The organism is Labrenzia sp. ATLA3, from assembly GCF_057180185.1.
This window is the reverse complement of the sequence record NZ_JBXUKV010000008.1, coordinates 337504-395174: the sequence shown is the minus strand read 5'-3', so window position 1 is coordinate 395174 and position 57671 is coordinate 337504. Positions and strand designations below refer to the sequence as shown.

Sequence of the window (57671 nt, the reverse complement as noted above, 5' to 3'; positions counted from 1 at the left end):
TCTGCCCGCCTGCCGCAAAACATGGACAAGAAAACCTTCAAGAAACTGGAGCCGCAGTTACGTGAGGCACTGCTGGCGGCCCAGTTGCCAGTTGTCGAGAAACAGCCGTTTTCGACGATGATTCTGGTGGATGGCCTCGATGGAGCGGGCAAGGGCGAGGCAGTTGCCAGGCTGTATGGCTGGATGGATGCGCGCCACCTGGTCTGCAATGCCTATGGCGAAATGATGGACGAGGCCCGGCTGCGCCCACCGTTGTGGCGCTACTGGCGCGATCTTCCGCCCAAGGGCGAAACCGCAATCGTGTTCGGAAGCTGGTATCAGACCGTTCTGCGCGACTGGATCTACAAGAAGATCGACGAGGATGCCTTCGACAAGGCTCTGAACCGGATCCGCCGGTTTGAGGAAATGCTGGCGAACGAGGATGTACTGATCCTGAAGTTCTGGTTCTACCTGCCGAAGAAGGAACAGGAAGAACGGCTGAAGCACATCCAGAAAAAAAATGTCGCGCGCCACGTGCTGGCCGACTGGGCTGCATTGAAGCACCACAAGAAGGCAAGCGAAGCCGGCGAAAAGATCATTCTGGAAACAAGCAAGGGACATGCACCCTGGTTCGTCATTCCCTCGCAGGACCCGGAATACCGCGATGCGGCCCTGGCGCAGACAGTTGCCAACTCCATGAAGCTGAAGCTGGAGGACGGCGAGCCGCAGTCGATTGCCGCCCCGCCGGTTGTCGGTGGACTGCATCGGGAAACAGCCGTCGATGCCATCGACCTGACGGAAAAGCTGGACAAGGGGGAATACGAAGATCTGCGCGACAAGTACCAGAAGAAGCTGTCAGATCTGTCGGACATGAAGTCCCTGTCCAAAACTGGCGTCGTGCTGGTGTTTCAGGGCAATGACGCGGCTGGCAAGGGCGGTGCGATCCGCCGGGTGATCCGCCCGCTCGACCCGCGCATCTACAAGGTTCACCCGATTTCCGCCCCGAGCGACGAGGAAAAGGCCCGCCCCTACCTGTGGCGCTTCTGGCGACGCGTGCCTGCCAAGGGCCATTTCGCCATTTTCGACCGGTCCTGGTACGAGCGCGTGCTGGTGGAACGGGTCGAAGGCTACGCCGGTCACGACGACTGGCTGAGGGCCTATAACGAGATCAACGAGTTCGAGCAGGAACTCACCGATTTCGGCTACATCGTCTGCAAATTCTGGCTGGCGATTTCCGAAGAGGAACAATTGCGACGGTTCAAGGCGCGCGAGGACACCGCCTACAAGCAGCACAAGATCACCGACGACGACTGGCGAAACCGCCTGAAATGGGATCAATACGCCATCGCCGCCGGCGACATGATCGACCGCACCTCAACCCACTACGCCCCCTGGACGCTCGTTTCTTCCGAAGACAAGCGCCACGCCCGGGTCAAGGTACTGAAGACAATCTGCGACCGGCTGGAGGAAAAGCTTTAGCGAGTGGGCCTGGACCCTGTCGTGCCAAGGTGTGGACTCATAAATAGCAGCCTCATTCTGAGGAAGCGCGCAGCGCATCCTTTGAGACGGACCTGACAGGTCCTCCTCAGGATGAGGACTGGGTGGGTGAAGTGAAAGACCACCGTTTTCAGAGGGCGGTTGCCAGGTAATCCATTGCCGCCTGCACACCGCCGCGCCCGTGGGGAATGCCCAGTTTCTGAAAGCCGAGTTCGATGGCGGACAGGGTGCCCAGCAGCATGACTGCGTTGACGTGGCCCATGTGGGCAATGCGGATACCCTTGCCGGCGAGTTCGCCGATGGTTCCGCCAATGGTGACGCCGCAGACTTCCTTGGTGAAGGTTCTGAGCGCTGCCGCATCGCCTTCGTTGAACCGCACCACAGTGACGGAGTTCGAGCGGGCGTGCGGATCTGTGATGTTGAAGTCGACAGCGCCCTTCTCCGCCCAGACCGCAACGGCCCGCCGGGTAGCCTCACCCAGAAGAGCGTGCCTGTGCCAGGTTTTCTCCAAGCCTTCCTCGAAAATGAGGTCGAGCGCCTTGTGAAAGGCGAACAGAAGGTGCTCGGGCGGAGTGCCACAATATTTCTGGTAGTGCTCCGGGCCCTGCCGGAACGTCCAGTCAGTGTAGTTGGTGCGAAGCTCCGCCGTCTCATGTGCCTTGTCGGCCTTCGGGCCAGCCGCAACAAAGGAAAGGCCGGGTGGGCACATCAGGCCTTTCTGAGAGCCTGTCAGCGCCACATCGACGCCCCAGGCATCCATTTCGAAAGGCATGCAACCAAGCGAAGCGATGGTGTCGACCATGAGGAGTGCTGGATGCCCGGCGGCGTCGATGGCCTCGCGCAGGGCAGCAATATCGTTCCAGACGCCGGATGCCGTATCGACCTGAACCACCAGAATGGCCTTGATCTCGTGGGCCGTATCCTGTTTCAGGCGTTCTTGCAGCCGGGCGGGGTCAACCCCCTTGTCCCAGACACCTGGCAGAACCTCGATATCGAGGTCCAGAACATTGGCCGCTTCGCCCCAGCCAACAGCAAAGCGGCCGGATTCCAGCACCAGTACCCTGTCGCCGCGTCTCAGCGTGTTGCACAGCGCGGCATCCCAGGCGCCATGGCCGTTCGCGGCGTAAATGTAGGTCTTGCCTTCGGTCCGGAACAGACGCTGCAAGCCGTGCAGACAGAATCCCGTCGTTTCCAGCAGCGGACCTTCATAGATATCCATTGCAGGCCGGTGCATGGCTCGCAGGACCTCCTCCGGCACATTGGTCGGTCCTGGAATCATCAAAAATTCTTTGCCATTGCGAAGCGTCATGGCCGGGTCCTCATGTGAAGGCAGATCCTGAGCGGAGGGAATTGGGCAGCCGCGGCCACCGGAGGGGTTGTTGATTGAGAAAATTGCCTGCCTGCACGCATCCGTCAAGACGCCAGTTTCAGGGCTGTCACCTGGCGGCGTCATGATCTATCGATTGTGCAGTTGCGAAATGGTGTGGGAAAGAGAGTCGCCGATCCGAAACGGCTTTCGCCCGGAAACGGTACGGGTGATAAGGGTTTGGTAATCAGCCTATAACAATGATTTATTTGATGGTGCTTTGCTGCTCCTGGGATCAGGTGTCATTTAGCTGAAAAGAAAATGTCTTGTTTCCTCTAAGTAAATTCTACAAGGTAGAGGCCTTACGGTCTCGTCGTTTAGGCGTTGTTGCAGCATGATATTGGTTAAAGAAGGACAAAGTCCCCTTATTGTCTGCCTGCCCCATTCGGGCACGGATGTTCCCGATGCAATCGAACAGAGGCTGAATGCCACTGGCCGGCTTCAGGCTGATCTTGCGTGGCGTCTGGAACGTTTGTTCGACTTTCAAGGTACGTTGGATGCGACGGTAGTCCGCTCGACCATCTCCCGTTATGTCATTGACCTGGACCGGGATCCGAAGACCTCTATCAGTGTTGCGCAGGATCCTGCGCAGGCCCTTTGCCCAGTGACCACACTGGACGGCAAGCGCATTTATCAGGAGGGGACAGAGCCGGGCCCGACCGAGATCGAACAGCGCATACTGCTTTTCTACAATCCGTTCCGAAAGGCCCTGCGCCGCCAGATTGGCCGTCTCCTGCGCATTCATGGCAAGGTGATCTTGCTGGACTGCCAATCTATGCGTTCGCATATCAAGGGTGTGACCGAAAATGGCTTGCCGCTTGTCAGCATAGGAACCGAGGGTGGAAAGTCGTGCGATCCGGACCTGCGAAATGTGCTGGTCGGTTCGTTCGAGGGGCTTGAAGGCTTCACAGTCAGCGTCGATGAAACGATCCAGGGCGGCTTCATCACCCATACGTTTGGACGACCCAAACTCGGCCTGCATGCCATGACCCTGCTCTTGGCACAGCGTTCTTACCTGCGTCATGAATCTCCGCCGTTTGAGCCGGACAAGACGCGAATGGCGCGCCTGCAGACGGTCTTGCAGAATATGATGACCCGGCTGGTGGACGCGACGTCGGTCAGTGGGGAGTCAATTGACCAGAACCAGGTCCAGGCCTTGCCGGTCGATATGCTTTCTCATGAAGCGCCGGAAGTTGACGACCCAAACAATACCGCTGCTCAGGATAGCGCGGATAAAGTCGAGCCGGCTGCCGAAAGCGCAGCAGAAACGCCGGAAGATCTTGCGGTAGACATGGCCGATGACTTGCTGGAAAAGGCGGAAATCATTTCCGTTGATCCAAAGGGCCCGACCCAGGCATCCAGGGCCCGGCCGAGCAAGGTCGAGGAAGGCCCCGTCACGCCCTTGCTGGTTGCCGAATAAGCTTCGGACAGTCAGACCACGTTCTTTTCCACGATCGGAGTTCCGGCGGTGAGACGGTCGACCCCAAGCGGCGAAAGATCCAGCGTCTGATAGCTGCCGGTCACGACCATTTCCGCCAGTCCGCGCCCGATCGCCGGGGATTGCTGCAGGCCGTGACCGGAAAACCCGAGCGCCAGATAGAACCCGTCGAGCCCCGCGACTGCACCGACAAAGGCGTTGTGGTCGAAGAGGTTCATGTCATAGCACCCTGCCCAGGCCGCGCCCGGACGGATGGCCTCGAACGCGGGAACCCGCGTCGCCAGCGTAGGCCAGATGTGCTCTTCGAAGAGCGCGTAATCGACATCGAAATCATGGCAGTCCGGATCCTGATCTTCAGGCGGCGCCGAACCGCAGATATAGCCGGCACCTTCCGGGCGCGCATAGGTGCCGTTCGGATCGATCAGCAATGGAAAACGCTTAAGCTTGTCCTTGCATTCGAAAGAGAAGACACAGCGCTTTTTCGAAACGATCGGCACGTCCAGCCCGGCCTGACGGCACAGCTCGGCGCCGCCGGAGGCACCGGCGCAATTGACGATGACAGGCGTCGACAGAGTTTCTCCGCTGGCAAGCGTTACAATCCAGCCGCCGGCACCGTCTTTTTCGAGCGACGCCTTTGCGGCAAGATACTCCACACCCAGTGAGCGAGCCTTCTTTCGGAAGGCCTGCATCAGGCCGTAGCCGTCGAACCAGCCTTCTCCCGTGAGGCCATGACAGCCTGCGGCAAGGTCGGACACTTCCAGCCAGGGAAATTTTGCCTTCAGCCCGTCGGGTTCGAGAAAGGCGATATCCGCACCGAGCTCCTGCTGCAGGCGGTGATTTTCCTGAAGGATGTCGAGCTTGTCCGGCGTCGCCAGAAACAGATAGCCACCTTCGTGAAGATCGATGACAGGCCGGTCGCCGTTCACCTTCAGTACCGAGCCGATCTCCCGCAGGAAGCGGATGCCGTAAAGCGAGATCTCGATGTTGATGGCGCTGGAGAACTGCTGGCGGATGGACGCGGCCGACCGTGCGGACGCGCAGATCTCATAGGCGGGATCTGCCTCGATGACGACGACGCGTCCGGAAAAATCCTCGCGCATGGCCAGGTGGCAGGCGACGGACGAGCCCATGACGGCTCCCCCCACGATGACGACATCTGCTGTCTGGTCCGCCATGGAGCCTCCGAAAGCGCGGTCAGGAAAAACAATGGGCCTGCTGAAGCAAACCCTTGTCAAGAGAACCGAACGCGAGACGGGCGGCTGGGGCCGCCCGCATCAAATGTCATGCCTTCAGGGTCTTAGAAGAATGCCTGCAGGCCGGTCTGCGCACGACCAAGGATCAGCGCATGAATGTCATGCGTGCCTTCGTAGGTGTTGACCGTTTCCAGGTTCTGGGCGTGGCGCATGATGTGGTATTCTTCCTGAATGCCGTTGCCGCCATGCATGTCGCGAGACTGGCGGGCGATATCCAGGGCCTTGCCGCAGTTGTTGCGCTTGATCAGCGAGATCATTTCCGGCGCCGCCTTGCCGGCATCGAACAGCTGGCCGACACGCAGCGCTGCCTGGAGACCGAGCGTGATTTCGGTCTGCATGTCCGCGAGCTTCTTCTGGAACAGCTGGGTTTGCGCCAGCGGGCGGCCGAACTGTTCGCGGTCGAGACCATACTGGCGAGCACGGGTCCAGCAATCTTCTGCAGCCCCCATGGCGCCCCAGGCAATGCCGTAGCGTGCACGGTTGAGGCAGCCGAACGGACCTTTCAGACCGGAGACATTCGGCAGGAGCGCATCTTCCCCAACCTCGACGCCGTCCATGACGATTTCACCGGTGATGGACGCACGCAGGGAGAGCTTGCCGCCGACCTTTGGTGCGGTGAGACCTTTCATGCCCTTGTCGAGAACGAAGCCGCGGATGGCACCGTCATGCGCTTCCGACTTTGCCCAGACGACGAAGACATCGGCGATCGGGGCATTGGAGATCCACATTTTCGAGCCGGTCAGCTTGTAGCCGCCGTCGATCTTTTCCGCACGTGTACGCATGCCGGCCGGGTCGGAGCCGGCATCGGGCTCCGTCAGGCCGAAGCAGCCGACAAATTCGCCGGTTGCCAGTTTCGGCAGATATTTCTGGCGCTGCTCTTCCGAACCGTAGGCATAGATCGGATACATCACCAGCGAAGACTGAACGCTCATCATGGAGCGGTAGCCGCTGTCGACACGCTCGATCTCGCGGGCAACCACGCCGTAGGCGACATAGGACGCACCGGCGCAGCCGTAGTCTTCTGGCAAGGTGACGCCGAGCAAGCCAAGTTCACCCATTTCGTTGAAGATACCCCGGTCGGTCTTTTCTTCCCGGTAGGCTTCGATGACGCGTGGCAGCAGTTGTTCCTGCGCGAAGGCGCGTGCCGTATCCTGTATCAGCTGTTCGTCTTCGTTGAGCTGTTCACGCAGGTGAAACGGGTCCTGCCAGTCAAAGGAACCGCCGCCTGCTGGTGAGGATTTAACGTTCGCGGGTGCGTTCATGATCATGTCTCCAAGGCCATGCTCCGGCCGTTGATGTAAAGCCGTTTGACGGCCAGGGTCATTCTGTTTTCTCTAGTCTTGCCGCAATTTCAATTGCAGAAAAGCGAAACCTCGTCCATCATTCATTACGAAATGGAATGAAGTGGGAAAATTGCCATGCGCCGTGCCTTCGTCCCGCCGGCGGACACGCTGATCGCGTTCGAATGCGCGGCCCGGCATTTGAGCTTTACGCGCGCCGCGGAGGAGTTGCACCTGACACAGGGGGCGGTCTCCAAGCAGGTGCGGCAACTGGAAGACCGGCTGGGCGTCGAGCTGTTTCGCCGGGTGCGCCAGCGCATTGTCCTGACCGACGCGGGCCGGATCTACCTGCACGACATCCGCGGCGCCCTGGAGCAGATGACGGCGGCCACACGCCAGGTGATGTCCTATGCCGGTAGCGCGGACGTTCTGAACCTTGCGGTTCTACCGACCTTCGGCACCCGCTGGCTGGCGCCTCGGATCGCCGAATTCGGCCGGCGCTATCCCGATGCGGGCCTGAACCTGAGTGTTCGACTGCAGCCGTTCGACTTCGACGAGGAGCCCTTTGACGGCGCGATTCATCACGGCGACCCGGTTTGGGCTGGGGCGATTGCCGAACATCTGTTCGATGAGGAAGTTGTCCCGGTTGCCTCGCGCGTGTTTCGCGACCGGCACGAAATCCGCACACCTGCCGACCTGGCGCGTGTGCCGCGTCTGCAGCTGGCGACCCGTCCACTCGCCTGGCGGCACTGGTTCGACCTTGCCGGCGTCGAAACGGATGCGGCTTTTCAGGGCGCACGTTTCGAGCAATTCGTCATGATCTCGGAAGCAGCGATCCACCACGCCGGGGCAGCGTTGATCCCGCGGTTTTTTGTCGAAACGGAACTGGCCTCCGGGCGCTTAGTTCGGCTTTTCGACCTCTCCCTGTCCCAGCAGACAGCCTATTATTTCGTCTATCCGGAAGGACGGACGATGCGGCCGGTCGTGTCGGCCTTCCGGAAATGGCTCATGGAGGAAGCCCGCAGCGCACGCACACGCCGAGAAACGATGCTGCCGGGCTGAAGAAAGCGACAAACCATTACAGCTTTGATGGCTTTTTGGGTGTTTCCAGTCATTCGGTCAGCGGGAGAAATTGAAACGGAAACGCGCAGGGGCCATCTTTCACCGGAACGATTACACCCAGTCGGCGTTTTTCAAAGGGATGCGAGCCCGGCAGGCCTGCCACACTTTCTGACTTCCAAAAACCAGTTCAGGGGTATCATCTGCCGCAGTGGCTGAACGGGTGTCGGCCGTGTTGGCGACCCGCAAAAGCGGGGACAAGGAGATTTCATTGGAAAAGCACCATCTGCGTCTGATCCTCAACGGCAAGTCCGCCGACCGGGACGATGTCCGCAGCGCGGTCGAAGCCGTGCGGGACATGGGCCACAAGGTCTCCGTCCGTGTGACCTACGAGGCCGGCGATGTGGAAAGACTGGTTCGTGATGCTCTGCGCGATCATGAAAGCGACAGGATCGATACGCTTGTCAGTGGCGGCGGCGACGGCACCTTGAACGAGGTTCTGGACGCGGCCCTGCGTGATTTGAAAGATGGAGAAAAGCCGCCGTTCGCCTTTGCCGTTATGCCCCTCGGCACAGCAAACGACTTTGCTCATCACATTGGCCTCGACCCTGCGGACGTTACCTCCTGCCTGAGGTTCGCCGTGCGTGCATCCGCCAAGCCGACGGATATCGGCGAGGTCAACGGCTGCGTCTTCATAAACATGGCCACCGGAGGTTTCGGGACGCAGGTTACGTCGCAGACCGACCCGAACCTGAAACGGGTTCTGGGCGGAGCCGCTTATCTTTTCACCGGCCTGCAGCGGTTCTCTGAACTTTCCGCCTGCGAAGCGCGTATCGAGGCGGAAGATTTTTCATGGGAGGGCTCGTTTCTGGCCCTGGCCATCGGCAACGGTCGCCGCGCCGGGGGCGGCATTCGCCTGTGCCCGGATGCGGTTCTGGATGACGGTTACCTGGATCTGACCATTGTCCCCTTTCCGCAATCGGGCAAGGTCATCGACCTGTTGTCAGCCCTGCTGGACAGCGGAGTGGAAGACATCAATGGCGGCCCGATCCAGCGCCGGGTGCGCAATCTGAAAATCGACACCCAGCAGCCGGTGCAGTTCAATCTGGACGGCGAGCCGATGAATGGACAGTCCTGGCAGATTGGGATAAGGCACCACCAGATCGACCTCAGGCGCTGACGGTCGCTGCACCGGCAGGATGAAACGACGCTTCGCCGTCAGCAGGGCAAGGTGCTGGAAGGCGCAGGGTACCGCTTTCGAGAGACGGACAGTATGGACGAATACCAGCTCAAAAATTTCCTCAAGTTCGCGCCTGCCAGGCTGGGGCTGGTGCCGAAGAAATTTCTGTTTATCCATATCCCTAAGAATGGCGGTATGTCGATACGACACTCCAAGGAATTAGAACACAAACTGGTTCTCGCTAATCGTCGTCGCTTGAAAAGTAAGGCCTACGCCGATGCAGTGAAGCGAAAAATGGCCGAGTTGGGTGCTTTGCCAGGGTACGAACACGCAAGGTATCGTGATGTAGACCTGTCGGTTCGCAAAGCCACGAGAGCTTTTGCTATTGTCCGAAATCCTTGGTCTCGTACCGTATCTAGGTTCAAGTTCGCACTTCAGACGCGGCAACCAACTGGTGAACCAATTGAATATTCACCAAAAGCCTTCGAAGCTTTTCTCGAAGAACGCCACTTATGGGCAGGTGTCGACTACTTTTGGCATCGGGCAATAAGGGGTTGGTATCAACAAGAAGACTATCTAGTCGATGAGCAGAATAAAATAACGATGGACGTAATGCGTCAGGAGTATTTGGGAGAAGACCTAAAATCCCACCTCGGTATGAAGACAGAATTAAAGGCGCGCAATGTAAGTAAGTCTTCTAGCAAAGACTATCGACAAGTTTACTCAAATCATACAATTCGCATTGTTGCCGATTGGTATGCCGCTGATATCGAGAGATTTGGCTTTGACTTTGATACTGCAGCAACGAAGAACGTCTCCGCGTTTTCATAAGGCAAGGGTACAGCCCGTGAACGACCAATCTGTCGATAATCAGCTGGTAGAAGCATTTGGTTCGGAAGCGCCCTTAGCGCTAAATATTCCCACAGAAGGTGTGGTCGCCGTAATTTTAGCCTTCAATGAAGTTTTGCGGTTTCCCCATTTTCTTGAACATTACCGTTCATTAGGAGTCAGGCATTTCCTAGTTGTTGACAACAACTCTAGTGATGGCACTTTGGAGTTTTTAGCTAGTCAACCAGATGTTCAAGTAATTCGAACAGAGAAGGATTACAGGGACAATAAATCAATCTGGCGCCAACTCCTTTGTGATAGGTATCTCATAAACCGATGGGTGATTTTTCCTGATGTCGATGAGCTATTCGTCTATCCGGGGTGGCCAGAGAAAAAGATCAATGACATCGTACAACACCTAAACGCAGGTAACTACGGGGCAATGTTCTGTCCAATGGTTGATATGTATCCAGCGGGGCCGTTGAAGGACTTAGCCTATCGACCAGGACAAAGCTTTTTGGAAGTTTGCCCTTGGTTTGATGCGTCAGGTTACCGTTACAATCCGCTAAAGGGGAGCCACGGTAAGCGGTACAAAACTCCCGCGAGGCATGTTTTTGGTGGGACACGAGAGCGCCTTTTCCACCAGAACTCGAAACGTGCAAAAAACGCGTTCGACCGATTGTTGCTGACCACTGTATTTTCGGTTCGCTCAAAAGAGCCGAGTAGCACACTAGGGCGTAAAATAGATCAGTTAATTTTCAAAATTGTTAAGAATGCTCTACCTAGCCCAGCGGCCGTACAGAGTAAAATCCCACTCATCAAGTGGCAGCGCGGCTTTACTTTTTCTGGTGGTGTTCATGGCATTACTCAAAAAATATCAGTTTCACCGCTGTGGGGAACCTTATTGCATTTTAAATATCTGGACGATTTTCAACACAAAGTAGCTGAAGCCTTGGAGCGCCAACAGCACACTGACAACGCGGGTCATTATCGTGAGTATGAAGTTTTATCGTCTACACTAATGGAAAAAGGGCTCTTGGGGAGGACAAGTCGTAGGTTTGAGGGCGTAGGCTCTCTGAAAGATTGCGGATTGATGCGTGAGCCATGAACTTTAGTTATATGAATAGGTAAGCATTCATGTTTAACGATCTAATCAATATTGATTAATGAGAAATTCTATGAACAAAAATCTTTCTGATTTTTACAGCAAGATATTCCTGCACATAGGCGCGCACCGAACTGGGACATCAAGTCTGCAGAAATACTTGCTTGAGCTTCAGAAGAACGCTTTAAGTAATGCTTGTGATGTTGTTGTGCCACAAGTCGTAGGTCAACGGGAGCTGATTGATCACCGAAATCTGGTCAAGTCATACTTTAAACAACATGCTCGCCTTGAAAAGAAACCGTGGCCAATAAAAATACTACATCGTAATAGACTACAGAAAATTTTCGCCAAGTACGTAGATTTCATCTCGCCAAAATCGTCGACGCTTATAATTTCAGAAGAAAATTTTCTAGGACAGGCATTCTACTCCGAAAAACCTGGAGTTCTGTATCCCGACGCAGAGCGCAATCTGCGAGCAGTTCGTACACTTACAGGGCCAAATATTGAAAAGATTTTCTTGTCTATTAGGTCATATCCAGACTTTCTACTTTCTTACGAACTCATGCGTGAAGCTTATTTCAACCGTGGTATAGGCCTTCGAAAACTACCAAATTTGATTTCTGGTGAAATACTAGGTTGGCAAAATCTCCTAGAAATCTTGAGATTGATTTTTCCTAATACTGAAATTGAAGTATGGCCCTATGGGCATTTTGCAATAGAAAAGCAGGTATCTCGCTTAACTGGTTTTCTTCCCTCAAAGATTAGAGAAGGTTCAGCTGAAGAAGTTATTAACGTTTCTGCTTCGTTTGAGGCTTTAAAAATACTCAACGAAAAGCGTTTATCTGGATTGAGATTAGGAAAAAAGGAGGTAGACGACATTTTGAAAGCGGTGCATGGTAAAAAAATTAGTAAAGAAGATATATTTTCAGATCTTGAGCTTAGTCGTTTATCAAATATATATTCTTCAGAAATTCAATACATACATAAGATGAGTGGTGTTTCTATTGTTGAAAGTAATCGGTAGATTGCATGTACATGGTGCGTCTATGATTTAGGCGGACTAATCCACTCTCTCTAGAATAGCAGGTCAATATGCTGCAGTTAGGCCTAGATTAAATTTCTAATACGATAGCTCATCGGGATAGCCAAGCAAATCAAAATCATTTCTATAAATATTCTTCACAAGACTGACTGAGTCGTCACCATAATAATGACGAAGCTTTTCATTCGCCATTTTTATTTTTCCTTCTTTTTTAACTTCCACCTTATGCGGCTTTTCAAAAGCAGAACCATCGAAAGACTGCCCAGTTAAATCTTCCAAGAATGGCGGCAGGTCTTGCGAAAGGTTTTCCAGCTTCGCAACTAACGTGTATGTATGCAAAGGCTTATAAAGTAGTTCTGTTTGCGGCCAAAAGTGCCTATTTCCACGGTTAGGCAACGAATCAAGATGTTTAAGGAACTCCAGAAACCCTTGAGCGCTATCGTCGCGATAACCTCTGTAATTGGAAAAGCGTCCAGACTTATCACCCCCAACCTTGTCCAGAAATGCTGAAAGTGCTCGGTCATATGGGTTCCGCACAACAACGAGCGAATGATACTTCCTCGATTTTGCGAGCAGTGTCAAAGACGCCGTTTCTGGACGAATTAGGGTTTCTTTAAGTAAATATGGGGAATTGAATTCGGGGTAGCCACATACCTGAGCGAGGTAAGCACAAACACTTGTATTTCCTGCCTTTTTTATTCTATTGAAGCACAGGTTTAATTTAGGAAAAATAACTACACAGTCGTGATTGAAGTAATTTTTAAGATTATAATCCGTGCCACGAAATAACAAATGCTTCGCTAACGCAAACCTAATTTTTTGTTTTTTAGCCTCAAACATGGATCACGAGTCCTAGTCAATATTTACTGATAATGAGGATTTTGATAACCTCTCGCATTGCGTGGGGGTAGGTTTAAATAAATAATTTAAGTAGATCACTTTCACTTCCCCAAATATCTCTAATAGAAGATTTTACATCATTTAAAGAAAATTTTCTTTTGTAGCATAGTTTATGAATAGGGGAGTACTTGATGCATTCAATATCATCGTTGGTGAGTGAGCTTTTGACAAGAGTTCGCTGGAGTCTATGAGGTGGAGTGGCGCTTAGCTTTGGCACGGTTTCCCATGATTTGCGGAACCGTAAGGACGTCCAGATAGAATATTCAAACATGTAGTGAAACCAGAAATAGGCGCGAGGTAATTTGGTCCTACCTTGCCAAAACGCAAGCGAATTCTTAAGCCACACCTGCGGAATGATCGCTCCTGGGGAAGCGGCGAGAAACCAACTAGAAACTTCGCGATCCTCTCCTGGGCGATGAAAAGCAAAAAATTCCGTTTGAGCAAACACCATTGGTAGCCAATCATCTAACGGTTTGGTGCACAAACAAGTAGAATCGACCCAAACACCCCCATTTGCCGCGAGTAGTTTAATCCTAAGCAGGTCAGAATAATGAGAAATTGCCATGTCATGTGGGAAAGAGTTCCTTGGGAGTATTTTTTCAGCGCTATCCTTGTCTAATATTGACACTTTCCAATTAGGGTTATGTAATTTCCAGCTTTCGACGCAAAATTTGCAAATTTCGGGGGCATTATCCATGCCGGTATCCCAAAAGATATAAATTGTTTTAGGTAATTCTATACGCTTGCTAGCAAGAACTTTTCCTTTTAAAAGTTTCCCGATTCTTGTCTTTTTAATTTTTCCGTAGAGCTTCTGCATCCGTCCCTCAACTACTTCTTTCCGGCAATGGGCTGTCTAGAACAAACAGCGCCGTCAGTCTCTTCGTTGAAATCTTTTCAAACCTGAACCCTCGCTCAATCAGAAAATGGCACACGGCTGGCAGTGTGGGTTCTTTGGCGAGGCCGCGTTCGGGGCCGCAGTCGACGCAGATATATTGGACGCGGTCCAGGATCCTGGCGGCGCCTTTGAGGATTTCGGGTTCTGCCCCTTCGCCTTCGATCTTCAATAGTTTGATCGAGCGGATGTCGTTTTCTTCGCAGTAGTCGTTAAGTGTGGTCGTTTCGACTTCGACAACCGAGCCGTAGCCGGAAAATTCGATAAGTGAGGAGTCGGCGGTGTCTGATTTCTCATAGAATTTGAGCGTCGTCTTTTCGTGCCAGAGGGCCCGTTGTTCGACAACACCATCCGGGTTGTTGAGATGGCAGCAGGCGACCTCGTCCCGGCCAGGCTCGAAGGCGATGTAGCGGACGGACTTGCCTTCGAGGCGCAATCCGAGGCCGATTTCGCCGATGTTCGCGCCACAGTCGATCACCACATCGCCGTCTGAAATCATTGTCGGATTAATGAAATAGTCGTTCAGAAGGCCTTTGGTGCGTGGTTGGACACCATAACGGTAGAAGCCGACGCGCTCGCTGTGAAGAAAGGAAATCTCCTGGCCCGTTTCATCCCGAACGCGGAACACGGGCTCATCTGAGACAACCTTGATGTTCCAGCGTTTCTTGTTTCGTAGCGCGTTCGAAAAGCTGACATACCAATTGAAAAGCTTTGCGAAGGTGTGCCGGTTCGGGTGACGGACGATGAAATTGTAGAGTCTTTTTTTCTTTTTCATGTTCGCGCCTGCTTGGGTTGCCTTTTGTCGGTCAGTATCAGCTCTCGAAAAGCAGAGTGGAATAGGTCTTGCTGATGGCGTCTTCGGAAAACTGGCCTTCCAGACGGCTTTTGCCGCCTTCAACCAATGCGCTTACCTGGTCCGGCTTGCTGAGCAGTTGTTTGACCGACCCCACAAGCCCGTCAACATCCCCGCAGGGGGACAGTAGCCCGGTCTTGCCGTGGTCGATCAGCCAGCTTGGCCCGGGTGAGGCGGTGGCGACGACGGGGAGGTTGGCGTTCCAGCCTTCCAGGACGACATTGCCGAGTGGTTCTTCATCGGTCGGGCAGAGAAGGATATCGGCGGCCTTCAGGAAAGGTGAGGGGTCGCGTTGCCAGCCGAGGAAGTGGATGCGGTCTTGAACGCCAAGGCTTGCGGCCAGCGCCTTCATGTCGGTCATCAGCTCACCGTCGCCGATCAGCCAGGCATGTACGCCCTCCGGCAAGCCGGCGATCGCCTGAATGGCAAGGTCGAAGCGCTTGCGTTCGACAAAGCGGCCGAGGTGGATCAGCACCGTGGCGTCTTCCGGCGTGTTGTAATCCGCCCGGTTGACCGGTTCCAGGTCCGCGGGCAGCGGGTCGACGAAGTTGCTGATGACGTGGGCGCGCTCCGCTGGCCAGCCCATTTCGATGGCCTGGCGGATGATCTCCGGCGTGTTGCCGATCAGGTCCTCGACATTGCCGTAGGTGTGAAAGCCGTCCGGCCAGTCGCCAAGCCGCAGGAACGTGCGCATGTTGGGACCAGGCTTCGGCATCCATTTGCTGGCCGGGCTCATCCAGCCCATGGTGGCACGGGCGCTAAAGGAGTGGATCTGGCGGGCGATGTTCCAGCGGATGACATGGCGTTTCAGATGTGAGCGGCTGAACGTCATTTCCCGCACATCGCAGTGTTTTGCAAGATCGTCCCGCCAGGGCCGGTCCTTTCGGATGAAGGCGATCTGCTCCACACCCCGCCGGGCAAGGGCCGCCGTCAGGCGCACGAAAAACCTTTCTGCCCCGCCATCGACACCCAGGTGGATATGAGCAAGTTTTTTCGGCTGCATCGGCGTGTCAGTGACCATCGATCACATCGTAATAGTTATGCGCCCGGCCCAGAAGGCCGCGCAGGTTGCCCGAGCCCTTCATCAGCCGGATCAGGCCATAATAGTAAAGCTTCTCGCCGCGCTTTTTTGCAAAGGGCTTCAGCACGAAGCCGACGACTGTGGCCAGCAGGCCAAAGAACATGCGTCGCAGGCTCTTGGGAATGAAATGCAGCGCGGCCTTCAGCCGGCCTTCGCGCAGCACGATGTTGAAGGCACCTGATGTTGCGGCCATGTGCATGCGGCTGAGCAGGCGGCCGGTGGTGACGCGCGAGGCCGGAATGTCCTCCTCGACAAAGGCATCATCCACCCAGATCATCTTGGCACCGGCTGCGTGGGTGCGGCGGAAGAAATCGATGTCCTCGCTACCGAAGGTCAGCCTTTCATCGAACCGCAGGCCAAGGCCGTCATTGGCGATGATGCGGCCGCTCAGCAACACGTTGTTGGTCGGGGCCTCGGTGATCAACGTTCCTGTCGGCCGGGACTTCAGCAACTGCGATTTCCACCAGTGCGGTGCCGGCTTTTCATAGATGCGGCGCACAGGTCCGTTGGCAACCTCGGCTTTGTACAGCTTGCAGGCGGCCACCAGTTTCTCGATCCAGTCGGGTTCGGCGCGTTCATCGTCGTCGATCAGCGCGACCCAGTCCGGTTTGTGCTCCAGTGCGGCTTCCAGTGCCGTGTTGCGGGCAAAGGGAATGCCCTTGCGTTTTTCGTGATAGAAGAAGATCGGCAGCGACAGCCTTTCCTTCACCTCATCAGCGGCGGCGCCGGTGAAATGTGGCACGGGATCGTTTTCCACAACGACGATCGCCATTTCCGTGTTCTCGGGCTCGGCCAGATTGTCGAGGCTTTCAAGGCACGCCTGCAGCATTTTCGGCCGCTGCGCGGTGCACACGGCGATGACCAGTTTCTGGGTCATGAAGGGGTCTCAACCATTCCACTAGGGTTTGGCAGGGTTTGGCGCATGTGTCCGCCGCTGTCAAAGGGTTTCGGGACATGTCATTTGAGGAAATTGACCTTTCCAGCGCATCGACCGCACGCTAGGCTTCCCCTTTAACCCGTTGGGGGACCGTTAAAAGCGGCCGTGTTCTGGGAGGAAACACATGAAGGGAATGATGATGCATCGTCCGCTGAAAATTGCGGACCTCATCACCTTTGCAGCGGATATCTATCCGGCCAGCGAGATCGTCTCCGTGCGCACGGAAGGCGATATTCACCGCACCACCTACAAGAAAACGGCTGGCCGCATTGCCCAGCTTGCCCATGGCTTGAGGTCGCTCGGGATGGGTGAAAGCGACCGTGTCGCGACCCTCGCCTGGAACGGCTACCGGCATTTCGAACTTTATTATGCAATCTCCGGCATCGGCGCGATCTGCCACACCATCAATCCGCGCCTTTCAGCGGAACAGATGATCTACATCGTCAATCATGCCCAGGACCGGCTGCTGTTTGTCGATCTCACCTTTGTGCCGATCGTGGAAAAGCTGCGGCCGCATTTTCCGGCAGACCTGCGGATCGTCATCATGACGGACCGGGCGCATATGCCGGAGACGACGCTGGAAGGCGCCCTGTGTTACGAAGAGATCCTAGAGGGGCAGCCGGACGCGTTCGACTGGCCGGATTTCGACGAAGATCAGGCCGCCGGGCTTTGTTACACCTCCGGCACAACGGGCAATCCCAAGGGCACGCTCTATTCGCATCGCTCCACGGTGCTGCATGCCTACGACATGTGCGTCACCATTCCGAGGGTTCTCAGGGAAGGCTCGCGCATTCTGCCGGTGGTGCCGCTGTTTCACGTCAACGCCTGGGGCCTGCCCTACGGCGCGCCGCTTTCCGGCTCCAGCCTGATTTTTCCAGGGGGCGCGCTGGACGGCAAAAGCCTGTTCGACCTGATGGACCGCGAAAAGGTGTTCTCCGCCTGGGGCGTGCCGACTGTCTGGATCGGCCTCATGAACGAAATCCGCCAGCGCGGCCGTATCCCAGAGGGCTTTGCGGATGTCGTTGTTGGCGGATCTGCTGCCTCTCGCTCACTGATCGAGGCTTTCGAGAAGCAAGGCGTCAATGTCTGCCACGCCTGGGGCATGACGGAGATGAGCCCGCTCGGCACCCAGTGCAACCTGCCGTCGGAGATGGCGGATCTGCCGTTCGACCAGCGTATCGACAGGAAGCAGAGCCAGGGGCGGCGGGTGTTCGGCGTCGACATGAAGATTGTCGACGATGCAGGCAACCCTCTGCCGCATGACGGCAAGACGCCGGGCCATCTCTATGTGCGCGGCAACACCATCACCTCCGGATATTATGAGAATCCGGAAGCCTCGAAGCCGGTGTTCGACAAGGAGGGCTGGTTCTGCACCGGCGACATTGCCGCCATCAGCCCCGACGGTTTCCTGACCATCACCGACCGGTCCAAGGACCTTATCAAGTCGGGCGGCGAATGGATCAGCTCGCTCGATCTGGAAAATATCGTCATGTCGCATCCCGGCGTAGCCAATTGCGCGGTGATCGCGGTGCCCGATGCCAAGTGGGACGAGCGTCCGCTGTTGATCGTGCAGGCCCGCGACGATGCCCAACCGCAGAAAGCCGAAATTCTGGAGCATCTGGCCGAACATGTTGCCAAATGGCAGTTGCCGGACGAAGTCGTTTTTGTCGATGAATTGCCGATGACGGCAACGGGCAAGGTTTCGAAACTCACCTTGAGACAACAATTTCCGGAGCCCCCGCATGACGCCTGAGCATTTGTTTGGCCTTGGAGGCAAGACCGCACTTGTCACGGGCGGGGCAACCGGTGTCGGCCGCATGGCTGCCGAAGGTCTGATTGCGGCCGGCGCACGGGTGATGATCGCCAGCCGCAAGGAGGACGCCTGCCATGCTGCCGCTGATGAGCTCAACGCGCTCGGCTATTCCGGCAAGGCGGAAGGCTTTGCCGGGGACGTTGCGACGGAAGAGGGCATTGCGGCTCTGGCAGCCGAGATCGGCCGTCGCACGGACAAGCTGGACATCCTGATGAACAACGCCGGCACAAGCTGGGGCCAGCCGCTTGGCGACTTTCCCTATCACGCGTGGGAGCGGGTGATGCGGGTGAATGTCACCGGCCTGTTTCAGCTGACGCAAAGCCTGTTGCCCCTGCTGGAAGCGGACGCCAGTGACGATGATCCGGCGCGTGTCGTCAACGTCGGCTCGGTGATGGGGGAAACCGCCCATGGCGACCGGGCCTACAGCTATGCGGCCTCCAAGGCTGCCGTCCACCACCTGACGCGGATCCTTGCCAAGGAGCTTGCCGACCGGCGCATCACCGTCAATGCGTTGGCACCGGGGCCTTTCGTCAGCAACATGACGGCCTTTGCAACGGCGGATGAGGACGTGCGCTCCCGTGTCGGGGCGCAGGTGCCGCTTGGCCGGGTCGGTCGTCCGGAGGATATTGCGGCCGCCCTACAATATCTGTGCGGGCGGGGCGGCTCCTATCTTACCGGCGCCATCCTGCCGATCAGCGGCGGCATCAACGTGGAAACAGGGCCGGACCTTTTCCAGGAGGCCTATTGAGTGAGCATTGAAACCTTGCAGCGCCCTCTTGCCGCCGGCGAGTTGGGAACGCTTGTCGGAACGGAGGTCGGCGTCTCCTCCTGGCACCTGATCGACCAGGACCGGATAGACGCTTTTGCCGAGGTAACGCAGGACCACCAGTTCATCCATGTTGACCCTGAAAGGGCGGCGGAAACACCTTTTGGTGGCACGATCGCGCACGGATTTCTGACATTGTCGCTGCTTTCCGCGATGGCTGTCGAAGCCCAGCCGAAGATCGAAGGCGCGACGATGGGCATCAACTACGGCTTCGAGAAAGTTCGGTTTCTGGCTCCGGTCAAAGTTGGCAGCCGGGTGCGCGGGCGGTTTGTCCTGGCCCGCCTGACGAGGCCGAAGCCGCAGGAGGTCGATATCGTCTGGCAGTCGACGGTGGAGATCGAGGGCGGCAAGCGGCCGGCGCTGGTCGCCGAATGGCTGAACCGGTTCTATCTGGACGGTGAGGTGGACACATCATGCTGAAGGCAAGATCCCTTCCCAAGGCGCTTCAGAGCCTGAGGCTTCCCGCCGTTGCGGCCCCGCTCTTCATCGTCTCCTGTCCGAAGCTGGTGATCGCCCAGTGCAAGGCCGGCATTGTCGGCAGTTTTCCGGCGCTCAATGCAAGGGACGAGCCCGGTGGCCCGGTCATGCTTGAAGCCTGGCTGAAGGAAATCACCGAAGCGCTTGACCGGCACAACCAGGAAAATCCGGATCGCCCGGCCGCCCCTTTTGCGGTCAACCAGATCGTCCACCGGTCCAATGAGCGGCTGGAACGGGATGTCGAGATCTGCACAAGGTGGAAGGTGCCGATCTGGATCACCTCCATGGGTGCGCGGGTCGTGGTGAACGAGGCGGCTCATTCCTGTGGCGGTATCGCCCTGCATGATGTCATCAACAACACCTACGCCAGGAAAGCTGTCGAAAAAGGGGCAGACGGGCTGATTGCCGTTGCCGCAGGGGCGGGTGGTCACGGCGGGCCGCAGTCGCCCTTTGCGCTGGTGCGCGAGATCCGGGAATGGTTCGACGGCCTGTTGCTTCTGGGCGGGGCCATCTCCACCGGCGAAGCCCTGTTGGCGGCCCGGGTTCTGGGCGCTGATCTTGGCTATGTCGGCTCGCCCTTCGTTGCGACGGAGGAAGCCAATGCGGATCGGATCTACAAGGACATGATGGTCGCGGGCGGGGCGGAGGATGTGCTGACCTCCTCGCTCTTCACCGGACATCCGGCCAACTATCTGAAAGGCTCCATCCGCAAGGTTGGCCTTGATCCCGATCATCTGCCGGACGAGTGGGATGTCAGCGTCATGCCGGATGACAGCCCCAAGCCGAAAGCCTGGCGGGAAATCTGGGGCGCAGGCCAGGGCATTGGGGCGATCAAGTCCGTGGGGCCGGCCGCGGCCGTGGTCGAGCGTCTGGAAACCGAATACCGCGCTGCCATCCAGCGGCTGCGCGCCGATATCTGCTAGGGGGAAGTGATGGATCTTGGAATGACCGACCGGGTGCGGCCGCTGATCGAGCAGGTGCGCCAGATGGTGGAAACCGAAATCGCCCCCCTCGACCGGGAATATCACGAGGACGTCGGCCGCCATCCGTCCGGCGACCGTTTCCGGATGACGGACCGCCAGCTTGAAATTCTGAACAGCCTCAAGGCCACGGCCAAGGAACGCGGGCTCTGGAATTTCTGGCTGACGGACAGCGAAAAGGGCTTTGGCCTGACGACGGTGGAATACGCCTATCTGGCCGAAGAAATGGGCAAGGTTGGCATTGCCGCCGAAGTTTTCAACTGCAACGCCCCCGACACCGGCAACATGGAGGTTCTGGAGCGCTATGGCACAGCGGCTCACAAGGAAAAGTGGCTGAAGCCGCTGCTCCAGGGCGATATCCGGTCCGCCTATCTGATGACGGAACCCGATGTTGCCTCCTCGGACGCAACCAACATTGCGCTGACGGCCGTGCGCGACGGCGAGGGCTGGGTGCTGAATGGCGACAAATGGTGGGCAACCGGGGCCGGCGATCCTCGCTGCGCGCTTTACATCGTCATGGCCGCAACCGATCCGGAGGCCCATAAGCACAGCCGCCATTCGATGTTCCTGGTCCCGGCGGATGCCGAAGGTATCGAGGTGCTGCGGCCAATGCATGTCTTTGGCGCCGACGATGCGCCACACGGCCACATGCACATCCGCTTCACCAACGTGCGCGTGCCGCAGGAAGACCTGGTGCTGGGCGAAGGGCGGGGTTTCGAGGTTGCTCAAGGCCGCCTTGGCCCGGGCCGTATCCACCATTGCATGCGGGCCATCGGGCAAGCGGAAAAGGCGCTGGAACTCATGTGCAAGCGGGCCATGGGGCGCGAGGCTTTCGGCAAGAAGCTGATGGATCTTGGCGCCAATTACGACATCATCGCCAATGCGCGCATGGAAATCGAAATGGCGCGGCTTCTCTGCCTCAAGGCGGCCTGGGTGATGGATACACAGGGCACCCGCGCCGCGCAGCCGTGGATCAGCCAGATCAAGGTGGTCGCGCCGCTCACGGCCCTGAAGGTGGTAGATGAAGCCATGCAGGTGCACGGTGCCGCCGGTATCAGTCAGGACTTCCCTCTGGCCGCCATGTGGACACACCTGCGCACCCTCAGGTTTGCTGACGGCCCAGACGCCGTCCACCGCCGCCAGGTCGCGCGTACGGAGCTGCGGAAATATTCCAACGGGAAGCTGTGAAGATGGTCTTTCTCCGGCTTCCAGCAGAGCGCGACTGCCACGAAGTCTCGCCTTCCCCAACCCTCATCCTGAGTAAGCGCGAAGCGCTGGTTCGAAGGATGGGCGGCATACTGCGGAACAAGTGGCCCATCCTTCGAGAGGCCGCTGGCATGGCTCCTCAGAATGAGACGGGAGCAAGTGGCGCTGCAGGTTGTGTAAAGACTGGGGAAAGCCAGGTCACGGCAGGGACATGCCCCTCATGACCTCAAACACGGATCTCGACCTCACGGCGCTGAGCAAGTGGCTGGAAGGGACCCTTCCCGGGTTCAAGGGACCGCTGACAGCCGAAAAGTTCAACCGGGGTCAATCCAACCCCACATTTCGCCTGAGTGCCGCCTCTGGCGAATATGTCCTCCGCCGCAAGCCTCCGGGGGTGTTGCTGAAGTCCGCGCATGCCGTTGACCGCGAGTTTCGGGTGCAGAAGGCGCTGGCCGGATCGGAAGTGCCGGTCGCGCACATGCATGTCCTGTGCGAGGACGAGGGCGTGATCGGGTCGGCGTTCTACGTCATGGATCTCGTCCGGGGCCGCAATTTCGACGATCCGCGGTTGCCAGATCTTGATCCGCAAACCCGGCGCGGCATCTATACTGAGATGAACCGCGTTCTGGCCGCCATCCATGGCATTGATCTGGAAGCGCGGAACCTCACCGATTTCGGCCCCTCCGGAAATTACTATCGCCGCCAGATCGACCGCTGGACCAAGCAGTACCGGGCAAGCGAAACCGGCCCCATTCCCGCAATGGACGAGCTCATTGCCTGGCTCGACGCCAATGTGCCCGAAGACGACGGACGGCGGACGCTGGTTCATGGCGATTATCGCATCGACAACATGCTGTTTGCGGAAGACGGCCCGGCCTGTGTCGCCGTGCTCGACTGGGAGCTGTCGACCATCGGCCATCCCTTTGCGGATCTGGCTGCCCTGATCATGCAATGGCAGCGCCCGCCCGGCACCGAGGGCAGAGGTCTGGCCGGTGTCGACCGGAAGCCACTCGGCATTCCGGAAGACCAGGAATTCATCGATGCTTACTGCGCCCGCACGGGGCTCTCTGGCATCCCGGAGTTTGGTTTCTACCTGGCCTTTGCCTTCTTCCGCATGGGAGCGATCCTTCAGGGCGTCAAGAAACGCGCCCTCGACGGCAATGCTTCCAATCCGGAACTCGGCCTGAAGCTGGGCGCAAGCGTGCCGGACTATGCCGCTGGCGGCTTGAAGGCAGCGCAGGAAGGCTAGACACCTTCCAGCAAGCCGTAAGAAGCCTGCTCAGTATCACCATGCCCCTGAGGTTACACCGGCCGACCGTAGGCAGAGTCGGGCCCTACTCGTTTCCAGAGAGGTTATGACGAGGTTCCGGAAGAAGCCGCACCGCTGCGGACCTATTCCAGACACCTCACGTCGCGGCGTGTGTTTTTACTGGGGGCGCCTCATATGGGGTGCCGAGGGCTTTTGCCCTCAATCAGCCCTTCGCATTCATCTCCGCAAAGGTTCCGCCAGTTTCGGCGATCTGCCGCAGGAGAGCCGGGACTTTCCAGTAGTAGGCGTCTTCCCTGGCATAGTCTTCGATGCGGCGAACCAGTTCACCCGCGCCGATGACATCTGCCGTGTGCAACGGGCCGCCGCGGAAGCGCGGGAAGCCGTAGCCGTTGAGGAAGACGGCGTCGATGTCGATGGGGCGAAGGGCGATGCCTTCTTCCAGAACGCGCACGGCTTCGGAAATCATCGCGGTCATGAACCGGCTGACGATTTCCTCTTCCTTGAAGCTGCGCGGTGTGACGCCTGCCTTTTCGCGTTCCGCATCGATGATCGCAAGTGCTTCCGGGTTTGGCCGCGGGCCCTGGTCGTCATAGATGTAGAAGCCCTGGCCGGTCTTGCGGCCGAACCAGCCGTTCTCGCAGAGACGGTCGGCAATCGGAATGTAGCGTTCCTCGGCCGGGCGGGTGGCGGCGCGGCGCTTGTTGGCGGCCCAGCTGATGTCGAGCCCGGCAAGGTCGGCGACCTGGTAAGGCCCCATGGCAAAGCCGAAGCCGCGCATGGCTGTATCGATTTCCTCCGGCGAGGCGCCATCCATCATCATGTAATCGGCGGCCTTCTTGTAGAAGGTCATGATGCGATTGCCGATGAAGCCGTCACAGACGCCCGAGCGCACGGCGATCTTCTTCAGTTTCCTGGCCAGCGCGAAACCGGTGGCGACAACGTCGGCGCCGGTCTTTTCGGCAACCACCACTTCCAGAAGCCGCATGACATGGGCGGGCGAGAAGAAGTGCAGGCCGATGACATCTTGCGGGCGCTCGGTCGTCGCCGCGATCTCGTTGATGTCGAGATAGGACGTGTTGGAGGCAAGCACGGTGCCCGGTTTGCAGACCTTGTCCAGTGTCTGGAAAATGTCGCGCTTGACGCTCATTTCCTCAAACACGGCCTCGATGACGAGATCGGCATCGGACAGCGCGGCGAGATCCGTCGAGGTCTTGAGTTTGGCGGCCAGAATGTCGTCGCGGGCTTCACTGGAAAGTTTGCCACGTTTGACGGCGCCTTCCAGGTTCCTGGTGATCGTTTCAACACCGCGGTCGAGGCCTCCCTGATCTCGTTCGGTCAGGGTCACCGGCAGACCGGCCAGCAGGATAGCGGTCGCGATGCCGGACCCCATGGTGCCGCCGCCGATGACGCCAACGGCGTTGATATCGCGCGCGGTCGCGGAAGCTTCCGGGATCTTGGTGACGGCACGTTCGGAAAAGAAGGCATGGATCAGACCTGCGCGTTGCGGGCTCGCCATGCATTCCTCGTACAGCCGGCGCTCTTCGGTCATGCCCTCGCGGATCGGCAGGTGGCAGGCTTCTACGGCGTCGACGCATTTGTGCGGCGAGAACAGCAGCGGCTGGCTTTTGGCAAGCTTGGCGCGCATCGCCTCGATGGCGGCCGGGTCCGGTTCGGCGGTCAATTCGCCTGTTTTGCGGTTGGGCAGGTCACCGGCCAGCAGATCCTTGGCCGAAGACAGTGCGATGTCACGCGGATCGCCCTCAACGATCCCGTCGATCAACCCGTTTGCCAGGGCATCGTCGGCACTCATCGGCTTGCCGCTGGTGATCATGTCGAGGGCCACCGCGATGCCCGCAAGCCGGGGCGCGCGCTGGGTGCCGCCGGCACCCGGCAGAATGCCGAGCGTGACTTCCGGAAGACCCACCTTCGCGCCCTTCAGCGCGACACGCGCATGGCACGACATGGCAACTTCCAGACCACCGCCAAGCGTGGTGCCGTGCAGGACACAGACAATGGGCTTCGACGCGCTTTCGATGCAATTGCACAGTTCCGGCAGCCACGGATCAAGCGGCGGCTTGCCAAACTCGCGAATGTCGGCGCCGGCAATGAAGGTGCGGCCCTTGGCATAAAGCGCGATTACCTCGACGCCATCCGTCTGCTGCAGTGTGTCCACCGCCTGCCAAAGCCCCGTTCGGATGGCATGGGAGGCGGCGTTGACCGGCGGGTTGTCGAGTGCGATGAGGCCGACAGAGCCGTTGATCTCGATTGAGACGACGTCGTTGATACCGGTTTCGCCGGCAAGGGTTTCTGTAGGCATGAATTCCTCCCAGGGCGCCAATCGCGGGCGCGGATTTTGGGCCGGATTGTCAGGTCCGGGCAGAGCTTGTCAAGGTGACCGAAGAGGGCAAGCGGTGCGGTCAGCCCTTGTGCGGTGCTTTTGGCGTGAAAGCGCAGCGGTCAGGCTTCAGGTCGATAAGCGGGGTGCCGTCGAGGCAGTCAAGCCCGCGTACGATCAGATTGGGCCCATCGACGGAAACGAGTTTGGCCAGAACGGTGCCAATCGGGTTTGGCCGGACGGGCGAGCGCAGGGCGAAGGTACCGAAAATGTTTTCGCTATGAGCCGGGTTCTGGACCACCAGGTCCCGCCTGGCCTTGTCGAGCCAGTAGAGCACTTCCACACTGTCGTAGGCCTCGATGCCCTGCAATGCCGGCACCCAGGGGTCGAAAATCTCGATCCTGCATTCCGGGCCGTCCACGCTGCCCTGACGCGGGCAGTCCTTGCGCTCCTTAAAGGGGGTGTGGATCCTGCCGATGAAAAAGAGCCTGGCATCGTCCGGTTCCGTGATGGGAACCGAGATTTCGTGCGGGCGGATATCGCTCATCGTGTCTTTCCTGAATGAATGCCTGAAGGAGGGCTGAATGTGCGAGGGACCGACGAGAGGCGGTTCGGGTCAAGCGGACAACCAGCGGACAGCGCCGTGACCGTCGAGGTCATAGCCGCCAAGCGCCGCGGCCTTGTCCTGAAACTCCGGTGTCCGCGCGAACTCGAACAGCTTTTGAACAGGCGGGGTGAAATAGGAGCGGCGGTCGATCAGAAGGTCGAAGCATTCCTCGGCCAGTGGCACGAACGCCAGTTTGAAAGGCCTTGCCGCGGTTTCGATGCCAAGAGCGGCTTCGGCTTCGCCAGCAGCGACCGCCGATGCCGCATCGTTTTCCGTGTGGGCGGTGGAAGGGCCCAGGGTCAGATCGGCTTCGCTCAGGCCGGCCTCGGCAAGCAGTCTGGAAAAAAGCAGGGCCGTACCCGTGCCCGGCTGCCGCATGGCGACGCGTTTGCCTTTCAGGTCGGCAACGGAGCGTATCGTCGTTGCGGCCTCTCGGGAGACAAGCAGGCCGCGTTGACGCTTCGCCCACCCGATCAGGACAGCCTCCTTTGTGTTCAGGCGGCTGACCGATTCGACGTTCCAGCCGGTTTCCTCCGCTAGATGCAGCCCGGCAAGGGCCGCGTCACCGGCGGCAAAGCGGTTCAGACCATCCGCGCTGCCATTACACAACATGGCCAGCCCGCAGCCGGACGCATGAACCGCCCAGTCCAGCAACGGATCGTGGGAGCCGGCCAGGACGCCAGGGCGTTCGCGTGCGTTGGCCGCAGTTGGCCCCTCGATCCAGGAACGGAGTTCGGCTGCGGGGAAAAGCAGCTTACCCGTGATCCGCCGATGCGGAATCTCGTTGGCGGCGGCAAGGTCGTAAACCTTGCGCTCCTTGACCCTCAAAAGGTCGGCCACTTCCTTCGTGGTCAGAAACTGTAGTTGCTGAGTGCCGGTGTCTTGCAAAGCGTCGCCCATGGTTGAATGACAGGACCTTACCGGAGGAACTTCCTGAGAGACAAGACCGTCCGGACGGTCTTCAGCTTGATGGTTTTACGGACAGGCAAAACCGTACCGACCGGCTCGAGCACGTCTGGCGTGTATGATTGCACCCGTTATGCAACCGGAAATAAGCCGCAGTCGCAGCAGGTTTGCCGCTTTGCACAAGTCCCCGTCCGGGCTTTGCCGGGCAGGTTTTTCGGTGTCGGCAGGCAATCGGCTTCCATTTTGCGGCCCGTTTGGCGGATGACGCAGCCAGAGCATTCCGTGACGTAATGGGGCCACATGCGCAAGTTTGCTTGCGCGAAACTCTTCCAAAAGCGCAAAAACGTACGTTTCTGCGCAGTAAAGATCGACAAAACCGGTCGAAGATATTTTTTTCGCCGGATGCATCTTCGCGAGTAAAAATTCCGCCTCACTACCGCGTTGCAAAATATTAAGTCGGCCCCTGTTCAAAAAATATCCAATTTTTTTTCATAACCCCTTTCCAAAGGGCAGTAATTTTGTTTTTCTATGCGCGTTCGCACCAAGCGATAGCTCTTTGGGGACGGAGGTTACCTGAGGGTTATTGGTCGTGCGTCTAATAATAATGATAGAACCTGACTTGGGGACACAATGGCGAATACACGGGGCGCTGCTGTTAAGTATGATGGCGTTCAAAAGAGCTATGACGGGGAAACCCTGGTCGTAAAGAACCTCAATCTCGATATTCCGCCGGGCGAATTTCTGACCATGCTCGGTCCGTCCGGTTCCGGCAAAACCACCTGCCTGATGATGCTGGCCGGTTTCGAACCGGCAACGCACGGCGAAATCTATCTGAACGACCGCCCGATCAATAACGTGCCGCCGCACAAGCGCGGCATCGGCATGGTCTTCCAGAATTACGCCTTGTTTCCGCACATGACGGTGGCCGAGAACCTTGCTTTTCCGCTTCAGGTGCGTGGTGTCGGCAAGGCCGACCAGCAGGAAAAGGTCAAGCGGGCGCTGGAGATGGTTGAGCTTGGCGCCTTCGGCAATCGTCGCCCGGCCCAGTTGTCCGGTGGCCAGCAGCAGCGCGTCGCCGTGGCCCGCGCCCTGGTGTTCGACCCGGAACTGGTGCTGATGGACGAACCGCTCGGCGCACTCGACAAGCAGCTGCGCGAGCAGATGCAGTACGAGATCAAGCACATTCACGAGAACCTGGGTGTCACCGTGGTCTATGTGACCCACGATCAGACCGAGGCGCTGACCATGTCGGATCGTGTCGCGGTGTTCAACGACGGTATCATCCAGCAGCTGTCGACGCCGGACGACCTCTACGAGGATCCGCAAAATTCCTTCGTTGCCCAGTTCATCGGGGAAAACAACAAGCTGAACGGCAAGGTCGTTGAGATCAGCGGTTCGGAATGCCTTGTTGAAATCGATGACGGTACGAGGCTCAAGGCCGACAAGGTCAACGTGGACGCTGTCGGCGACAAGACGACCTTGTCCCTGCGGCCCGAGCGGGTGGAATTCGACACCGTCGACACGATGGACAATTTGGTCAATGGCCGGATCGAGGAACTTATCTATCTCGGTGACCATATCCGCGTTCGCATGAATGTGGGCGGCAACGACGAGTTCATCGTCAAGGTTCGCAACCGCGGAGAAAAGCGCAAGCTCGCTGTAGGCGAGACAGTGCAAGTAGGCTGGGCGCTGAACGACTGTAAAGCGCTTGATGCGGTTGTCTGAAATCGCGCGGCGGCCAGTCCATGGCCGCCAGCGACTAAAACGGAAAAATCCGTTAAATCCTAAAAGAGGGAGCTAACTCACATGAAGCTCAAAACTGTAGTTCTCGCAGGCACCGCTCTGGCATTTGCCGGCAGCGCAGCCATGGCGAAAGACATGACCATCGTTTCCTGGGGCGGTGCCTATCAGGCCTCCCAGAAAGCTGCCTACGCGGACCCATATGTTGCAGAACACCCGGACATCAACGTTATCTGGGATGAGTCTTCGAACGAGGCTGTCGCAAAACTGCGCGCCATGAACGAAGCCGGCAACATCACCTGGGATCTGGTTGACGTGGTTGCTTCCGATGCCATCCGTCTGTGCGACGAAGGCCTGGCGATGGAAATCGACCCGGACACCGATCTTGCAGACGCTCCGGACGGCACCAAGGCTTCGGATGACTTCGGCGACCTGCTGGTATCCGAGTGCTTCATTCCGCAGATCGTCTATTCCACCACCTTCGGCTACCGGTCCGACGTTGACGAGTGGAACGGCAAGGAGCCGGACGACATCTGTGACGTGTTCGATCTGGAAACGTTCCCGGGCAAGCGCTCGCTGGAAAAGCGCCCGATCAACAACATGGAATGGGCTCTTCTGTGCGACGGCGTGCCGAAGGAAGAAGTCTACAACGTTCTTGAGACCGAAGAAGGTCAGGAGCGCGCTTTCAAGAAGCTCGACACCATTAAGGACAACGTTGTTTGGTGGTCCGCAGGTGCGGAAACACCGCAGCTTCTGGCCGACAAGGAAGTCGTGATCGGCTCCACCTATAACGGCCGCCTGTTCTCCCTGATCGAAGAGCAGAAGCAGCCGGTGAAGATGCTGTGGGACGCCCAGGTGTTCGACCTTGACGGCTGGATCATCCCGGCCGGTCTGCCGGAAGACCGCCTCGCCATGGTTGAGGACTTCGTCAAATTCGCCACCGACACTCAGCGTCTGGCGGATCAGGCGAAATACATCTCCTACGGCCCGGCTCGCAAGTCTTCGGCTCCGCTGGTTGGCAAGCATGCCGATCTCGGCATCGATATGGCTCCGCACATGCCGACCGATCCGGCAAACGCCAAGAACACCTTCCTCTATAACTACGAGTGGTGGGCTGATTACCGTGACGACATCGACGCCAAATTCCAGGCGTGGCTGGCTCAGTAATCATCTGAAGCTGTCCGCGTTCGGATGAATGCGGCCAGATGAGAAACCGGTCCGGGTGGGGCAGTGCTCCACCCGGATCTCCCAACGGATTTGCGGAAGACTGTTTCATGAGCGATACCCACGCGGGCGAGGTTCTGACGACGAAAGACGGCAAGCCGCTGAAGGCATCTCTTGCCAAGGCGCTGCGCCGCGAGAAGCTGCGCGCCCTGGCGCTGATTGCGCCTCTGCTGATTTTTGTCCTGCTCACCTTTGTAGCGCCGATCGTGGACATGCTGTTCCGCTCGGTCGAAAACGGGATTGTGGAAGACACCCTTCCCAAGACCGTTGTCGCTTTGCAGGAGTGGGATCCGACGTCCGGCCAGGCGCCTGACGAAACCGTCTTCGCGGCCCTTTATGACGACATGGTTGTCGCCGTGGAAGAGAAGACCCACACCCGCCTCGGTTCACGCCTCAACTATGAGGAAACCGGCCTCTCCAGCCTGTTCCGAAAGACGGGACGCGGCGTCAAGCGCATGGATGAAGCCGGTCCCTACAAGGAACAGTTCATCGACGTGGACAAGGACTGGGGCACCGTCGAAACCTGGCAGGTGCTCAAACGGTTCTCACCGCGTTACACGCCCGGTTATTTCCTGAATGCCTTCGACGCGCAGCAAACCGCAAACGGTATCGAACTGAAGCCGGAAGACGAACGGATCTACATGTTCCTGTTCGGCCGCACCCTGTTCCTGTCCGTCGCGATCACCTTGTCCTGTCTGCTTCTGGGCTATCCGATCGCGTACCTGCTGTCGGCCTTGCCACTGCGCTCGTCCAACCTGCTGATGATCCTGGTGCTACTGCCCTTCTGGACATCGCTTCTGGTGCGGACGTCCGCCTGGAAGGTGCTGTTGCAGCAACAGGGGGTCATCAACGATTTCCTTGTCTGGACAGGTATCATAAGTGACGCCGGACGACTTGTGATGATCAACAACCAGACAGGTACGATCATCGCCATGACGCATATCCTGCTGCCGTTCATGATCCTGCCGCTCTATTCGGTCATGAAAACCATTTCGCCGTCCTATGTGCGTGCAGCCAAGAGCCTTGGCGCCAATGACTGGACCGCATTCTGGCGGGTGTATTTCCCGCAGACCATTCCAGGTATCGGCGCGGGTGCCGTGCTCGTCTTCATTCTGTCGATCGGCTACTACATCACCCCGGAACTGGTGGGTGGCACGTCGGGCATCTTCATCTCCAACCGGATCGCCTACCATATCTCGTCCTCGCTCAACTGGGGTCTGGGCGCGGCGCTCGGCACGTTGCTGCTCGTGGCGGTCATGGTCCTCTTTGTTGTCTACGACAAGATCGTCGGCATCGATAACGTGAAACTCGGATAGGTGGCGGCATGAGTGCACTTCCTCCCTACGCGTCTCCTCTCCAGCGGACCTGGTACTATTCGTTCCGGGTGATCTGTGGACTGATCTTCTTCTTCCTGATCTTCCCGATCCTGGTGATCCTGCCGCTCAGCTTCAACGCGGAGAACTTCTTCACCTTCACCAAGGAAATGCTGGCGCTTGACCCGGCCGGCTATTCCCTGAAGCACTACCAGGACTTCTTCACCAATCCGGACTGGCAGCAGGCGCTGACCAACTCGGTGCTGATCGCGCCGGTGGCGACAATCCTGGCAACGGGTTTCGGGACGCTGGCGGCCATCGGCCTGTCCCAGTCCCATGTGCCTTACAAGTCCGCGATCATGGCAGTGCTGATCTCGCCGATGATCGTGCCGCTGATCATTTCTGCGGCGGGCATGTACTTCTTCTATTCGCGCATTGGTCTTCAGGGTACCTATTGGGGGGTCGTTCTGGCCCATGCCGCACTTGGCACGCCTTTCGTCATCATCACGGTGACGGCGACGCTGGTCGGCTTCGACCGAAGCCTTGTGCGGGCATCGGCAAGCCTCGGTGCAAACCCGGTCACCACCTTTTTCAAGGTGCAGATGCCGCTGATCATTCCAGGTGTCGTCTCCGGTGCACTGTTCGCCTTCATCACGTCCTTCGACGAAGTGGTGGTGGTGCTGTTCCTCGGCTCTGCCGGTCAGAAAACCCTGCCTTGGCAGATGTTCACCGGGTTGCGTGAACAGATCTCGCCGACCATTCTGGCCGTGGCATCGCTGATGGTGGCTATTTCCATCTGTCTGCTGACCGTGCTGGAGCTGCTGCGCCGCAGGTCCGAACGCCTGAGAGGTCTGTCGCCGGGCTGATCCTGGACGGGCGTGAAGAGCGCCCGCTGCTTTCAAATTGAGCCGGTGGCGGAACGCCAGTCACCGGGTGGAGACAGGGTCTCCCGGTAGCATGACATTGTGAATTTGGGCCTGGCGGGCCGGCTTCTTCGCGGAAGCCGGCCCGTTTTGCGTTTCAGGCCCCGGAAACCGAAACCGGACCAAACGGAAGGAGCCTTCAATGAGCAACGACATGATCCGCATTTATGAAATGAACAACGGAGAGAAGGCGTTTTCACCCTTCTCAGCCGCCGAAATGGACAGCCGCCAGACGAAGCTTCGCAAGCTGATGGAAGACCGGCAGATAGATGCCGCCCTGTTCACCTCCTATCACAACATCTGCTACTACTCCGGCTTCCTCTATTGTTACTTCGGCCGCAAGTACGGCTTCCTGGTGACCCAGGACAAGGCAACCACGATTGCAGCCGGTATCGATGGGGGCCAGCCCTGGCGCAGGACCCATGGCGATACGGTGATCTATACCGACTGGCGCCGGGACAATTATTTCCACGCCATCCAGTCACTGCTTGGCATGCCCAATCCGTCGGTCAAGCGCATTGGCATTGAGTACGATCACGTTTCTCTCGATATGCTGAAGCTTCTGGAAGCGGCGCTGCCGGGTGTGGAACTGGTCGATATTGCTGCCGATGCCATGGCGCAGCGCACGATCAAGAGCGACGAGGAGCACGTTCTGATCCGCGAGGGAGCGCGTATCGGTGATATCGGCGGAGCGGCCCTGGTAGAAGCGGTTCAAGCCGGTGTTCCCGAGCACGAAATCGCCATGGCCTCGACCAATGCCATGATCCGGGAAATCGCGAAGTCCTTTCCGTTCGTTGAACTGATGGACACCTGGACCTGGTTCCAGTCGGGTCTCAATACGGACGGAGCCCACAACCCGGTGACCAACAAGAGGGTGGAAGCGGGCGACATCCTCAGCCTCAACTGTTTCCCGATGATCTTCGGCTATTACACCGCACTGGAGCGGACGTTGTTCTGTGAATATGCGTCCGACGAACATCTGCGCCTGTGGGAGATCAACTGCCATGTTCACCGCGAGGGGCTGAAGCGCATTCGGCCGGGCGCACGCTGCTGCGATATCGCAACCGAGCTCAACGAAATCTACCGCAGCCATGATCTCCTGAAATACCGCAGCTTCGGCTACGGTCATTCCTTCGGCGTGCTCAGCCATTACTACGGCCGAGAAGCCTCGGTGGAACTGCGCGAGGATGTCGAGACCGTGCTTCAGCCAGGCATGGTCGTTTCCATGGAACCGATGATCATGATCCCCGAAGGCGAAGCGGGCGCGGGCGGATACCGAGAACATGACATTCTGATCGTCTCGGAAGACGGGGCTGAAAACATCACCGGCTTTCCGTTCGGCCCGGAGCACAACATCGTGCCAAAACGATAAGACGGTAAATCTCCGCGATTGAGGCAGCGCCAGCGACAAGATGCAGGCATCTTGCCGCTGGGAAGCTGCCTGCGCCGGGAGGCGAAAGTGTCTGCGAACATATTATCGAGGCGGGCGAAAGCTTGCGCCGGGGAAGCGCTGTCTTGATCGGAGTGTCTTTTTCAAGGTGTCCACAGCCTTGCGACGTCGTCGGCAAAAGCATGCAGCTTTGGATCAATGCGGTAATTCCTGGTCTTTGCGCTGCTCTGACCAAGGTGTCGCTACACACGTGCGGTGGAAACTCAAAGTTTAGAGTTGGGCTGCTATGCTAATCAGGTACAATTCAGTAACCAATCGCGGTTGATATACTCTTGGCAGTGAGAGACGCCGTATTGCTAAAGACGTGACCTATCGATGACGCGAGTTCAATCGGCCAGAAATTCCAGCTTTCTCGTATAAAAACAGAAGTGCACCCTTTGCAGGTGCAATTGATCACGCCAGCGGGGGAATAAAAATGCAGGCACCTTCTGAAGGCATATCCTTGAATTCCGGTCTGCCGCAGATGATTCACCTGGATTTGGACATCAAGGACTTTTGCACCGACTGGACCCATTGCGATCTCATGTCGGGGTACATCGCCCGGATGGTCAGCCACAACCGGCTGGATTCGCTCCTGTTCTCCAATCTCTATTCGTCAGCCTTGAACGAACTGCTGGAAGCCGTCTACCGGACGCATGGTTCGAGCGGAAAACTGCAATGCGCGGTTCAGCGCGACGGCAATGTCGACCGGATCGAACTGACCTTTCCGGTCGATGAGGAGACCTACAAGGTCTATGAGGCGGCGATTGCCAAAGTGAACGGCGATGACGCCGAAACGCTGTATCTGGAGGCGCTTTTTGCTGACGCCGAACCGGATGCGAGCCTTGGACTTTTGGAACTCGGCGTCGATTACGGCGCCCGGCTTGCCATCGGACGGATTGAAGACGGCCGCATGAGACTGGTCGCGGAGCTTGTGCTTGAGGACGACGCAGAATGATCGCTGATAATATGACACAGGCCTTTCAGTGGACCTTTAACGAGAACGATCAGGAGTTCTCCCTGCATGGCAGCTTGCGCCCCGAACGGGCCGATGAGCTGAATGGCTGCTTTTCCGCGATGGAGCAGTCCGTCGGCAAGGTGAGCGGCAAGTTCTACGTCAATGTCAGACGCCTTGTGCGCATGAACAACGTCGCCTTCCATGCCTTTGCCGGCAAAATTCTGGATCTTGTGCGCAACCGAAGCGACCTGAGCGTTCACGTCACGACCTCGAGCGTGGTTGGCTGGGCAACGCGCAAGTTCGCCGTGCTTGAGACAATGTCCGACAAGATCACCGTCAGCGAATACGACAACGAATTCTATCCGGGTCAGTCGTTCGTTGAGGACAGCGAGTTCATTCATGTTCTGCGGACGCAGACCAAACTTACCTGGCGGCACGAAAAGGAACTTCTGCGCAAGCACGGCCTGAAACCGGGCATGCAGGTGGCCGACATTTGCTGCGGCATCGGCGATTTTGCCGTGCTTCTGCAAAAGGAGTTCGAGCCGGACAGGCTGGTCGCGCTGGATCACTCCAGATCCAGCCTCGACTATGCGCGCCGTGTCGCGGCCGATTTCGGTGTCAGGGGCATTGAATATGTCTTCGGCGATGCTGCGGACATGCTGCTGGAAGACAATCAGTTCGATTTCGTGACCTGCCGCCATTCCCTGCAGGTGTTCGACCAGCCGGAGCTGATCCTGAAAGAGCTTTACCGCATCTGCAAGCCGGGTGGCCGTATCTACGTTACCAACGAAAAGAACTCGCACTGCCTTGGCGAACCGAGATCGGAAAGCATTCAGTGGACCTACAACGAGGTCGCCAAACTCTGGCACCATTTCGATATGGATATCGAAATCGGCCCGAAGAGCCGGCGCCTCCTGATCGACGGTGGTTTTGAAAATGTGACCATCGGGTCCTTCATGGTCACCAACACGGATGGCGATCCGCAGGATTTCGCGGATGTCATTGCGTCGTGGAAAAATCTCTTTGCCGGCAAAATGGCTGAGGAACGCGGCGACAGCGCCGAATTCATCGAACGTTTCGCCAAAGGGTTCGATGACCATATCTTCGCAGCGCTCCACCCCAAGGGATATGCAGGCTGGCCGATCTGGGTTGCTTCGGGACGTAAGCCGCTATGAATGCACCGGCAACGGGTCCTCAGACCGAAAAGCAGATCGGCCGCTTTTCCATGCGAAGCTTTCGGGCCAAATTCATGCTTGTGGTCGGCGTCGCAGTTCTGTTCGATCTGGCACTCGCAGGCGGCATCGGCATCTGGAACGTGCAGAAACTGTCCAGGGATGCGACGGAGCAGGTCGGTGAAGGTCTCACCACCGCCACGGAAGACTATCTGCAGACCTATATCGACACCACGGCCTTCCGGGCAGACCTCCTGATCGATCGCGTCCATTCCGAACTTGAGACGCTCGCCTCGTCGATGCAGACACTGATCGATCACCCGCAGGTGCAGGAAGCGATCGGAAACACCATCGAAGGCAGTTCCGCGTTTTCGTCTGACCTGGTCTATGATGAAACGGGCGGCTGGTCGCAGAATACGGCGGGTGTTCCGTCTGCGGTCAGCGTCTGGGGTTATTTGCTGGATGAAAACAAGAACCCGGTTCCCAAGGCCGCCGAAGAGCTGAAGCACAGTTCCTTCCTCAGCCTTGTCGGTCCGTCGATGATGTCGACAGGCGCGCCCAAGCTGCAGATCTACTACGTCGGCCCCAAGGACGCGTCGATCATGCGCGCGACACCCTATTCGGAACAGGCGCAGACATTCGACCTCTTGTATCCCGGTCACAACGAAGGCGCGAACTTCTGGGATTTCTTCTTTCCCGGCGTTTACGAAGGCTGGCAGCACTGGATCAAGGATCCGTCCTCCAGACCGGTGGACTCCAATATCGTCACCACCGCCCCCTATATCGATGCGATCACGGGCAAGCTGATCGTCAGCTTCTTCCATCCCCTGTGGACGCAGGACCGCAAGGACGTTGCGGGCATGGTGGCGGTCGACATCACGCTTGAGCAGCTGACCTCGCTTGTCGAAAGCCTGGAGATTTCGGAAAACGGCTTCGGTTTCCTGACGATGTCCGACGGCAATGTCGTGGCAACTCCGAAGGCCGGCGAACAGACCCTGGGGCTGGTCTCCAGCGATGTCAGCGGCCAAGGGGTGACCGGCGTCAACCGTAACCTCAAGGAAAGCAGCCAGCCGGCCATCGCGTCTCTTGAGCTGAGCGCCAAGGACGAGACCGTCATCGAGCACATCTTCCTTGAGAACGATGGCGAAGAGATCCCCTATCTTCTGGTTCTCAAGCAGCTCAATCCGACGAACCTGTGGGATGGTGCCGGTATCACCTCGGAAACGATGACGCTTGGCTTCGTCGTGTCCGAACGCGAGATCTACCAGTCGCTGATCGATGCTACCAACAACATCTCGGAAGCGACGGCCCGCATCCTGAACTATCAGCTCATTGCTTTCTGCGTCAGTATTTTCGTGGTGTTCGTCGCGGTCTATGCCATCTCCGGCCGCATCACCAAGGGCCTGTCACAACTGGCCGAAGCGGCGCGCGCCCTTCAGAACAAGGACTATTCGGTCCGCGTTGCCATCCCGACCCGCGACGAGGTCGCGGCTGTGGGGTTGGCCTTCAACCGCATGGCGGAAGAGATCAGCTATCACACCGAGAACCTTGAGAATCTCGTTGAGGAGCGCACCAGCAAGCTGGAAACCGCGAACCGCGAAATCGGCGAGCTCAACAAGCGGCTGAAGTCGGAAAACCTGCGCCTCGGGGCGGAGCTGGATGTTGCCAAGCGCATTCAGGAAATGGTTCTGCCGCGCCTCAGCGAACTGGAAGTCATTCCGCAGATCGAGATTGCCGCCTTCATGGAACCGGCGGACGAGGTCGGCGGCGATTACTACGACGTTCTGTTCGACGGCAACCGCATCAAGGTCGGTATCGGCGATGTGACCGGCCACGGTCTGGAAAGCGGCGTCTTGATGCTGATGGTGCAGTCGGTTGCCCGGGCGCTTCAGGAAAAAGGCGACAGGGATCCGATTGCCTTCCTGGATGTGCTGAACCGGGCCGTCTACAAGAACATCACCCGTACCAGATCCGACAAGCACCTGACGCTCGCCTTCGTCGATTATGAAGACGGCCAGGTCACCCTGTCCGGCCAGCATGAAGAAGTGCTGATCATCCGTGCCAATGGAGACACCGAGCGCATCGACACGATGGATCTCGGTTTCCCGGTCGGGCTCGAGGCTGATATTTCTCCCTTCGTGGCGACACTGGATCTCGCGTTCGGACCGGAGGACATTCTCATCCTGCACACGGACGGGATTACGGAGGCGGAAAACGACAAGGGCGAGATGTATGGCCTCGACCGGCTTGCCCAGAGCGCTCATGAAAACCGCGAAAAAACCGCGAAAGGTATTGCGGCGGCGGTCATTCATGATGTGAAGTCGCATATCGGCGACTACAAGGTATTTGATGACATCACTCTTGTTGTGTTGAAGCATAGGTAGGGCATGGTCGAGGATTTTGGAGAGACGACGGCTGTGAACGGCGGAGACGCGAGACAGTTTTGTCTCACGTTGAAGGCAGAGCCGCTGGAGCTGAGCTGGCATCACTGCGGCCTTACGTCGGATTTCATCGGGGAATATTTCAGCCGGGCCTGCGGCAAGGGCATCGACCAGGTCGATGCGCGCCACAGCATCAGTTACATGATCAACGAGATCCTTGAAAATGCGATCAAGTTCCGCCACGGCGGTGATGTTACGATTCACAGCTCGCTGGAAGAACAGACCTTCGAAATCCGGATCGTGAACTGCATCGACCAGGAAACGGCCACCAAGTTTCAAGGTCACCTGAAAAGCCTGCTCGAACGCGAACCGGGAGAGTTGCTTCTGGAGCGTATCGAGGAGAACGCCCTTGACCCGGATTCCTCCGGCTCGGGCCTCGGTTTGCTCACACTTATGAGCGACTACGAAGCCAAATTGGGCTGGTCTTTCGCGTCTGAGCGTGTAAGTGAAGGCGTTGAGTTGACGACATATGCGTCTTTGCGACTTTCCTGATCGCTGACAAATTCCAAAGGAAGATACCAAAATGGAAATCAGCACGAACGATTACCGCGTTTGGACTGAAGGCTCCGACATCCACTACGAAGGAACGATGCGGCTTTCAGGAACGGACGCCTATGCCCCTATTCTGGAGATCATGAATTCCGTTCTGGCAGCCAAGCCGGAACTTATCACCATGGATCTGACCAGCCTGGAATTCCTGAACAGCTCCGGCATCAACCTGCTCGCCAAATTCACGATCGAAATCAGAAAGCAGCCGGAAGTCGGCGTTCGCGTTCTTGGGTCCAAATCCATTCCCTGGCAGTCGAAATCGCTCCGCAACCTTCAGCGTCTGCACCCGGCGCTTGAACTGACGATTTCCTGATCCAGCAGCCTGCTGCAAGCACACCGGAAATGCCCGCAAACTTCCGGCCTCGGTTTCAAGAGCGCCGGATGTTTTGTGAATGTCGTTGGTGCATGGACTGCGTTCAACCAGATGAGCGCTCACATCTTCTGCCGAAGCTGATGCCCTGGCCTCCCAATCGACTTGACGTTCAGAGGTACTGACACCTACGCGTCACCACTCTGGCCACCAAGGCTAAGGCACGGTTCCAGCGTGTTGCCCGCCAACTCGTCTTCAGATCCGCACAGTTCAAAAACCTCTTGGCGGGCAATGCGATCCGGCTGAATATGATGCTCGCACCGCTGGCTTCTTCTCCGGGCCAACGCCCCGAACGGGTCCAGCGACATGGCTTTTGAAACGTTGCTGTTCTTCCGCTCCCCGTCAGCGCCATCTTCCGGAGACCTTTATGACCCTGTCTGCTGAAGCCGTCGAAATCCTGAAATCCGTCAGCACCGCGACGCTCACCACGATCCTTCTGAAAAAGGGTCTGCGCAATGTCTGGATCCGCGGGGCGATGCCGCTCGACCGCTCCAGGCCGCGGATTGTCGGACCGGCATTTACCCTTCGCTTCGTGCCCGCGCGGGAAGACCTGGCAACACCCGCCTCCTGGGGCTCTCCCATTTCAACGCGGGCGGCCATCGAGGAGATGCCGGAAGGATGTATTGCGGTCATTGATGCAATGGGCGCCCGCGATGCCGGTGTCTTCGGCGATATCCTTTGTGCCCGCATGCGCAAGCGCAATGTTGCCGGCATGGTGACCGACGGCACGGTGCGCGATCTGAGCGGTGTCCTGGCATCCGACCTGCCGGTCTGGTGCAGTGGCGTGTCCGCCCCGCCTTCGGTGGCCGGTCTTACCTTCGTCGGCTGGCAGGAAACCATTGGCTGCGGCGGTGTTGCCGTTCTTCCGGGCGATATCATCGTGGCCGACGGCGATGGCGCGGTCGTGATCCCGGCAGCCACTCTCGATGAGGTTCTGAAAGAAGCGCCGGAACAGGAGCGGATGGAGGCCTGGATTGTCGAGCAGGTCGACGCCGGTGCGCGCCTGCCGGGGCTCTACCCGATGAACGAGGAAACCCGGGCGCGGTACGAAGCCGAACGCTGAAGGGTGCCGGGGATCTGCATTCGTTAAAGGAAGCTGACGACGATGCCGCCTGCCTTCCGAGCATCCTCCGGCCAGACCATTCTGATAACCGGTGCTCGGGCACCTGTTGCCCTGCATCACGCCCGGCTGTTTCATGCGGCCGGATGGCGCGTTGTTCTGGCCGACATGCCCGCTCGGCCGCTTTCCAGTTCAAGCCGTGCCTGCGCCTGCTATCAGCGCCTGCCATCGCCGAGGTTCCATCCGGAAGAATTCGCCGATGCGCTCGACGCTTTGCTTGAGCGCGAAAAGCCGACCCTGATTGTCCCGACGTGCGAGGAGGTCTTCTATCTGGCTGCTCTTCGGGAGAGGCGCGGGCTTGCGGTGGATCTGTTCGCACCGGGTTTCGACCTGCTTCAGGCTGCCCACAACAAGCATGACTTCATCAGGCTGTGTGAGAGGTTCGGCATCGCCGTGCCGGAAACTAGGTTGCTGACGTCCCCGGAGGATCTCACCGACCAGCGTACGGAAGCGAGAAATCTGGTATTCAAACCGGTCTGGTCCCGCTTCGCCAGTCAGGTTCTCGTTTCGCCCACCGCTGGCAAGTTGCAACAGGTGGTGCCAAGCACCGCGATGCCCTGGGTCGCACAGGAGCGGTTGTCGGGAGAGGAAATCAGCGCCTTTGCTGTGGCACGCGGCGGTAAGGTGCTGGCAGTATCGATCTACCGCTCGCTTTACCGGGCGGGTGCCGGGGCCGGGGTTTGCTTTGAACCGGTCACGGACACAGCAGCACGGGACTTTGTCGAAACATTCGCCCGCAGCACCGGCTGGACGGGTCAGGTCTCCTTTGACCTGATGCGGCTTGGAGATGGCTCGGTGCGACCGCTGGAATGCAATCCACGCGCAACCAGCGGCCTGCACTTTTTCCAAGACGCGGACCGGTTTGTCCGCGCGCTAACGATAGGTGGCAAGGAAGTCTTGCCGGACGTATCGCGCATTCAGGCGGTGCGTCTTGCCATGTGGGTCTATGGCCTGCCCGCAGCACTCCGCTCACGGAACATCCGGCACTTCCGCAAGGTGCTCGGCGCGGCAGAGGAGATCCTTGGAACCGCAGACGATCCCGCGCCCGGCCGTGCACAAATACCCGCCCTGCTGGAAATCGCGGCCATTGCCCTGCGCAATCGCATCAGTCTTCAGAGCGCCAGCACAAGGGATATCGAGTGGAACGGGCCGGATCAAAGTTCGATATAGGCGGTTCTGGGGGACTGCCCAGCGCCCGGTAGCTCGCCTTGTTCAATTGCCTCGATGGCCCGGCGCAAATAGTCGAGCGGCCCGATCAGGGGCCTTGCGTCCGGAAACCGCGCTGCGTTTTCAAGCGAGGACGTCAGCACGCGGCGGTCCTGTTCCAGAGCGATGCGGAACATGGGTTGGAACACCCAGGACTTGATCCGGTCGAGGACGCTCTTGTGCGGACCGATCAAGCAACCGATGCCTTCAACACGTCCATCGGCCGCCTGCCGCAGATGAAAGGTGGTTGCCAGCGCGAGGCCGTTTTCGCCCCAGTATTCCAGCTCGGCGATACCGGTAAACCGATAGCGCCCGACTGTCCGCACCCGTCCGGCTTCCAGCAGCTTGCTGATCAGACCGTGCTGCCGGTCTTCTCCCGTATAGACGGCCTCGACCCAGCCCGGTCCGCCGGTGATATCGACCCGAACCCGGTGGCGCTTGCTGCTGAGGCCGCGCAGCAGGCCCTTGTGGGTGAAGTGGGTGTGGGTCGCATCGAGGATGTTTTCAGCGGTATCGATCAATGTCGAACGGGTGCTGCTGCGCACCAGTCGCACCAGCACCTTTTTGCCTTCCATCGGGTGCAGGTAAGGTTCGCCGGCCGGGTCTCCTCTGGAGAGAAAAACGACGCCGTCCTTCACGAATGTCTTGAGGCCGGGAATGCGGTATCCCGGCACATCCCCCAGATGACCCGGAATGGCGGTACAGCGTCCGCTGCCGTCAAACCGCCAGCCGTGATAGGGGCATTCGATCTCGCCCCCGACGACCTTTCCTTTCGACAGCTCCATCAGCCGGTGCGGGCAGCGATCGGCCAGAGCCGCGATGCCGGTCTCGCTGTTGAACAGCGCCACCGGTTCGCCGCCAAACTCAAGCCGCAACGGTCGCCGACTGACATCTTTCACAAGCGCGACGGCCTGCCAGATATCCTTTGATGAAGTCATAGGTCGAAGGCCTCCAGAAGGGGGATGCCGATGCGCGACAGAAGCGTTTCAAGGCTCAGCACCGCCAATTGTTTGCGCCGTGAAAGGTGACCGGTATAGACGGCAGTAAACTCGATTTCCGGCTCTGCGCCCCGCAGGCGTTTGAAGTGGCCCGCGCCCGCACTCATGTTGAAAAAGAGAGTGTGCCGTTCGGCGATCTCCTGGCCCGCTGCCATCACCAGCCGATAGAGCCCATCCTTCAGCGGCAGGCGGGTATCGTATCCGACCAGCGGCTGCGTCAACGTGCGGCCGTTTGCAAAGAAACCGGCGACCGCTGCCAACTGGCCGTCCGCGTCGCGATACCCAAGCAGTTGGAACAGGCCCCGTTGGTGACATTCGCGGATGTAGGTTGCCGTGTACTGCGGATTGAGCGGGGTGTACTTGTCGAGATAGAGCATCTTGTAGAGCTCTGCGGCACGGGCAAAATCCTGCCCGCTGAAACTGTCGTTTTCCGCGAGCCGATAAGACGTACGCTGCATCAGCTTCGCGTCATAACGGCGGTTTTGCGTCTGCTTGTCTGGCGTCTTGTCGCCCGAATAGAGATAGATCCGCCGGGCGGCCAGAAGCCTGAACCCCGCCTGCCTGAGGGCATTCATCGTTGTTCGGTCGGCCCGGCCATTGAGCGACCGGATGACGATGGCATGCTCGGGATGGCGCTGCGATAGGGTGCTGGCAATCTCGCGGGCTGCGGCCGGGTCGATCTCCGGCACGGGATTGGTCGACAGCAGCCAGTTGTTCACCTGCACCTGCCGGTCAAGCCCACTGGCCGCGATCAGGGGCGCACAGGCCCGGATCAGCGGTCGCACCAGGCGGTAGGTCAGCGGCGACTTCAGGAAGTTGCGCGTTTCCTCGATGGCATAGTCGATATAGGCGGCGCTGGGCGAGCAGATGTAACACGTCGGTGGGTGGCTCGGTTCGTTGATCGTCACCGGAAAACAGCGCCCGGCAATCTCCAGCAAACTGACGCGTGTTGTGAGGTTGGCGACAAGATCCGGCATTGCAAAATCGTTGCACAAGCGCACGAAGGCGCGGACGGTCTGCGGATCGTTGCTTACGCCTCCGCTGTCCGAAGGGCCCTGTATGACCGGATCCTGTGCCGTCGTCATGGCCGGACCTGCCGCTTCAGCCGGCATTCCACCCGCCGCAGCTTGCGGGGGCTTTCCAGGGGTAAACGTTCCCGGCGAAGGGAAATTGCTGGTGTCAGCCCCTGTGTGCTCAGGGTCTTGCCGAGTGCCATGCGCGCCGCTTCAGCACTTGTATCCGGCAGATCGGGTGGCAGCAGCAGGGTCACCGATCCATCGTCTTCCTGCACAAGGCGAAAATCGGAAATCTCGCGGGAAGCGTCCAGAACCGCATTGCGCAGGATGTCGGGTGTGACAGGCACGTCCACTCCCGCCGCGTTGGCGAAGACAAAGATATCGTCCATCCGCCCGACCACTTCATCGACGGCCTGAAGCGGCGAACCGCAGGTGCAGGGTTCCGAAGACAGACGCAAGAGGTCGTTCATCCGGTATCTGGCCATGATCTGGAAATCGCGGCGAAAGCCTGTCACCAGCGGGGTGACAAGACCGTTGGCAATCGGCTCGAACTCGAAAAAATTGGCATCCTCGGCAAGGTGCAGACGGCCATGGGCGCATGTGACGGCAAAAAGGCCTTCGGTTGCCATGTATATCTGTCCGAGTGTGAGGCCGAACCTCTGCTCGATGGCGGCCCGATCGACAGGGTCGAGCGTTTCCGCCCCGGCATAGAGCTTGCGGGGCGAAAGGCGGTTCGATGTTTCCGCCAGATGCCGCAACACCCTGGGTGGTGCGACGATGGTCGTCGGGCCGAAGGTTTCCAGATCGTCCTGCCAGGCGGCAATGCCTTGGCGCAGATCGAAGAACCGCAACTGCAATTGCCGCAGTTTGGCCGGGCTTTCGTAAAGCGATGAGGACTGCGGCAGAAGGATAGCAACCCGTTCCCGGTGCCACAGAAAGCCGGGTAGCGTTTTGGCCAGAATGGTGCCGAGCCATCGGAACCGTTCGGCCGCCGTGATGGCATAAAGACCCCGGTTGCCGCTGGTGCCCGTGCTGGCGCCGATGTTGATCCCGTCGATCTCGCCGCCCGCCTCCAAGGCCTGCCATCCGGCCTCTGTGGTGATCCGAGCTCTGTTGAAGGCCTCGAACCGGCCCATCACGGTGGCTTTGTCGATGATAGGCAGTTGGTCGAGGCGCGGTGGCGCGTCGCAGTAGAAATCGGCCTTGGGAAGTGACTGGCGCAGCCAGGCATCCAGCCGCCGTTTCTGCCAGTCTTCGAAAGCCTGTCGGGATCGGCCCCGGCGGCTGGTCCAGAGCGTTTCGGCAAAGGCAACGCCGGTCTGAAAACGCCCGCTCATTTCGGAGGCCCCGGCAAGTCGTAAGGGCTGACGGACGGATCGTGGCACAACAGAACGTCGCCGCCTTGCTTGCGAAACGCGGCGACCCGGCGGGTGCTGGAGGCGAGCGCCTTTCGATCCGAAGCAACAAGTGCGGCGGGCAGCCCGGGTGCCTTGCCGGGCTCAAGAGCCGCCGCACACCATTGGGCATCGACCGCATAAAGCAGCGGCATAGGCAGCTCGGCAAAGCAGATGCCGAAGTGGCCCTCGGCATGGCCGGGCAGGTCGACGGCAAGCAGGGTGCCGTCGCCAAAAAGATCGGCTCCCTGACCAAGCCCATGGGGGGCTGGCCTGACCGACAGCTTGTCGATATCGACGGTCCGCGTGGCAAGGTCGTGCGGCAGCAGCTCATCAAAGATACCGTGGCGCAGGTTCGCGAACCTGGAGCGTGCCTGGATACGCGCGAGCGTTGCTGCTTTCGCATAGACCCTCGCTTCTGGAAAAAGATGGAGCGCGGCAACGTGGTCGGCGTGAAAATGGGTCAGCACGATGGCTGTCACATCCGCTGGGCGCGCGCCCAGCCGATCAAGCACACGGGCCGGCTGATGCTCTTCGACCAGCTTTGGCCGCAGCAGATTGGCATAAAGCCGAAGCGGCAGGCTGCGTCCCGGCCCTTCGGTAACCCGGGGGCCGTAACCCGTATCGATCAGCACCAGTCCGGCTGCCGGGTGCTGATAAACGCCATAGCGTACCTTGAGGTGAAGCAGGTTCCATCCACCGCCTCGGACCACCAACCGTTCCGGCGCGGAGACGAATGCGCTGTTTGCAAACAACGGGGTCAACGGGCTTTCCCTTCGCCAAGTGTTTTTGCAAGGCCGGTTTCGAAATCGATCTGCGGACGCCAGCTCAGCAGCTGCGCCGCCTTGGAAATATCGAGGCTCTGGCGGAAGGCGAACAGGCCGAGCGTGTAGGGCGTCGCCAGAGGTTCGCCCACACCCGGCACCATCAGGCTCGCGCGCTCCAGGAGTTTCGCGGCGAGAACTGCCGGGGCAAGCGGGCGTTTCCGCCAGCGCACGGGAACCCCCTTGGCAGCACAGACACGGTCGACAATGAAACGCACGGGCAAGGGCTCGCCGCCGGATATGTTGAATGTCTCGCCTTCGCACGCGGGAGAGGCTGCAAGAGCGGTGTCGATGGCTGAGAGCAGATCATCGACATGGGTCAGGTCAATGGAGGCGGCTCCCTCCCGGAAAAGCGGCAGGGGGCGCTTGCGGGCCGCTGTCAGCAAACGGGGGAGGAGGGTCGTGTCACCAGCACCATAAAGGCCGCGTGGGCGCAGGTTGATGGGGCCAAGGTCGGCGCGTGCAAGCACCAGCCGCTCAGCGTCCGCTTTGGTTGCCGCATAGGCGTTGATAGGCGGCGGCAGCGGGTCGTCTTCCTGAAGGTTTTCCTTGTCCTTCATCTCGAAACAGACGGTGGGGGAGGAAATGTTGACGAAGCGGCGCACGCCAAGCGCACCGGCAAGACGAAGCAGGTGTTTTGTCCCGCTGACATTTGCCGCCTGAAAGGCGCTGCGCGGTCCCCAGGGCGCAGAGAGTGCTGCGCAGTGAACGATGGCGCTGACCGGGCCAAAGGGCGCGAACCGCTGTGGGGCGCAGGGTTGGGACAGATCCATGCGAACGACGTCGAAGCCCTCGGCCTCAAGCTGCTGACAGTACACTTCGTTGCGGCCAAGCGCGATGGGATTGGAGCCTTTGGCGTGCAAATGACGGATCAGCGCGCCGCCCAGAAATCCCGTTGCTCCGGTGACCAGCAGACGGCCCATGGTCAAATCTCCAGCGCCATGCCGCCAAAGGTGACGCCGGCCGATGTCCCGAGCAACAGAACACGCATGCCGGGCTCGATCCTGCCTTGACGCCAGGCAATATCGAGTGCGGTTGGCAGCGACGCTGCAATCTGGTTGCCGTGTGTGTTGCCGATGTCGACCACCTTGTCGCGGTCCATCCCGGTTTCCCGGATCATGTGCTCCAGCGCGAGCGGGCTCGCCTGATGCGGGACGACAAGGTCGATATCCCGCCGGTCCCATCCGGCTTTCAACAGCAGTTCGTCAACAAACTGCGGAAAGTGCTTGTGCGTGACCCGGAAGAGCTCCTTGCCGTCCATGTGAAACACCGCATGACGGGCGAAGGCTTCGCGGTCCTTGTGAAAATCGAACCGCGTGCCGCCGGCTCCGATCTCGCACGCCGCATAGGCGGAAGGGTAGGTCCGCAGCAGCGAGGCTGCAATGCCGGAACCGGTTTCATCTGCTGTTGTCAGAACGGCTGCCGCGGCGCCGTCACCGAACAGGGCGGCAACTTCGGGCTGGTCTTCCCACGGCAAGGCCCGCGAGGCGATGTCCGCGGCAAACACCAGTACTGACGAAGCTTGCCCCAGGGCAAGCTTGCTGGCGGCAAGCTCAACAGCGCTCAGAAACGAAAGGCAGGTGGCGTTGACGTCGTAGGCTGCTGCCGTGCCATCGGCAAAACCCAGTCTCTGCATCACCAGCGGCGCGGTTGCCGGCAGCGTCTGATAGGGAATACCGCACGCGCCGAGGATGAGATCGATGTCCTTCGGCGTTTGGCCCGCTTTTTCCATCGCGGCTTTGCAGGCCGAAACCGCCAGATCTATCTGGCTTTCCTCTGCTGCGACGAACCGGCTTGAAACGCCTGACAAATTTTTTATTCGCCCGGCAGGGAACCCAAGCCGGCGGTCAAGCGTTACGGAAGTGATGGACTGTGCTGGCAAGGCATGCCCAGTGCCGGCAATTCTGATGGGAAGAATGGATGCGGCCTCCGTTAGCGAACCGGTCCGGACCGGCTTCAGACAAGGAACTAAGTCACGGGCGGAAGACACGCAAGACGGATGGAAGACTGGGTAGGCTGGTAACACCCATGATCTGCGGACGCTGCACTACTTTGCGCCCCTGCCAACCGCCGGCATCGCCTATGGCGGGTCTTCTGATCACTGCCTGGGCTTCATCGTATCGGCGCTTCTGACAAGGAGCATGTGCCTATTGTGCGACCTGGGCTTGTCCAACTGCAGACTTCCCCTTCTTTTAACGTAAAGTATTCAATGAAATCCGATTTTATTCTAAAAGAATTATTTGAGATATGTCTCAGTAGAGAAAAATATAAGATCACCGCATTTTTACAGTCTTGCGAAAAGACAATATGTTACACAGCAATGCTGCTGTGCACAATATGTGGGAAGCCGTTCTAACTTAAACATTTTTTTATTCTGAATTTGTCCGAAGGGGTGGTCGAGCAGGGGTGGTTCGTGTTTTGTTATGTAAATGTCGCAAATGAGCGCCTTGGATACGAAAAAATCTCGGATGCTGTATTTGTGAAGTTGGCAAGAAACTGCTCAAGAAAGATCGAAAGGGGAGACATATGACAAAGTCTAAAGACGCCGAGATGCTTGAGAGGCTTGAATCAGCGGCCCGCACGGGAGGAATCAGCAAGCGTGATTTTCTTCGTTATTCCGTGTTGGCCGGACTGACAGCAAGCACCGCGACGGGCCTCTGGTCCACCAAGGCGAAAGCGCAGCCCAAGCAGGGCGGGACGTTTCGCTGGGGGATCCATGACGGCAACACCTCAGACTCCCACGATCCGGGCACCTATCTGACCCGTGTAATGATTTTCCTCGCCCATACCCACCGCAGCTACCTGACCATGATCATGGGCGACGGTTCGCTGGGGCCGGATCTGGCCGACAGCTGGGAAGCCAGCGCTGATGCGTCCGAGTGGACCTTCAAACTCACCGAAAACGCCACGTTCCATAGCGGCAAGAAGCTGACGGCTGATGATGTTATCGCCTCGCTGAACCACCACCGTGGCGACAAGACCACATCCGCTGCCAAGGCGCTGCTGACGGATGTCACCGACATCACCAAGGATGGTGATTACACCGTTATCGTGAAGCTTTCCGGCGGCAACGCCGACTTCCCGTGGTTGATGACCGACTATCACCTGGCAATCTGCCCGGCCAATGACGACGGCACGATTGATTGGCAGTCCGGCGATGGGACGGGGCCCTACAAGATCGACAACGGCGAATTCGGTGTCCAGTTCAGCCTCAGCCGGCATGACGGCTGGCACCGCGAAGGTGCCTACTTCGACAAGGTTGACCTGATCACGTTGAACGACCCGAATGCCCGTCAGACGGCGCTCGTCACCGGCGATGTGGACGCGGTCTCGCTGATCGAGCTGAAGACCATGGGGCTGCTGCAGCGCAATCCGAACATCAAGATCCACAACATCCCGTCCGCGGGTGCGATCACGATGCCGATGTTCTGCGACACTGCGCCGTTTGACAATCCGGACGTGCGCAACGCCCTGAAGCTGTCGATCAACCGCGACGATATCATCGAGAAGATCACTTTCGGTGCGGCGACCAAGGGAAATGACTTCCACCATTCTCCGGCCCAGCCTTACTGGCCGGACGATATTCCGCAGCGCGACTACGATCCGGATCAGGCCAAGTCCCTGCTCAAGAAAGCGGGTGCGGAAGGGCTTACGGTCAGCCTCAGCACAGCGGACAGTGTCTATGCGGGCGCAGTCGACATGGCGGTTCTTTTTGCCGAGCACGCCAAGGCAGCGGGTATCAACATCAATGTCGTGCGTGAGCCGAACGATGGCTACTACTCGGACGTCTGGCTGAAGAAGCCGTTCTGCCTGGTGTCCTGGGGCGCGCGTCCGACACCCGATGTCATGTACACGCTGGCCTACAAGGACGACGCGGCCTGGAACGAGTCCCATTGGAAGAACCCGCGCTTCAACGAGCTTCTTCTGCAGGCCAAGGCCGAGCTGGACGACACCCGGCGTGCGGAAATGTATCGCGAGATGGCCATGCTTGCGCGTGATGATGGCGGGACAATCATTCCGTTCTTCAACAACTTCGTCTACGCTAACAGCACGAAGGTGGGTACGCCGGAAAAACTGGCTGCCAGCTGGGAAAACGACGGCGCCCGCGCTGCCAGCCGCTGGTGGTTCGAGTCCTGATTGAAGGCTCGGGTGGCGGCTCATGCCGCTGCCTGCAATCTGGCCCTGCCCCGGTCTCGGGGCAGGGCCGTCCTGGACGGACAGGACTCCTGCCAAAGCAAATCAAAAAAAGCTGACAGGAAACCTGCCCGATGTGTGTCCGGTGGCGCCATGAGCCGTGCCGGGCTTTCCAATTTTGGAGGGACATATGGGGGACATCCTAAAGCTGGTCCTAAAGAGACTTGGCTTAGGTGCGATCACATTGCTTGTGGTCTCTATCCTGATCTTTTTTGCAGTCGAACTGCTGCCCGGCGACATCGCCCAGGCCGTTCTCGGACAGGGGGCAACGCCTGAAACAGTCGCCGCCCTGAGAGAGAAACTCGGCCTCGACCAACCGGCCGTCTTTCGATACGTCCATTGGCTCGGCGGTGCTCTCACCGGCGATTTCGGTGTCTCGCTCGTCTCCGGCGAACGGGTCAGCGCGGCCATCAGCGGCCGGTTCGTCAACACGCTGTTCCTGGCAACCTACGCCGCTGTCATCGCGGTGCCGGTTTCCATTGTTCTCGGCGTGATCGTCGCTCTGTTGCGCAACACCCTGTTCGACAGGGTTGCCAACGTTCTCACGCTGACATCGATTTCCTCGCCGGAATTCTTTCTCGGCTACATTCTCATCCTCTATCTGGCGGTCAAGACCAACTACTTCCCCGCCATTGCCAGCCTCAGCGCGGACATGAGCTTTGGAGATCTGTTGCATCGAACGTTCCTGCCCGCGCTGACCCTGGTGCTGGTGGTAACGGCACATATGATGCGAATGACGCGGGCCGCGATCATCAACCTTTTGGCTTCGCCCTATATCGAGATGGCGCGGCTGAAAGGGGTGCCGCCCTGGAAAGTGATCGTCAAGCACGCCCTGCCCAACGCCTGGGCGCCGATCATCAACGTGGTTGCGCTCAATCTCGCCTATCTCATCACCGGTGTGGTCCTGGTGGAAGTTGTCTTCGTCTATCCGGGCGTTGGTCAGCTTCTGGTGGACGCAGTCGCCAAACGCGATTTCCCGATCGTGCAGGCCTGTTGTCTGATCTTCGCCGCAACCTTCATCCTGCTGAACCTGGCAGCCGATGTGGGCGCGATCCTGACCAATCCGCGTTTGCGGCATCCGAAATGAGGGCAGCGACATGAGCACATTCGTTATCGGCTACTATGCGCTGCTGATCGGGGCTTCCTGCCTGGCAGCCTATTTCAACAAGCGCAATATCTTCATTCTTGTCTTCTCCCTGACGATGATTTCCTTCATCACCGGGATCATCGGTGGTACTCCGGCCTTGCGGTTCATCACCACGGCCGCAGGCGCTCTGGCGCTCGCAGCCGGGACATCCTATGCGTTCCGTGAATTCCTGATCATCATCACCCCCGAAGGTGTCGCCAAGGAATTACGCACAGCGCCTCTCACGGCCTCCTTCGGGATGTTCGTGATCTTCACCTACGCTCTTGCCGGGGTCTTTGCCCCTGTGATCGCCCCCTTCGGGGAAGCGGAAGTGATTTCGTCGGCCTTTGCGCCGCCGGATGAAACCATGCTTCTGGGGGCTGACCAGCTCGGACGCGACATGTTCAGCCGCATCATCTATGGGGCGCGCAACTCTGTCGGCCTCGCGCTGCTGGCAACCTTGCTGGCCTTCTTCATGGGCGCATTTGCCGGTCTGCTCGCTGCCACCAAAGGCGGTTGGTTCGATCAGTTCATCGGCCGTCTTGCTGACGTCATCATGTCTGTGCCGTCGCTGATTTTCGCTCTGCTGATGCTCAGTATCTTCGGCACCAACCTGGTGGTGATCGTGATCGTGGTCGCGGTGATTTATTCTCCACGCGTCTTCCGCCTAACGCGGGCGGTTGCCGGTAACGTGGTGGTCATGGATTACATCGAAGCGGCCAAGCTGCGCGGTGAAGGCACCTGGTACCTGATCCGGCGGGAAATCCTGCCGAACTCGACAGCGCCTCTGATCGCCGAATTCGGTCTGGAATTCTGCTTCGTGTTCCTGCTCATCGCCGGTCTGTCGTTCCTGGGCCTCGGCATTCAGCCGCCGACCGCTGACTGGGGCTCGATGGTGCGCGAAAACGCGACGCTGATCTCGTTTGGCGAAATGACACCGCTGATCCCGGCAGCAGCCATCGCGCTTCTGACAGTCGCGGTGAATTTTGTCGTCGACTGGATGCTGTTCCGGTCTTCCGGTCTGAAGGAGGTTTGAGAATGGTGCCGAGAAAAGACGTTCTGCTTCGGGTCTCCGATCTCCGGATCGAGGGCTATTCCGACGAGAAATGGGTCGAGATCGTCCATGGCGTCGATCTCACCCTTCACAAGGGCGAGGTGCTGGGGCTGATCGGCGAGTCCGGCGCCGGTAAATCGACCATCGGTCTGGCCGCCATGGGCTTTGCCCGCGATGGCTGCCGGATTTCCGGCGGCTCCATCGAGTTCGACGGCATGGAACTGACAACGACGCCGGAAAGCGATCTCCGGGCACTGCGCGGATCGCGCATTGCCTATGTCGCCCAGTCGGCGGCCGCCTCGTTCAATCCGGCACACCGGATCATCGACCAGCACACGGAAGCGCCGATCCAGTACCGCATCCAGAAGCGGGTCGAGGCGCAGGAAGACGCCATGCAGCTTTATGAGCGGCTGCGTCTTCCCAACCCGGGTGAAATCGGCTTCCGCTACCCGCACCAGGTCTCCGGTGGCCAGTTGCAGCGCGCCATGACCGCGATGGCCATGGCCTGCCGGCCGGATCTGATCATCTTCGATGAGCCCACAACCGCCCTCGACGTGACAACACAGATCGAGGTTCTGGCGGCGATCCGGGACATTGTCGACCAGTTCAACACCGCGGCAATCTACATCACGCACGATCTGGCGGTCGTGGCGCAGATGGCCGACACCATCAAGGTGCTGCTGAAAGGCGAGGAGGTCGAGGAAGCGCCGACCGAACAGATGCTCGATTCGCCCAAGGAGGACTACACCAAGAGCCTTTGGGCGGTTCGCAGCTTTCAGCGGCCGCAGAAGCAGCGGCCGTCGGAGCCTGACACGCTCCCGATCGTCTCTGTTCAGGGCATCGACGCTGCCTATGGCAAGACCAAGGTTCTGGACGATGTCTCCTTCGACATCTATCCGGGCATGACGGTTGCCGTCGTTGGTGAATCGGGTTCCGGCAAGTCGACGACGGCGCGCTGTATCACCGGTCTGTTGCCACCGACGAAGGGGCAGATCCTGTTCAAGGGCGAACCGCTGCCGCCGCGCTATCAGGACCGAAGCAAGGATCAGCTCCGCCAGGCGCAGATGATCTATCAGATGGCCGACACCGCGTTGAACCCGAAGATCCGGATCAGCGAGATCATCGGCCGGCCGGCCCAGTTCTATGGCGGGCTGCGTGGTGCCAAGCTGAAAAACCGTGTCGATGAATTGCTCGACCTGATCGAGCTGGAGCCCTCAAAGTTCTACAATCGCTATCCGCCGGAACTTTCCGGTGGCCAGAAACAGCGTGTGGGCATTGCAAGGGCGCTTGCGGCCGATCCCTCCTTCATCATCTGCGACGAGGTGACGAGCGCGCTCGACCAGCTTGTGGCGGAAGGCATTCTGAAGCTGCTCGACAGACTGCAGCAGGAGTTCAACCTGGCCTATATGTTCATCACGCACGACCTGGCAACAGTGCGCTCCATCGCGGACGAAGTGGTGGTGATGCAACGAGGCAAGGTGGTGGAGCAGGGGCCGAAGGACGAAATGTTCACGCCGCCGCACCACCCCTATACGGATCTGCTTCTGTCTTCGGTTCCCGAAATGGATCCGAATTGGCTGACGACACTTCTGGAAGAACGCGGCACCGACGCCATCGGCGAAGCGGCCGACGTCTGACCGCAAGCGGCCAATTGGCCGCAAAAACGAAATCACCCCCGGAAAATCCGGGGGTGATTGAAACGCTGCGGTGTGTTCCGTCAGGCGTGCGGGATCAGCCGACCATAAGGTAGCCGGAAAGAGCCATCGCACCCACGATAACCGCATACACACCTACCAGTGCCGGCCAGGAGCCGCTCTGTGACTTGTATTCGCGAATGAGATCGTCCCGGGTCATACCGACCTCCAGAAATGCACGCTACTTGAGCGGACTGGTGAATATTTGATCTGCCGGACAAATACGGGAGGAAAGTTAAGAATTCAATGAGTCGAAACACTAATCTGCCTCCTATTTTTGCATAACTGTTCTGCGCCCTATTCACACATGGCATAGCAGGCTGGCCGAACGCCCTGCTGCAGGCTCCTTCCGTGAGGCGGCAGCGCCAGGAAAGACACTTCAGGCCCTTGCAAGGCCGTGCCGGAAAACGGTATCCGTCACGCGCGCAGCGAAGCTGGACCGCCTGTCGGTGGACCGGCCGGTCCGGATAACCGGAGTTACCGCAATCGCTCCCAATCACCTGTCCACGTGGCCTCCACCGGCTGCGGGCAACGACGGCGACAGACTGAGATGATCGACACACCCTATTATTTGATCGACAAGGCAAAGCTTCTCCGCAACATGGAGAAGATCGCCTATGTACGCGAGAAGTCCGGCGCCAAGGCCCTGCTGGCGCTCAAGTGCTTTGCCACCTGGTGTGTGTTCGACTTCATGCGCGACTACATGGACGGCACCACCTCGTCCTCGCTGAACGAAGTCCGTCTGGGGCACGAGCGCTTCGGCAAGGAGACCCACGCCTACTCCGTGGCCTATGCCGATTACGAGATCGATGACGTGATCTCCCATGCCGACAAGATCATCTTCAACTCCATCAGCCAGCTGGAACGGTTTGCCGACAAATCCTCCGGCATCGTGCGTGGCCTGCGTCTCAATCCGATGGTCAGCTCGTCCAGCTTCGACCTTGCCGATCCAGCCCGGCCGTTCTCCCGCCTCGGCGAATGGGATGTCGACAAGATCGAGAAGGTCATGGATCGGATCAGCGGTTTCATGATCCACAACAACTGCGAAAATGCCGATTTCGCGCTGTTCGACCGCATGCTCGGCGATATCGAGACAAAGTTCGGCGCGCTTCTGCACCGGGCGGAATGGGTCAGCCTTGGCGGTGGCATCCACTTCACGGGGGACGACTATCCGCTCGACCTTTTCGCAGGCCGCCTCAAGGCTTTCGCCGAAAAATACGGCGTTCAGGTTTACCTGGAACCGGGCGAAGCCTCGATCACCCGCTCGACAACGCTGGAGACCACCGTGCTCGACACGCTGTTCAATGGCAAGAACCTCGCCATCGTCGATGCGTCCATCGAGGCACATATGCTGGACCTGCTGATCTACCGGGAAACAGCGAAAGTGATGCCGAACGAAGGTCCGCACAGCTACATGATCTGCGGCAAGTCCTGCCTTGCCGGCGACATATTCGGCGAGTTCAACTTCCCTGCCGAACTCAAGACCGGTGACCGGGTTTCCATTCAGGACGCGGCGGGTTACACGATGGTCAAGAAAAACTGGTTTAATGGCGTGAAAATGCCCGCGATTGCGGTCAAGGAAGTGGACGGAACGGTCCGCGTTGTTCGTGAGTTTTCATACCAGGACTACGAACAAAGTCTGTCTTGAGACTTGAACCCTTAACACCCCGAAGGTCCAAGGAAGGTATCTTTATCAAATGAAAAAGACTGTTCTCATCATCGGCGCCGGAGGTGTCGCTCAGGTGGTGGCGCATAAGTGCGCACAGAACAACGATGTTCTCGGCGATATTCATATTGCCTCGCGCACCAAGTCAAAATGCGACGACATCATCGCAACCGTGCATGCCAAGAAGGCCCTGAAGCAGCCGGGTGTTCTGGAAGGACATGAACTCAACGCGCTGGACGTTGCCGCCACCTGCGCCCTGATCCGCAAGACTGGCGCGCAGATCGTCATCAACGTCGGCACCGCTTTCTTGAATATGTCCGTTCTCAGCGCCTGTCTGGAGACGGGAGCCGCCTATATCGACACAGCCATTCACGAAGAGCCGGGCAAGATCTGCGAAACCCCGCCCTGGTATGCGAACTACGAATGGAAACGGGCTGAGGAATGCGCCGCCAAGGGCGTTACCGCCGTTCTCGGTGCCGGTTTCGACCCGGGCGTCGTCAACGCCTATGCGCGCCTTGCCAAGGACGACTATCTCGACAAGGTGACCGAGGTCGACATCGTCGACATCAATGCCGGCAGCCACCAGCGCTATTTCGCCACCAACTTTGACCCGGAGATCAACTTCCGCGAATTCACCGGAACGGTCTATTCCTGGCAGGAAGGCAAGTGGCAGGAAAACAAGATGTTCGAGATCGGCAAGGAATACGACCTGCCGGTGGTTGGCAAGCGCATGGCCTATCTGTGTGGCCATGACGAAGTGCATTCCCTTTCAAAGAACATGGACGGCGCGGACGTCCGCTTCTGGATGGGCTTCGGCGAGCACTACATCAACGTCTTCACCGTTCTGAAGAACATCGGCCTTTTGTCCGAACAGCCGGTCATGACGGCTGAAGGGCAGGAGGTCGTGCCGCTGAAGGTGGTCAAGGCCTGTCTTCCGGACCCGTCTTCGCTGGCACCTGAATATACCGGCAAGACCTGCATCGGGGATTTCGTCAAGGGCACCAAGGACGGCAAGGACCACGAGGTCTTCATCTACAACGTGGCAGACCACAAGGAAGCCTATGAGGAAGTGGGCAGCCAGGGCATTTCCTACACCGCCGGTGTTCCGCCCGTCGCGGCCGCCATGCTGATCGCCACCGGCGAATGGGACGTGAAGAAGATGGCCAACGTAGAAGAGCTGCCGCCGCATCCTTTCCTCGCCATTCTCAACCGCATCGGCCTGCCGACCCGCATCAAGGATGCCGACGGCGACCGTGCGCTGGAGTTCTGAACCGGCCTGTTTTGAAGACCGTTAAATTGCTCAGCCCCGGTCATCACCGGGGCTGTTTGCTTTTGGTGGCGTCTTCATGGAGCGCTGTCAGACCAGCCAGTTGGAAGCGCCAGAACATGGAAACCGCGGCGGTGATATCCGCCTCTTCCTCAAAGCGCATGAGAATGCTGGAGAGTGTCGTCAAAGTGTTGGTGAAGATCTGTTCCAGAAGCATCCGCACATGAGGCCCGTTGTCCGCCGCGCCGCTATTGGCCAATGTGCTTTCGACCATCATCGAGACCATGCGCGCGCCGAATGCTTCGTAGGCCGTTCCACCCCCGCGGCTCATCAGGATGACGGCAACATGACGATGAGCTATCCAGAAATGCAGAAGATCTGCCGCATCGCGTGAGCCGGTGTGGGTCAACGCTTGCCAGTCGGGCCGCCCCGAAAATTCGGACACCCGTCGTTCCAGGATGCCGGCGTACCGCTCGGCGAGCGCCTTCGGAACGACCTGATCGAACAGGGCCGCCTTGTCCTTGGCATATTTGTAGAGATTGCTGGTGCTTGTGCCGGCGCGCGCTGCAATGTCGGAAAGGCGTGCATCCTTGAAGCCCTGTTCGGCGAAGACCTCTCCTGCGCTTTTCAGAATAGCCTCGCGCAGCTCTTCCTTGAGGACCTGCACCATCAGCCGAGCTTTCGAAACAGGCTTTGCAGGCGCGGTGCCCACGGACGGGCCTGTTCCAGTTGAAACGCCAACTGGAAAAGAAGGGCGTCCTGATCCTTCCGGGCCACGAAATGGCTTCCTATCGGAAGCCCGGAGCGCCCTTCGAACAGCGGCACCGACATCGCCGGACATCCGCTTAGCGAGGCCGGCGCCGTATAGGCCGCCGATCGTTGG

At 58.6% G+C, this 57671-nt stretch carries 51 protein-coding genes (2 of these 51 only partly in view); 31 read left to right on the top strand and 20 right to left on the bottom strand.

Annotation, left to right across the window (positions count from 1 at the left end):
• A protein-coding gene (gene pap, locus AC2A6O_RS23375) for a polyphosphate:AMP phosphotransferase (RefSeq protein WP_148582039.1) crosses the window boundary here: on the top strand, positions 1-1458 show its 3' portion. Its footprint begins 9 nt before the window's first position; 1458 of the gene's 1467 nt are visible here — the last part of the coding sequence; the start codon falls outside the window, past its left edge; its stop codon occupies positions 1456-1458.
• A gap of 148 nt (positions 1459-1606) precedes the next feature.
• On the opposite strand, the gene AC2A6O_RS23370 is transcribed toward pap, so the two are convergent.
• Positions 1607-2785 (bottom strand): pyridoxal-phosphate-dependent aminotransferase family protein, encoded by a 1179-nt coding sequence (locus tag AC2A6O_RS23370; RefSeq protein WP_498930684.1) that lies wholly within the window; start codon positions 2783-2785, stop codon positions 1607-1609.
• Between the two features lie 391 nt (positions 2786-3176).
• Here AC2A6O_RS23370 and AC2A6O_RS23365 point away from each other — a divergent pair, with 391 nt between their 5' ends.
• Positions 3177-4262: an N-formylglutamate amidohydrolase gene (locus AC2A6O_RS23365; RefSeq protein ID WP_498930682.1), complete on the top strand. Its 1086-nt coding sequence runs from the start codon at positions 3177-3179 to the stop codon at positions 4260-4262.
• 11 nt (positions 4263-4273) lie between these two features.
• Here AC2A6O_RS23365 and AC2A6O_RS23360 read toward each other — a convergent pair whose 3' ends face one another.
• The gene (locus AC2A6O_RS23360; RefSeq protein ID WP_498930680.1) at positions 4274-5455 is read right to left on the bottom strand and encodes an NAD(P)/FAD-dependent oxidoreductase; all 1182 of its coding nucleotides are present in this window, start codon (positions 5453-5455) and stop codon (positions 4274-4276) included.
• A 122-nt stretch (positions 5456-5577) separates the two neighbouring features.
• Positions 5578-6801 (bottom strand): acyl-CoA dehydrogenase, encoded by a 1224-nt coding sequence (locus AC2A6O_RS23355; protein WP_498930679.1) that lies wholly within the window; start codon positions 6799-6801, stop codon positions 5578-5580.
• Positions 6802-6951: 150 nt separating this feature from the next.
• Here AC2A6O_RS23355 and AC2A6O_RS23350 point away from each other — a divergent pair, with 150 nt between their 5' ends.
• The 5 genes from AC2A6O_RS23350 to AC2A6O_RS23330 all read left to right on the top strand — a co-directional run bounded on the left by AC2A6O_RS23350 (position 6952) and on the right by AC2A6O_RS23330 (position 12009).
• On the top strand, positions 6952-7875 hold the full coding sequence (locus AC2A6O_RS23350) for a LysR substrate-binding domain-containing protein (RefSeq protein WP_148582044.1): 924 nt from the start codon (positions 6952-6954) through the stop codon (positions 7873-7875).
• A 268-nt stretch (positions 7876-8143) separates the two neighbouring features.
• Positions 8144-9052, top strand: coding sequence for a lipid kinase YegS (gene yegS, locus AC2A6O_RS23345; RefSeq protein ID WP_498930676.1), 909 nt, complete (start codon positions 8144-8146; stop codon positions 9050-9052).
• Between the two features lie 93 nt (positions 9053-9145).
• Entirely contained in the window at positions 9146-9883 is a 738-nt protein-coding gene (locus AC2A6O_RS23340) for a sulfotransferase family protein (protein WP_498930675.1), read from the top strand.
• 16 nt (positions 9884-9899) lie between these two features.
• Positions 9900-10988: a glycosyltransferase family 2 protein gene (locus AC2A6O_RS23335; RefSeq protein ID WP_498930673.1), complete on the top strand. Its 1089-nt coding sequence runs from the start codon at positions 9900-9902 to the stop codon at positions 10986-10988.
• Positions 10989-11058: 70 nt separating this feature from the next.
• Positions 11059-12009, top strand: a complete 951-nt coding sequence (locus AC2A6O_RS23330; protein ID WP_498930671.1) for a hypothetical protein — start codon at positions 11059-11061, stop codon at positions 12007-12009.
• Positions 12010-12105: 96 nt separating this feature from the next.
• Here AC2A6O_RS23330 and AC2A6O_RS23325 read toward each other — a convergent pair whose 3' ends face one another.
• From AC2A6O_RS23325 to AC2A6O_RS23305, 5 genes are all read right to left on the bottom strand, one after another.
• Entirely contained in the window at positions 12106-12867 is a 762-nt protein-coding gene (locus tag AC2A6O_RS23325) for a sulfotransferase family protein (protein ID WP_498930669.1), read from the bottom strand.
• A gap of 73 nt (positions 12868-12940) precedes the next feature.
• Complete coding sequence (locus AC2A6O_RS23320) at positions 12941-13744, bottom strand: capsular polysaccharide synthesis protein (RefSeq protein ID WP_498930667.1); 804 nt, start codon at positions 13742-13744, stop codon at positions 12941-12943.
• 7 nt (positions 13745-13751) lie between these two features.
• Positions 13752-14594 carry an FkbM family methyltransferase gene (locus AC2A6O_RS23315; protein WP_498930665.1) on the bottom strand — a complete coding sequence of 281 codons (843 nt, stop codon included), beginning with the start codon at positions 14592-14594 and terminating at the stop codon, positions 13752-13754.
• 37 nt (positions 14595-14631) lie between these two features.
• The gene (locus AC2A6O_RS23310; RefSeq protein WP_498930663.1) at positions 14632-15693 is read right to left on the bottom strand and encodes a glycosyltransferase; all 1062 of its coding nucleotides are present in this window, start codon (positions 15691-15693) and stop codon (positions 14632-14634) included.
• Entirely contained in the window at positions 15683-16630 is a 948-nt protein-coding gene (locus AC2A6O_RS23305; protein WP_148582056.1) for a glycosyltransferase family 2 protein, read from the bottom strand. The genes AC2A6O_RS23310 and AC2A6O_RS23305 overlap by 11 nt, the downstream gene beginning before the upstream one ends.
• A gap of 184 nt (positions 16631-16814) precedes the next feature.
• On the opposite strand from AC2A6O_RS23305, the gene AC2A6O_RS23300 reads away from it, so the two are divergent.
• The 6 genes from AC2A6O_RS23300 (at position 16815) to AC2A6O_RS23275 (ending at position 23241) form a co-directional block, all read left to right on the top strand.
• A complete protein-coding gene (locus AC2A6O_RS23300) occupies positions 16815-18443 on the top strand; it encodes a long-chain fatty acid--CoA ligase (protein WP_498930661.1) in 1629 nt (542 codons plus the stop codon).
• Entirely contained in the window at positions 18433-19251 is an 819-nt protein-coding gene (locus AC2A6O_RS23295; RefSeq protein WP_498930659.1) for an SDR family NAD(P)-dependent oxidoreductase, read from the top strand. Before AC2A6O_RS23300 ends, AC2A6O_RS23295 begins: the two co-directional genes overlap by 11 nt.
• A complete protein-coding gene (locus AC2A6O_RS23290) occupies positions 19252-19749 on the top strand; it encodes a MaoC family dehydratase (protein WP_498930657.1) in 498 nt (165 codons plus the stop codon).
• Positions 19743-20729, top strand: coding sequence for an NAD(P)H-dependent flavin oxidoreductase (locus tag AC2A6O_RS23285; RefSeq protein ID WP_498930655.1), 987 nt, complete (start codon positions 19743-19745; stop codon positions 20727-20729). The genes AC2A6O_RS23290 and AC2A6O_RS23285 overlap by 7 nt, the downstream gene beginning before the upstream one ends.
• Before the next feature lie 9 nt (positions 20730-20738).
• Positions 20739-21974, top strand: coding sequence for an acyl-CoA dehydrogenase family protein (locus AC2A6O_RS23280; RefSeq protein ID WP_148582061.1), 1236 nt, complete (start codon positions 20739-20741; stop codon positions 21972-21974).
• A gap of 238 nt (positions 21975-22212) precedes the next feature.
• Entirely contained in the window at positions 22213-23241 is a 1029-nt protein-coding gene (locus tag AC2A6O_RS23275) for a phosphotransferase family protein (protein ID WP_498930653.1), read from the top strand.
• Positions 23242-23464: 223 nt separating this feature from the next.
• Here AC2A6O_RS23275 and AC2A6O_RS23270 read toward each other — a convergent pair whose 3' ends face one another.
• From AC2A6O_RS23270 to AC2A6O_RS23260, 3 genes are all read right to left on the bottom strand, one after another.
• Entirely contained in the window at positions 23465-25579 is a 2115-nt protein-coding gene (locus tag AC2A6O_RS23270) for a 3-hydroxyacyl-CoA dehydrogenase NAD-binding domain-containing protein (protein ID WP_498930651.1), read from the bottom strand.
• 100 nt (positions 25580-25679) lie between these two features.
• Positions 25680-26144, bottom strand: coding sequence for a tRNA (N6-threonylcarbamoyladenosine(37)-N6)-methyltransferase TrmO (gene tsaA, locus AC2A6O_RS23265; protein ID WP_498930649.1), 465 nt, complete (start codon positions 26142-26144; stop codon positions 25680-25682).
• 69 nt (positions 26145-26213) lie between these two features.
• Positions 26214-27104, bottom strand: a complete 891-nt coding sequence (locus AC2A6O_RS23260; RefSeq protein ID WP_498930647.1) for a substrate-binding domain-containing protein — start codon at positions 27102-27104, stop codon at positions 26214-26216.
• 636 nt (positions 27105-27740) lie between these two features.
• Here AC2A6O_RS23260 and AC2A6O_RS23255 point away from each other — a divergent pair.
• From AC2A6O_RS23255 to AC2A6O_RS23200, 12 genes are all read left to right on the top strand, one after another.
• Complete coding sequence (locus tag AC2A6O_RS23255) at positions 27741-28835, top strand: ABC transporter ATP-binding protein (protein ID WP_148582066.1); 1095 nt, start codon at positions 27741-27743, stop codon at positions 28833-28835.
• 81 nt (positions 28836-28916) lie between these two features.
• Positions 28917-30017 (top strand): extracellular solute-binding protein, encoded by a 1101-nt coding sequence (locus tag AC2A6O_RS23250; RefSeq protein ID WP_148582067.1) that lies wholly within the window; start codon positions 28917-28919, stop codon positions 30015-30017.
• Positions 30018-30124: 107 nt separating this feature from the next.
• Positions 30125-31390, top strand: a complete 1266-nt coding sequence (locus tag AC2A6O_RS23245) for an ABC transporter permease (RefSeq protein ID WP_148582068.1) — start codon at positions 30125-30127, stop codon at positions 31388-31390.
• Between the two features lie 8 nt (positions 31391-31398).
• A complete protein-coding gene (locus AC2A6O_RS23240; RefSeq protein WP_148582069.1) occupies positions 31399-32253 on the top strand; it encodes an ABC transporter permease in 855 nt (284 codons plus the stop codon).
• 199 nt (positions 32254-32452) lie between these two features.
• Positions 32453-33682 carry a M24 family metallopeptidase gene (locus AC2A6O_RS23235; protein ID WP_498930644.1) on the top strand — a complete coding sequence of 410 codons (1230 nt, stop codon included), beginning with the start codon at positions 32453-32455 and terminating at the stop codon, positions 33680-33682.
• 493 nt (positions 33683-34175) lie between these two features.
• The gene (locus AC2A6O_RS23230; protein ID WP_148582071.1) at positions 34176-34697 is read left to right on the top strand and encodes a ubiquinone biosynthesis methyltransferase UbiE; all 522 of its coding nucleotides are present in this window, start codon (positions 34176-34178) and stop codon (positions 34695-34697) included.
• Positions 34694-35872, top strand: coding sequence for a class I SAM-dependent methyltransferase (locus AC2A6O_RS23225; protein WP_148582072.1), 1179 nt, complete (start codon positions 34694-34696; stop codon positions 35870-35872). Before AC2A6O_RS23230 ends, AC2A6O_RS23225 begins: the two co-directional genes overlap by 4 nt.
• Entirely contained in the window at positions 35869-38253 is a 2385-nt protein-coding gene (locus AC2A6O_RS23220; RefSeq protein ID WP_498930641.1) for a SpoIIE family protein phosphatase, read from the top strand. The genes AC2A6O_RS23225 and AC2A6O_RS23220 overlap by 4 nt, the downstream gene beginning before the upstream one ends.
• Positions 38254-38256: 3 nt before the next feature.
• The gene (locus AC2A6O_RS23215; RefSeq protein ID WP_498930639.1) at positions 38257-38802 is read left to right on the top strand and encodes a slr1658 superfamily regulator; all 546 of its coding nucleotides are present in this window, start codon (positions 38257-38259) and stop codon (positions 38800-38802) included.
• Positions 38803-38833: 31 nt separating this feature from the next.
• Positions 38834-39172 (top strand): slr1659 superfamily regulator, encoded by a 339-nt coding sequence (locus AC2A6O_RS23210; RefSeq protein ID WP_148582075.1) that lies wholly within the window; start codon positions 38834-38836, stop codon positions 39170-39172.
• A 424-nt stretch (positions 39173-39596) separates the two neighbouring features.
• Complete coding sequence (locus AC2A6O_RS23205; protein ID WP_498930637.1) at positions 39597-40292, top strand: ribonuclease activity regulator RraA; 696 nt, start codon at positions 39597-39599, stop codon at positions 40290-40292.
• 42 nt (positions 40293-40334) lie between these two features.
• On the top strand, positions 40335-41519 hold the full coding sequence (locus AC2A6O_RS23200; protein WP_498930635.1) for an ATP-grasp domain-containing protein: 1185 nt from the start codon (positions 40335-40337) through the stop codon (positions 41517-41519).
• Here the strand turns inward: AC2A6O_RS23200 and AC2A6O_RS23195 are convergent.
• From AC2A6O_RS23195 to AC2A6O_RS23170, 6 genes are read right to left on the bottom strand one after another with little or no spacing between them, the layout of a single operon-like run.
• Complete coding sequence (locus AC2A6O_RS23195) at positions 41504-42493, bottom strand: Rieske 2Fe-2S domain-containing protein (RefSeq protein ID WP_498930633.1); 990 nt, start codon at positions 42491-42493, stop codon at positions 41504-41506. The genes AC2A6O_RS23200 and AC2A6O_RS23195 overlap by 16 nt on opposite strands.
• Positions 42490-43638: a GNAT family N-acetyltransferase gene (locus tag AC2A6O_RS23190; RefSeq protein ID WP_498930631.1), complete on the bottom strand. Its 1149-nt coding sequence runs from the start codon at positions 43636-43638 to the stop codon at positions 42490-42492. Before AC2A6O_RS23190 ends, AC2A6O_RS23195 begins: the two co-directional genes overlap by 4 nt.
• Complete coding sequence (locus AC2A6O_RS23185) at positions 43635-44906, bottom strand: CoF synthetase (RefSeq protein WP_498930629.1); 1272 nt, start codon at positions 44904-44906, stop codon at positions 43635-43637. Before AC2A6O_RS23185 ends, AC2A6O_RS23190 begins: the two co-directional genes overlap by 4 nt.
• On the bottom strand, positions 44903-45727 hold the full coding sequence (locus AC2A6O_RS23180) for an MBL fold metallo-hydrolase (protein WP_498930627.1): 825 nt from the start codon (positions 45725-45727) through the stop codon (positions 44903-44905). The genes AC2A6O_RS23185 and AC2A6O_RS23180 overlap by 4 nt, the downstream gene beginning before the upstream one ends.
• Positions 45724-46710 (bottom strand): NAD-dependent epimerase/dehydratase family protein, encoded by a 987-nt coding sequence (locus AC2A6O_RS23175; protein WP_498930626.1) that lies wholly within the window; start codon positions 46708-46710, stop codon positions 45724-45726. Before AC2A6O_RS23175 ends, AC2A6O_RS23180 begins: the two co-directional genes overlap by 4 nt.
• Positions 46711-46712: 2 nt before the next feature.
• Complete coding sequence (locus tag AC2A6O_RS23170; RefSeq protein WP_498930624.1) at positions 46713-47597, bottom strand: 3-oxoacyl-ACP synthase III family protein; 885 nt, start codon at positions 47595-47597, stop codon at positions 46713-46715.
• Positions 47598-48313: 716 nt separating this feature from the next.
• On the opposite strand from AC2A6O_RS23170, the gene AC2A6O_RS23165 reads away from it, so the two are divergent.
• From AC2A6O_RS23165 to AC2A6O_RS23150, 4 genes are all read left to right on the top strand, one after another.
• Positions 48314-49924 carry an ABC transporter substrate-binding protein gene (locus tag AC2A6O_RS23165; protein ID WP_148582083.1) on the top strand — a complete coding sequence of 537 codons (1611 nt, stop codon included), beginning with the start codon at positions 48314-48316 and terminating at the stop codon, positions 49922-49924.
• Positions 49925-50111: 187 nt separating this feature from the next.
• Positions 50112-51068: an ABC transporter permease gene (locus AC2A6O_RS23160; protein ID WP_148582084.1), complete on the top strand. Its 957-nt coding sequence runs from the start codon at positions 50112-50114 to the stop codon at positions 51066-51068.
• Between the two features lie 10 nt (positions 51069-51078).
• Positions 51079-52143 (top strand): ABC transporter permease, encoded by a 1065-nt coding sequence (locus AC2A6O_RS23155; protein WP_498930621.1) that lies wholly within the window; start codon positions 51079-51081, stop codon positions 52141-52143.
• A 2-nt stretch (positions 52144-52145) separates the two neighbouring features.
• Entirely contained in the window at positions 52146-53798 is a 1653-nt protein-coding gene (locus tag AC2A6O_RS23150; protein WP_148582086.1) for an ABC transporter ATP-binding protein, read from the top strand.
• 94 nt (positions 53799-53892) lie between these two features.
• Here AC2A6O_RS23150 and AC2A6O_RS23145 read toward each other — a convergent pair whose 3' ends face one another.
• Positions 53893-54015 (bottom strand): hypothetical protein, encoded by a 123-nt coding sequence (locus AC2A6O_RS23145; protein ID WP_286192510.1) that lies wholly within the window; start codon positions 54013-54015, stop codon positions 53893-53895.
• 390 nt (positions 54016-54405) lie between these two features.
• Between AC2A6O_RS23145 and nspC the strand changes: the two genes are divergently transcribed.
• On the top strand, positions 54406-55503 hold the full coding sequence (gene nspC / locus AC2A6O_RS23140) for a carboxynorspermidine decarboxylase (protein ID WP_498930619.1): 1098 nt from the start codon (positions 54406-54408) through the stop codon (positions 55501-55503).
• A gap of 49 nt (positions 55504-55552) precedes the next feature.
• On the top strand, positions 55553-56791 hold the full coding sequence (locus AC2A6O_RS23135; protein WP_498930617.1) for a saccharopine dehydrogenase family protein: 1239 nt from the start codon (positions 55553-55555) through the stop codon (positions 56789-56791).
• Positions 56792-56834: 43 nt separating this feature from the next.
• On the opposite strand, the gene AC2A6O_RS23130 is transcribed toward AC2A6O_RS23135, so the two are convergent.
• Both AC2A6O_RS23130 and AC2A6O_RS23125 read right to left on the bottom strand, forming a co-directional pair.
• Positions 56835-57458, bottom strand: coding sequence for a TetR/AcrR family transcriptional regulator (locus AC2A6O_RS23130; RefSeq protein ID WP_148582089.1), 624 nt, complete (start codon positions 57456-57458; stop codon positions 56835-56837).
• A protein-coding gene (locus AC2A6O_RS23125; protein ID WP_498930615.1) for an amidase crosses the window boundary here: on the bottom strand, positions 57458-57671 show its 3' portion. 1202 nt of this gene lie beyond the right edge of the window; the window shows 214 of its 1416 coding nt (coding positions 1203-1416); its start codon lies beyond the right edge, outside the window; it ends in the stop codon at positions 57458-57460. The genes AC2A6O_RS23130 and AC2A6O_RS23125 overlap by 1 nt, the downstream gene beginning before the upstream one ends.

What these genes read in the sequence shown, in the direction of transcription:
- AC2A6O_RS23225 (WP_148582072.1), top strand. Translation starts at nt 34,694, where the DNA reads ATGATCGCTGATAATATGACACAGGCCTTTCAGTGGACCTTTAACGAG.
- AC2A6O_RS23240 (WP_148582069.1), top strand. Translation starts at nt 31,399, where the DNA reads ATGAGTGCACTTCCTCCCTACGCGTCTCCTCTCCAGCGGACCTGGTAC.
- AC2A6O_RS23230 (WP_148582071.1), top strand. Translation starts at nt 34,176, where the DNA reads ATGCAGGCACCTTCTGAAGGCATATCCTTGAATTCCGGTCTGCCGCAG.
- AC2A6O_RS23215 (WP_498930639.1), top strand. Translation starts at nt 38,257, where the DNA reads ATGGTCGAGGATTTTGGAGAGACGACGGCTGTGAACGGCGGAGACGCG.
- AC2A6O_RS23350 (WP_148582044.1), top strand. Translation starts at nt 6,952, where the DNA reads ATGCGCCGTGCCTTCGTCCCGCCGGCGGACACGCTGATCGCGTTCGAA.
- AC2A6O_RS23210 (WP_148582075.1), top strand. Translation starts at nt 38,834, where the DNA reads ATGGAAATCAGCACGAACGATTACCGCGTTTGGACTGAAGGCTCCGAC.
- AC2A6O_RS23175 (WP_498930626.1), bottom strand. Translation starts at nt 46,710, where the DNA reads ATGGGCCGTCTGCTGGTCACCGGAGCAACGGGATTTCTGGGCGGCGCG.
- AC2A6O_RS23300 (WP_498930661.1), top strand. Translation starts at nt 16,815, where the DNA reads ATGAAGGGAATGATGATGCATCGTCCGCTGAAAATTGCGGACCTCATC.
- AC2A6O_RS23220 (WP_498930641.1), top strand. Translation starts at nt 35,869, where the DNA reads ATGAATGCACCGGCAACGGGTCCTCAGACCGAAAAGCAGATCGGCCGC.
- AC2A6O_RS23355 (WP_498930679.1), bottom strand. Translation starts at nt 6,801, where the DNA reads ATGATCATGAACGCACCCGCGAACGTTAAATCCTCACCAGCAGGCGGC.
- AC2A6O_RS23330 (WP_498930671.1), top strand. Translation starts at nt 11,059, where the DNA reads ATGAACAAAAATCTTTCTGATTTTTACAGCAAGATATTCCTGCACATA.
- tsaA (WP_498930649.1), bottom strand. Translation starts at nt 26,144, where the DNA reads ATGAGCGATATCCGCCCGCACGAAATCTCGGTTCCCATCACGGAACCG.
- AC2A6O_RS23275 (WP_498930653.1), top strand. Translation starts at nt 22,213, where the DNA reads ATGACCTCAAACACGGATCTCGACCTCACGGCGCTGAGCAAGTGGCTG.
- AC2A6O_RS23130 (WP_148582089.1), bottom strand. Translation starts at nt 57,458, where the DNA reads ATGGTGCAGGTCCTCAAGGAAGAGCTGCGCGAGGCTATTCTGAAAAGC.
- AC2A6O_RS23295 (WP_498930659.1), top strand. Translation starts at nt 18,433, where the DNA reads ATGACGCCTGAGCATTTGTTTGGCCTTGGAGGCAAGACCGCACTTGTC.
- AC2A6O_RS23325 (WP_498930669.1), bottom strand. Translation starts at nt 12,867, where the DNA reads ATGTTTGAGGCTAAAAAACAAAAAATTAGGTTTGCGTTAGCGAAGCAT.
- AC2A6O_RS23320 (WP_498930667.1), bottom strand. Translation starts at nt 13,744, where the DNA reads ATGCAGAAGCTCTACGGAAAAATTAAAAAGACAAGAATCGGGAAACTT.
- AC2A6O_RS23185 (WP_498930629.1), bottom strand. Translation starts at nt 44,906, where the DNA reads ATGAGCGGGCGTTTTCAGACCGGCGTTGCCTTTGCCGAAACGCTCTGG.
- AC2A6O_RS23250 (WP_148582067.1), top strand. Translation starts at nt 28,917, where the DNA reads ATGAAGCTCAAAACTGTAGTTCTCGCAGGCACCGCTCTGGCATTTGCC.
- AC2A6O_RS23370 (WP_498930684.1), bottom strand. Translation starts at nt 2,785, where the DNA reads ATGACGCTTCGCAATGGCAAAGAATTTTTGATGATTCCAGGACCGACC.
- nspC (WP_498930619.1), top strand. Translation starts at nt 54,406, where the DNA reads ATGATCGACACACCCTATTATTTGATCGACAAGGCAAAGCTTCTCCGC.
- AC2A6O_RS23310 (WP_498930663.1), bottom strand. Translation starts at nt 15,693, where the DNA reads ATGGTCACTGACACGCCGATGCAGCCGAAAAAACTTGCTCATATCCAC.
- AC2A6O_RS23160 (WP_148582084.1), top strand. Translation starts at nt 50,112, where the DNA reads ATGGGGGACATCCTAAAGCTGGTCCTAAAGAGACTTGGCTTAGGTGCG.
- AC2A6O_RS23305 (WP_148582056.1), bottom strand. Translation starts at nt 16,630, where the DNA reads ATGACCCAGAAACTGGTCATCGCCGTGTGCACCGCGCAGCGGCCGAAA.
- AC2A6O_RS23165 (WP_148582083.1), top strand. Translation starts at nt 48,314, where the DNA reads ATGACAAAGTCTAAAGACGCCGAGATGCTTGAGAGGCTTGAATCAGCG.
- AC2A6O_RS23270 (WP_498930651.1), bottom strand. Translation starts at nt 25,579, where the DNA reads ATGCCTACAGAAACCCTTGCCGGCGAAACCGGTATCAACGACGTCGTC.
- AC2A6O_RS23155 (WP_498930621.1), top strand. Translation starts at nt 51,079, where the DNA reads ATGAGCACATTCGTTATCGGCTACTATGCGCTGCTGATCGGGGCTTCC.
- AC2A6O_RS23280 (WP_148582061.1), top strand. Translation starts at nt 20,739, where the DNA reads ATGGATCTTGGAATGACCGACCGGGTGCGGCCGCTGATCGAGCAGGTG.
- AC2A6O_RS23365 (WP_498930682.1), top strand. Translation starts at nt 3,177, where the DNA reads ATGATATTGGTTAAAGAAGGACAAAGTCCCCTTATTGTCTGCCTGCCC.
- AC2A6O_RS23245 (WP_148582068.1), top strand. Translation starts at nt 30,125, where the DNA reads ATGAGCGATACCCACGCGGGCGAGGTTCTGACGACGAAAGACGGCAAG.
- AC2A6O_RS23135 (WP_498930617.1), top strand. Translation starts at nt 55,553, where the DNA reads ATGAAAAAGACTGTTCTCATCATCGGCGCCGGAGGTGTCGCTCAGGTG.
- AC2A6O_RS23255 (WP_148582066.1), top strand. Translation starts at nt 27,741, where the DNA reads ATGGCGAATACACGGGGCGCTGCTGTTAAGTATGATGGCGTTCAAAAG.
- AC2A6O_RS23195 (WP_498930633.1), bottom strand. Translation starts at nt 42,493, where the DNA reads ATGACTTCATCAAAGGATATCTGGCAGGCCGTCGCGCTTGTGAAAGAT.
- AC2A6O_RS23150 (WP_148582086.1), top strand. Translation starts at nt 52,146, where the DNA reads ATGGTGCCGAGAAAAGACGTTCTGCTTCGGGTCTCCGATCTCCGGATC.
- AC2A6O_RS23205 (WP_498930637.1), top strand. Translation starts at nt 39,597, where the DNA reads ATGACCCTGTCTGCTGAAGCCGTCGAAATCCTGAAATCCGTCAGCACC.
- AC2A6O_RS23145 (WP_286192510.1), bottom strand. Translation starts at nt 54,015, where the DNA reads ATGACCCGGGACGATCTCATTCGCGAATACAAGTCACAGAGCGGCTCC.
- AC2A6O_RS23315 (WP_498930665.1), bottom strand. Translation starts at nt 14,594, where the DNA reads ATGAAAAAGAAAAAAAGACTCTACAATTTCATCGTCCGTCACCCGAAC.
- AC2A6O_RS23190 (WP_498930631.1), bottom strand. Translation starts at nt 43,638, where the DNA reads ATGACGACGGCACAGGATCCGGTCATACAGGGCCCTTCGGACAGCGGA.
- AC2A6O_RS23235 (WP_498930644.1), top strand. Translation starts at nt 32,453, where the DNA reads ATGAGCAACGACATGATCCGCATTTATGAAATGAACAACGGAGAGAAG.
- AC2A6O_RS23285 (WP_498930655.1), top strand. Translation starts at nt 19,743, where the DNA reads ATGCTGAAGGCAAGATCCCTTCCCAAGGCGCTTCAGAGCCTGAGGCTT.
- AC2A6O_RS23260 (WP_498930647.1), bottom strand. Translation starts at nt 27,104, where the DNA reads ATGGGCGACGCTTTGCAAGACACCGGCACTCAGCAACTACAGTTTCTG.
- AC2A6O_RS23340 (WP_498930675.1), top strand. Translation starts at nt 9,146, where the DNA reads ATGGACGAATACCAGCTCAAAAATTTCCTCAAGTTCGCGCCTGCCAGG.
- AC2A6O_RS23200 (WP_498930635.1), top strand. Translation starts at nt 40,335, where the DNA reads ATGCCGCCTGCCTTCCGAGCATCCTCCGGCCAGACCATTCTGATAACC.
- AC2A6O_RS23360 (WP_498930680.1), bottom strand. Translation starts at nt 5,455, where the DNA reads ATGGCGGACCAGACAGCAGATGTCGTCATCGTGGGGGGAGCCGTCATG.